This is a genomic window from Roseomonas indoligenes (assembly GCF_017813365.1).
Classification (GTDB): Bacteria; Pseudomonadota; Alphaproteobacteria; order Acetobacterales; family Acetobacteraceae; genus Roseomonas; species Roseomonas indoligenes.
Genome location: NZ_JAGIZA010000008.1, coordinates 166,110 through 221,915, shown reverse-complemented (window position 1 = coordinate 221,915; position 55,806 = coordinate 166,110). Strand labels below are relative to the sequence as shown.

The window sequence follows — 55,806 nt, the reverse complement described above, 5'->3', positions numbered from 1 at the left end:
CCTTCTCGTCCAGGTGCTTCGGCAGGGTATAGACCTGCTTCCCGTAGGCCGCGCCGTTGGTCCACAGCTCGATCTGCGCCAGGGTCTGGTTAGTGAAGGAAGCGGACATCACGAAGCTCGGGTGCCCCGTGGCGTTGCCCAGGTTCACCAGGCGCCCCTCGGAAAGCAGCGTGATCTTCTTCCCGTCGGGGAACTCGATCTCGTCCACCTGCGGCTTGATGTTCGTCCACTTGTAGTTGCGCAGCGCGGCCACCTGGATCTCGCTGTCGAAGTGGCCGATGTTGCAGACGATCGCGCGGTGCTTCATCGCGCGCATGTGGTCGGCGGTGATCACGTCCACATTGCCCGTGGCGGTGACGAAGATGTCGGCGCGCGGGGCGGCCTCCTCCATCGTCACGACGTCATAGCCCTCCATCGCCGCCTGCAGCGCGCAGATCGGGTCGATCTCCGTCACCATCACGCGGCAGCCCGCATTGCGGAGGGAGGCGGCCGAGCCCTTGCCCACGTCGCCGTAGCCGGCGATGCAGGCGATCTTGCCGGCCATCATCACGTCCGTGCCACGGCGGATGCCGTCCACCAGGGACTCGCGGCAGCCGTAGAGGTTGTCGAACTTCGACTTGGTGACGCTGTCGTTCACGTTGATCGCGGGGAAGAGCAGCTTGCCCTCCTTCGCCATCACGTACAGGCGGTGCACGCCCGTCGTCGTCTCCTCCGACACACCCTTGAGGGAGGCGGCGAGCTTGGCGAACCAGCCCGGCTTCTCCGTCAGCGTGCGGCGGATGAGGGCGAAGAACACCGTCTCCTCCTCGTTCGTCGCCTTGTCGAGGAAGGCGGTGTCGCCCTGCTCGGCGCGCAGCCCGTAATGGACCAGCAGCGTCATGTCGCCGCCGTCGTCCAGCAGCAGGTTCGGCTCGCCGCCATCGGCCCACTCGAGGGTGCGGCGCACATACTCCCAGTAGTCCTCCAGGCTCTCGCCCTTGATGGCGAAGACCGGCGTGCCGGAGGCCGCGATGGCGGCGGCCGCGTGGTCCTGGGTGGAGAAGATGTTGCAGGACGACCAGCGCACATCGGCGCCCAGCGCCTTCAGCGTCTCGATCAGCACGGCGGTCTGGATCGTCATGTGCAGGCAGCCCGCGATACGGGCGCCCTTCAGCACCTGGGCCGGGCCGTACTCACGGCGCGTCGCCATCAGGCCGGGCATCTCGTCCTCGGCCATCTCGATCTCCTTGCGGCCCCACTGGGCGAGGGAGAGATCGGCGACGACGTAGTCGGTCTTGGGGGGCAGGGAGTCGGGCATGTCGGGCGGGCCTTCCGGAATCGGGAAGTCGCGTATCACGCGCGGACACCCCAGGCCAAGGGCTTAAGCCATATCAGGATATGTTTATGTCGATTTGGGTGCACCGCACCAACCCGTGTTGTTCATGGCCGGAAGATCATCCCAGCGCCCATGGAAGTGTCATCTGACACTGCCCCCATCAGGAGGGCACGGCCCCGCGCCGCGCGCCACAGACCTGAACAGCGAGCAGAGACAATGACCGATCCGGTATCCCGCCGCGCCATGATCGCCAGCGCTGCCGCGGTGGGAGCCCTCGCCCCCGCCCTGGCCCCGACTATGGCGAACGCTCAGGCCCCGGATCCCACGCCGCAGCCCAGCCGCGGCCCCGGGCGCGGCGGCAACGATCCCGGCCCCCGCAATCTCGCCCGGGACCGCGCCAACCCGGACATGCTCAACCCGCCCGCCACCGACCACGGCACCCTGCCCAACCTCCGCTTCTCCTACGCGGACGCCCATGTCCGGCAGGAGAGCGGCGGCTGGACCCGCCAGGTCACGGTGCGCGAGCTCGGCGTCTCCAACGACATCGCCGGCGTGAACATGCGCCTCAACTCCGGCGGCGTGCGGGAGCTGCACTGGCACAAGGAAGCGGAGTGGGCCTACATGCTCTACGGCCGCGCCCGCATCACCGCCATCGATGCGCAAGGCCGCCAGTTCGTGGACGATGTCGGCGTCGGCGATCTCTGGTACTTCCCCGGCGGCACCCCGCACTCCATCCAGGGCCTCGGCGAGGATGGCTGCGAATTCCTCCTCGTCTTCGATGACGGCCACTTCGACGAGGACAGCACCTTCCTCATCAGCGACTGGCTCCGCCGCGTGCCGCCCGACGTGCTGGGCAAGAACTTCGGCGTCCCCGCCAATCTCTTCGGAAACACGCCGAGCCCGGACGAGCTCTATATCTTCAAGGCCCCGCTGCCCGGCCCGCTGGAGGCGGACCGCATGCCCGTGGCGCAGGTCCCCTCGGACGCGAACTTCAGCCACCGCATGCTCGCGCAGAACCCCATTCGCACGCGCAGCGGCACCGTCCGCATCACCGATTCCTCGGTCTTCAAGGCTTCCAAGACCATCGCCGCCGCCCTGGTGGAGCTGGAGCCCTGCGGCCTGCGGGAGCTGCACTGGCACCCCAACACGAACGAGTGGCAGTACTATATCGAGGGCCAGGGCCGCATGGGCGTCTTCGCCGCCTCCGGCCAGGCGCGCACCTTCGACTTCGCGGCCGGCGACGTGGGCTACGTCCCCTTCGCCACCGGCCACTACATCGAGAACACCGGCACCACCCCGCTGCGCTTCCTCGAGATGTTCCGCAGCGATTATTACGCCGACTTCTCGCTGAACCAGTGGATGGCACTGACGCCGCCGCAACTCCTCCAGTCCCACCTGAAGCTGGACGATCAGGTGATGAAGGCGCTGAAGCGCGACAAGTCGCCCGTGGTGCCGGCCTGAACGCGGCCAGGAATCCGGCGGGAGAGGGCGGCGCCCTCTCCCGCCAGGGGATCAGGTGATGGCGCCCGCCACTTCCCGCCCGGCCCCGTAGACGCGGGCGATGCGGCGGGTGTTGCGGATGTCCGCCAGCGGATCGGCCTCCAGCACGACGAGGTCGGCGCGCAGCCCGTCCCGCACGCTGCCGCGGTCGGCGAGGCCGAGCAGCTCCGCCGAACGGGCGGTGGCGATGCCGAGGGCCTGGGCGGGGGTGAGGCCGGCCTCCACCATCAGCTCCAGTTCCCGGTGCTCCGCGAAGCCCTGGACACGCAACGGGGTGCCGCCGGAATCCGTCCCGAAGGCCACGGGAATCCCGGCGTCGTGGACGCGCTTCAGATTCAGCTTGTTGATCCGCACGTCCGAGCGGCGCGGGGCGGCGCGGCCGAGCTGCGCCGCGCGCCAAGCCGGGTCCCGCATCCGCCCGATCATCCCGGGCCCTAGCGCGGCACGCAGGAACGGGTCCTCGGTGATCGCGGGGTCGTCGGCGTAGATGTACTCGGCCTCGTCGATCTGGATCGTCGGGATGTACCAGGTGCCGCGATCGCGCATGAGAGCGAGGAGGCCGTCGTCGATCTCCTTGTCGCGGATGCCATGGGCCAGGATGTCCACCCCAGCCTCCACGGCGAGGCGGGCCTGGGAGAGGTCGTGGATATGGGCCGCGACCTTCAACCTCCGCGCATGGGCGGCCTCGACAGCGGCGCGGGCCATCTCCGGCGTCATCTGCGGCACGGTGTCGCCGAGCCCGTCGATCCAAACCTTCACGAGGTCGATGCCCTTGTCGGCAAGGTCGTTCACGCCCTGGCGCATGGCGGCGGGGTTCGCGGGGCGGATGACCTGGTCGTCGGCCAGGTTCATCGGGCCGGCGGGCGGCGCGCCCTCCGGCATGCCCAGGCCGGGGCCGGCGCCGAGGAGCAGCGCGCCGGGCAGGCGGCCGGCGCGGCTCTCGGCGCGCAGTTCATGGAACAGGGGGGCATTGAGGCCGAGCGAGGCGGCGGCGCCGATGCCGAAGGCCTGGTAGCGCCGCAGCTGCGCCTCGACATTCTCCCGCGTGTAGTACTGGCGGCCGGAGGTGGCGTCGGAGGCGTGGCCGATATGGGAGTGCGCCGCGATCATCGCGGGAATGACGTAGCGGCCGGAGAGGTCCACGCGCTGGGCGGCATCCGGCGCCGTGCCGGCCCCGAGGATGCGAATGGTCCCGCCGGCCATCAGCAGGCGGGCGGGGCCGGTCATGGCGCGCCCGTCGAAGTAGCGGACATTGTCCAGCAGGATGGGCGCTGCCGCCTGGGCCTGGGCCCGGGCGGGGGACAGGCGCGCGAAGGGCAGGCCGGCAAGGGCCATGGCAAAGCTGCGGCGGGCGAGACGCATGGACGTTTCCCTGTATCGTTTCTTTTGCCGGAGGATGCGCGCCCGCCGCCCGGCCGTCCACCGGAAGAGGTGCCGGGGGCAGCCTGCGCCCCGGGCCTCCGTGACTTAAGGAATGGAGGCTCCCCCGCGCTCCCGCAGAAGCGTCCGCAGGTTGCGGATCACCGGGAAGACCTCCTGGTTCCAGTCCTCCCCCTGCGCGTCATGCGCCGCCTGCTCCATTTCCACGATCTCGCGGTCCTCCTTGAAGATCCGCTCGGTGAAGAGGATCAGCACAGGCCACCCCGCCTCCAGCAGCCCAGGAATCTTCGGCCGCTTGATGGAGAGCAGCCCGAAGGTCCGGTTCCGCTTCTGCTCGGCATCGGTGGGCACGTAGGCGATCCACAGGTTCATCACCGGCGCGTCGTCGCCCGTCTGGATCTTCAGGGTCTGGTACGGATACTCCGTCCGGATCGTCATCAGGTCCTTCTGCGCCGTGGAGGCCTCCGTCCCCACCGCGCGGCGCTCCCCGAAGATCGCCGCCTCCGCCCAGGGCTGCTTTCCGCCCACGCGGGAAAAGGTGTAGCGCGCCTCCACGAAATCCTCGCCCTTGGCCCCGCCCATGTAGCGCGGGACCATGTTGCCCATCTGCTTCCGGTGCAGGAACTGATGGTTCATGTCCATCAGGTTCTCGTGCATGAAGCTGTAGTGGCAGCCCACCTCGCGCCCGAAGCGCCGCGTCTTGTAGGCGGGGTCCGCGACCGATCCGAACCCGGGCAGCGGCACCGTCTCCGCCAGCGCCGGATCGCCGGGGAAGACCAGGATCAGCCCCTCCACCTCGCGGCAGGGATAGGCGCGCACCCCGTTGGGCAGCTTGCCCTTGCCGAGATAGGGCACGTCCGTGCACTGGCCGCTCTGGTCATAGGCCCAGCCGTGGTAGCCGCAGCGGATCGCGCAGCCCTCCACCACGCCCTTGCTCAGCATCACCTGGCGGTGCGCACAGCGATCCTCCAGCGCGAAGACCGGCCCCTGCTTCGGCCGCACCAGCACGATCGGCTCCCCGGCGAAGCGCACGGCCAGCGCCTTGCCGGGCTTCAGCTCCGTGGACCAGGCCAGCGGATACCAGTGGTCCCGGTTCACGCCCACGCGGCGCAGGTCCCGCTCCCGGTCCCGCCCGTTGCGGACCTCCGCGAGCACAGAAACGGCCTGATCCATCGAACCTCGCTTCCCAGGACCGGCCCGGGGGCCCCGCGGTCCAGGGCCCGAGATTGCCACGGATCGCGCCGCGCGTCAGGGCTCGGGGATCAGCCCTTCTCGCCGGGCACGAAGCCCATCACCAGTTCCTGGATCCGCTTCGGGTCGCTCTGCTCCATCACCCGGCGCGCGAAGCGGGCGCAGTCATCCACGTTCAGGCTGCGGACCATCTGCTTCACCCGCGGGATGGCGCTGGCATTCATCGAAAGGCTGCGCAGCCCCAGCCCCATCAGCAGCGGCACCAGCCGGGGATTCCCCGCCATCTCCCCGCAGACGGAAACCGGCATCCGCAGCCGCAGCGCCGCCTCGGTCGCGAACTGGATCAGCCGCAGCACCGCCGGGTGCAGGGGATCGTACAGGTGGGCGACCTCCGCCTCCGCCCGGTCCACCGCCAGCGTGTACATGGCCAGGTCGTTGGTCCCGATCGCGAAGAAATCCGCCTCCAGGGCGATGGCGTCCGCCGCCAGCGCCGCGCCCGGCGTCTCAATCATCGCGCCCAGCGCCGGCAGCTTCTCCGGCAGGGTCACGCCGCGGCGCCGCACGCGCTTGACCACGCGGTCGTAGATCTCCCGCGCCTCCCGCACCTCCTCGGGGATCGTCACCATCGGCAGCAGCACGCGCACCGGACCCAGCGACGACACGCGCAGGATCGCGGCGAACTGCACCTCCAGCAGCTCCGGCCGGCGCAGCAGCATGCGGATGCCGCGCAGCCCCAGCGCCGGGTTCGGCCCGGCATGGAAGGGCTCCACCCCTTCGGACAGCGCCTCCATGTCCTTCTCGCCGCCCCAGTCCAGCACGCGGATGGTCACGCCCGCCCCGTCCGTGCCCTCCACGATCTGGCGATAGGCCTCGTAATGGGCCTCCTCGTCCGGCAGGCCCTGGCGGTTCATGAACAGGAACTCGGTCCGCAGCAGCCCGATGCCCGCCGCCCCCGCCTGCGCGATCAGCGGCAGCTCCGCCGGGATCTCCAGGTTCGCCTGGAGCTCCATCTCCTCGCCGTCGGTCGTCACGGAGGGCAGGCGCCGCAGCTTGCCCAGCCGCGTCCGCTCCTTCGCATAGGCCGCGATGCCCTGGCGCCCCTCGGCCAGCGCTTCCTTCCCCGGGCGCAGCACGATGGTGCCCGCGCGCCCGTCCAGCACCGCCTGATCCCCGCGGGAGAGCGCGTTGGTCAGCCCGGGCAGCCCCAGGACGCTCGGGATGCCCAGCGCCCGCAGCATGATGGCCGTGTGCCCGTCAGCCCCGCCCTCCTCGGTGGCCACGCCCGCGATGCGGGAGGGGTCGAGCAGCGCCGCATCCGCCGGCGTCATCTCCTCAGCGACGAGGATGGAGCCCTCCGGCACCTCCTTGAAGGACCGGAAGCCGGACTGCGTCAGGTTCCGCGTCAGGCGGCGCGCGATCTCGTGCACCTCGCCCGCGCGGCGGCGCAGCCCGGCCTTGTCGTCGTCCTTCGCGGCCAGGATCGCGCCCGCGATCGCGTCCGCCTCGTCGCTCACGGCCGTCTCGGCGGAAAGCAGTTCCGCCTCGATCCGCTTGCGCGCCCCGCGGATCAGCCGGCTCTCGCCCAGCATCATCGCATAGGCGTCCAGCAGCGGCTCCAGCTCCTCCTGCGCCTCCTCGGGCAGGATCGCCAGCCGCGCCTTCAGCTTGCCCACCTGCTTGCGGGAAGTGGCGACGGCCGTCGTCAGCCGCCCGCGCTCCTCCTCCACCTTCGCGGCGGTGATGGTGCGGCGCGGGGCGGCGGCCGGCGCCGCATCCACGTCGAAGATCGGCCCGATGGCCACGCCCGGGGAGATGGCGATGCCCTTGATCGTCACCTCGCGCGCCCGCCGCCCGGCCTTGCGCGCCTCGGCCGCCTTCAGCTCGGCAGCCTTGTCGGTGGCCTTGCCGTCGCGCGTCTCCGCGGACTTCCCGTCCGTGGGGCGCGGTGCGGCAGGTCCGTCCGTCTTCATCAATCCCTCCGTCCCGGCCTCCTGCCGGGATGGCCACCCCTTACGGGCGGCTGGCCGCCAACAAACGGTCAGTCCTCGTGAAAGCCAGCCTCGATGAGCGCGGCCACCTCGTCCAGCGCCTCCCGCGCATCCCAGCCCTCGGCCTCGAGCACGATCGTGGCACCCTTGCCCGCGCCGAGCATCATCAGCCCCATGATGGAGCAGGCCGGCACCGTCTGTCCCTCATGCGTCACGGACAGGCAGGAGCAGTGCTTCTCCGCCAGGGTCACCAACTTCGCCGCGGCGCGCGCGTGCAGCCCGCGCTGGTTGCGGATGACGAGGCTGCGTCTCAGCGGCATCGGCGCGCCCTCCGGCTTCGGGCCCCCGGGCAGGTTCGGGGCAGAGGTGGTGTTCACGCCCATCGCTTCTCTCCCCGTCAGCCGCGCCGCGCGGAGCAGAGCTCGCCCGCGGTGGCCATGTACTTCCGCCCGGCATTCACCGCGTGGTCCACCGCCTCGGCCAGCGGCTCCGTCCCGCGCACGCGGGCCAGCTTCACCAGCAAGGGCAGGTTCACGCCCGCGATCACCTCCACCTGGTGCCCGCCGCAATCCGGCCCGCTGCAGAGCCCCTTCATGGAGGCCGCGAGATTGGATGGCGTGCCACCAAACATGTCGGTCAGCACGACCACCCCATCGCCCTGGTCGACCTGGTCCACCGCCGAGCGGATGTCGCCGCGGCGGCTCTCCATGTCGTCCTCGGGGCCGATGCAGATGGTCGAGACGTGCTTCTGGGGGCCCATGACGTGCTCCATGGCGAGGCGAAGCTCCTCGGCCAGGCGACCATGGGTGACAAGGACAAATCCGATCATCGGTGGTCCGGAACGGCCGCCTCCCGGGGGGAGGACTGGGCCGCAAAGGGGATGTTCATGGGGGGGGCGGCCGGGTCATGCGCGGCCGGAATGGTTTCGGTCATGCTCTGAGCATCGATATGGGGTGCAGGTGGGCCCGTTGGGAGTCGGCGGCGGGGATCGCCTCCCGGATTCCCAGCTCCCGATGGGTCAGCTCCACCGGCCAGCCGGCTTCGGCCAGGTGCCGCGCCAGCCGCTCCGTCGCCAGGACCGAGCGGTGCTTGCCGCCGGTGCAGCCCAAAGCCAGCGTCAGATACTTCTTGCCGCCCGTTTCATAGGCCGGCAAGAGCGGGTCCAGCAGCGCCGTCATGCGCCCCCAGAATGGGCCCCAGGCCGGATCCGCCTCGATATAGGCCGCCACCGGCGCGTCCCGCCCGGTCATCGGCCGCAGCGCCGGGTCGTAATGCGGGTTCCGCAGGAAGCGCAGGTCGATCACCAGGTCCGCCTCCCGGGGCAGCCCGCGCGGATAGGCGAAGGACTGCACGGTCACGGACATCCCCGCCTTTCCCGCCGGCCCGTAGCGCCGTTCGATCATCCGCCGCAGCTCCGGCATGGGCAGCTCGGAGGTGTCGATCACCCAGTCCGCCGCCTCGCGCAGGGGGGCCAAAGCCTCCTCCTCCCGCGCGATGCCGTCCCCCACCCCGCCGCTCGCGACCCCGGCCGGGGTCAGCGGATGGCGCCGCCGCGTCTCGGAGAAGCGGCGCAGCAGCACCTCCTCCGAGGAATCCATGAAGACCAGCTCCGGTGCCGCGGCCCCCCGCGCCCGCAGCGCGTCCAGCCCGGCCAGCAGCGCGGTGGCATCGAAGCCCCGCGTGCGTGTGTCCACCCCGATCGCCAGCGGCCCCGCCCCGGCACCGGAGAGAAGCTCGCCCAGGATGGCCAGCGGCGGGTTGTCCACCGTCTCCATCCCGAGATCCTCCAAGACCCGCAGGGCCGAGGACTTCCCCGCGCCCGACAGGCCGGTGACCACCACCACCGGGCGCGGCGGCAGCTTGTGGGCGGGCGCGCTCAGGGCCGGCGTTCCAGGCGCGGCGCACGTTCCAGCGCGCCGGCGCGGCAGGCGATCCGCCCGGCGATCGCGTCCAGGGCCATCTCCAGAACGAACGGCACGGAAGCGTCCGGCGCATGGACGGCGATCCGCGGCAGGGCATGGCCCAGGGCCTCGTAGCGGGCCGGTTCCGGCAGCCGGGGCACCTCCCCACGCGCCACGCAGTCCACGGCGAGCGCCAGCGGCGCCTCCCCCTCCGAAGCCAGCCCTTCCATCACCCCGAGCCCGCGCACCTCGATCATCCCGCGCAGCGCCTCGGGCGCCGCGGCGCGCAGGGCATCGCCCCCGTCCCGCAGCACAACCTGATCATCGGCCACGAGCCGCCACCCCCCGCCCGTAAGGCGGAGAAGAAGGTCGGACTTGCCCGCGCCCGGCGGGCCCAGCAGGAGAACCCCCTGGAGGAGGCCCCCCGCATCGCGTGCGGCGCAACTGCCGTGTTGCAGCATGGCTGGACGGTGACACCCCGGACAGGCGCGGGAACGTGACAGAAATCCGGCGGCGGCGGAAGCGGCCCCATCGGGAGGTTCCGAGGGTGGACAGGACCCCCGCCCCGGCGCCATCCCACGGGCCATGACAACGCGCCCCGCCATCGAAGCCGCCGCCGCCCGCATCGCCCCCCATATCCGCCACACCCCCGTCCTCGCCCTGCCCGGCGCCGCCCTGGGCGCCCCGTGCGATGTGGCACTGAAGCTCGAGTCGCTGCAGGTCAGCGGCTCCTTCAAGGCCCGCGGCGCCTTCAACGCCCTCCTCCAGGCCGAGGGACCGGCACGCGGCGTCATCGCGGCCTCCGGTGGCAATCACGGCGCCGCCGTCGCCCACGCCGCCGGCGCCCTCGGCATCCCCGCCGAGATCTTCGTTCCGGCCATTGCCGCCCCCTCCAAGGTCGCCCGCATCGCGGAGGCCGGGGCCCGCGTGGTCCAGGGCGGGGACACCTATGCCGAAGCCTTCGCCGCCAGTGAGGCCCGCCGGGCCGAGACGGGCGCCCTCTCCGTCCACGCCTATGACCAGGCGGAGGTCCTGGCCGGCCAGGGCACCCTCGCCCGGGAACTGGAAGCCGACCTGCCCGGCCTGACCCATGTGCTGGTGGCCGTCGGCGGCGGCGGCCTCATCGGCGGCATCGCCGCCTGGTTCGCCGGAACCGGCGTGAGCGTGGTGGCGGTGGAGCCGGAAGGCTGCCCCACCCTTCACACCGCCCTCGCCGCCGGCCAACCCGTGGACGCCCCCGTCGGCGGCCTCGCCGCGGACAGCCTCGGCGCCCGCCGCGTCGGCAGCCTCATGTTCCCCATCGCGCAGGGCGTCCTCCGCGACTCCGTCCTGGTCACGGACGAGGCCATCCGCGACGCCCAGCGCCGCCTCTGGTCGGCCGCCCGCGTGGTGGCGGAACCCGGCGGGGCCACGGCACTCGCCGCCCTCCTCTCCGCTGCCTGGACACCGCCCCCGGGCGCGCGGGTCGGCGTCCTGGTCTGCGGCGGGAACTGCGATCCTGGGTCCGTGGCCTGACAGGGCAGGATAGTCCTGACCGTAGCGAGCCAAAGGCTCAAGTCCGGTCCTCGGAGCCGCCGCGTCCTCACTCCAGCCCGCGCAACCGCAGGCCCGCCCGCCGCACCGGCGCCGCCAGCCCCCGCGCGCCCGGGTCTACCGGCCGATAGAGATCGAAGGCCAGCCGCACCGGCCCGGAGGGGATCTCCACCTCCACCACCGTCTCCGCCAGGTCCGGCAGCGAGAGGGGGACTGGCTCCGCATCGTTGACCCGCAGCTCCGCCGCCCGCGCCTCGCCCGCGCGGCGCCCGATCCCCTCCAGCGCCAGCCGCAGCCGGCGCGGAGGGCCGGGGTTGCGGAACAGCAGCGTCGCCCGAGGCCCCTCGGTCCAGGCCAGCCCCTCGGCCCGCACCCACCCCGTCCCGAGCGCCTCCGGCAGCCGCGCCTCCGGCAGGGCGTCGCCGGGCGGCAGCACCTCCCCGGCCAGGGCCAGCCCGCGGGCGCAGAGCACAGCCGCCCCTTGCCGCCGGCAGGTCGCATCGTCGCCCAGCGCCGCCGGCCGCAGCGCCGCGATCGCCGGCTCGACCAGCAGCCGTACCTCGCCGACACGCAAGGGCAGTTCCAGCGCGTCGGAAAGCCCGGATTCGCAGTTGAACCAGCGCGGCTGGCGGGAGGCGCGGATATCGGCCAGCGCCGCCCCCTGCCGAACCGCCTGAAGCCGCGCCCGCTCCACGATGGAGGAGGGCAGCCCCGGCGCCGGGCAGACCGGCGCGGTGCGAAACAGGGTCATCCCCTCCGGCATCGCCGGAAGGGGCGGCAGCCCCGGCTCGCCCTCCGCCAGCCGCTGATGCACCTGCTGCAGCAGCGGCCAGGCATCCGCCGCCTGCAGCCCCAAGGCCAGGGCCAGCAGCGGCAGCAGCGCCCGCAGCGGCAGCCGCCGCGCCAGCCAGGCCAGCGGCGCCAGGGCCAGCATGTATCCCACCGGCCAGAAGGCCCGGCCGGAGGCGCGGACGATCCCGAAGATCTGGTCCCATGGCCAGGCCGGCAGGGGCAGGACGAGGTGCCCGCCCGCATAGGCCCGCGGCGTGACGGCCACCGCCGTCAGCCCGAGCCCGAGGATCAGCAGCGGCAACCCCGCCCGCCAGCCGCGCCACCAGCCCAGCGCCAGCGCCAAGGCCAGGATCAGCAGCACCCCGGCGCCGAGATAGTTGAAGCCCTCATAGGCCCCGCCCGTCCCATCCAGCACCGCCCCGCCGAACAGGCCGGAGAGCTGCGGCCAGACCGGCGAGAGCAGGTCCATGGAATAGTAGCCATAGCCCCGGTCCGCCCCGCCCGTGCTCCCGCTCAGCACCCGGAACAGCAGCACCGGCAGCGCCAGGATCAGCAGGAACCGCCCGGCCTCCCGCCACCACCCCGCCCGGCCCGCGGGATGGGCGCGCAGCAGCGGCGCGGTCAGCACGGCCGCCGCGAAAAGGAAGTTGTAGGGGTGAGTCAGAATGGCCAGCGCCAGCACCGCCACCGAGGGCAGGAAAGGCAGCCGGCCCGGCCGCAGCACCGCTCGCGCGGCCAGCCCCAGCGCGGCCAGCAGCAGGAAGTGCCCGAGCAGGTTCACATGCCCCAGCCGGAACAGCATCGTCGGCCAGAGCAGCGCGATCGCCCCCGCCGCCCCCGCGGCCGCCACGCCGCGCCACCCCTCAGGCACGCCGAAGCCCCGCAGCGCGAAGACCGCCGCCACCGGCTGCAGCAGCCAGCACGCCCCCAGCCAGGCGCCGAGAAGGTTCACCGGATGCCCCGCCAGCGGCGCCGCCACCGCCTTCGCCAGCAGCGAGGCGAGCGGGTTGCTGTCCGTCATGGCCACACTCAGCCCCTGCGGCCAAAAGAGCTGCCGCGTGACCAGCAGCGGCCAGCGCCAGGCATCCGCCTGGAAGGCCAGATGGCCGGAAAGGTTCTGGGATCCGTCCGTGCCGGTGTGCCGCCAAAGCCCGCCCGTGCCGGCCACCACCTCCAGGCCCAGCAGCCCGAGCACGGCGCCCAGCCCCATCAGAGCGGCCAGGCCGTAGGAAAGGCGGCGCGCGGCACCCGAACCCATCATGCGCTGGAAGCCCCGTCCCCGACCGGGGGCGGGATATCCGTGCGGGGGCCCGGCGCGTCAATGCCACGCGCCCTCAACGCCGGGGCAGCATGGCCGCCAACGAAAAAGGGCCGCCGGATGATCCGGCGGCCCCATTCCCATGCGCCCGATACGGCGCGGCAGGTCAGCTGTGCTGGCCGCCGCCGCCGGTGGCGCCGCTCTGCTCCAGCAGCGTCTGGCCGGAACGGTCGGCGTTGCTCGCCAGCGGCGTGCGGCTGTTGTCGGCCGCGGTCCAGGCGGGCACGGCCGTCGCACCCGGAAGGTAATCGCTAGCGGCGAAAGCAGGGGCCGCGGCCGAACCGATCAGGGCGGCGGCGAGAGCGAGAATGCGGAAGCTGGACATCGGATCATGCCTCTCATGAATAGGCGGCGGCATCGTGTCGTCGTCTTCTGGCGCCGATATGAGCCCTCGATCCGCCAGGGTCCATTCGAGATGGCGAATACCTCCCATCGACGAAACGGATGAAACAGCTTCGCCTGCGGGCAGAAGCAGAATGCCGGCGCCTCCTCCAACCGGAACCGGAAAGCCGCCGCCGGCCGTGCGAACTGGAAGCCTCCTAATCCGCCGCCGCGGCCACCGGCGCCCGGGCCCGCATCACGACATGCGGCACCAGGAAGCCCACCAGTAGGCAGCCCAGCGAGAGCGCGAGCACGGCCCAGAAGGTCAGGTGCAGCGCCCCGTCCAGCGCGGACCGCACCGCCGCATCCGCCACCACGCCGCCCCCGCCCTCCAGCAGGCGGCGAAGGGCCTCGGATTCCATCCCCCCGGCCAGGCTGCGCGACAGGCTGAGGTTCAGCACCCCGCCCAGCACCGCCGCTCCCAGCGCGCTGCCCAGGTTGCGCGAGAAGATGGCGGAGGCCGTGGCCGCCCCGCGCTGGGACCAGCCCACCACCTCCTGCACCATCACCACCGCCGCGGTGTTGAGGAAGCCCATCCCCAGCCCGATCACGAAGGACCCCGCCCCCGCCAGCACGGGGGAGGAGCCGGGGCCGAGCAGCACGAAAGCGGAGGCCCCCACCGGCATCAGCGCGCCCCCCAGCAGCAGGCATCCCCGCAGCCCAAGCCGCCCGAAGGAGCGCGCGCCGATCGCGGCGGCCACCGGCCAGCCCAGCAGTGTCATCGTCAGGGCGAAGCCCGCGGTCAGGGCGGACCGGCCGAGCACGCCCTGCACGTACATCGGCAGGAAGGTGGTCAGCCCGATCAGCGCCGCCCCGCCGAGGAAAAGGACGACGTTGTTCACGGCGATGGCCCGCCGCGCCCAGAGCGCGATGTCCAGAACCGGGTCCGCCGCCTGCCCCTCCCACCACAGGAATGCCCCGAGCGCCGGTAGGAACACCACGGCGGCGATGGTCGAGAGGGTGGTGCCGGGATCCGTCACCGCCGCCATCAGCGCGGCCACGGTGAGGGTGAGCAGCGCCGCCCCCGCCACGTCCACCGGGCGCCGCTCCCGCTTTACCGTCTCCTGCAGGAAGCGCGCGAAGCCGGCGGCGGCGAGGATGCCGATCGGCAGGTTGATCCAGAAGATCCAGGGCCAGCTCGCCCGCTCCACGATGATGCCGCCCGCCAGCGGCCCGAGCACGGAGGAAAGCCCCCAGACGCTCGCCAGGAAGCCCTGGATCTTCCCCCGTTCCTGCGCGGAGTAGAGGTCGCCCACCACTGTCTGCGCCACCGGCAGCACCGCCCCCGCCCCGATGCCCTGCACCAGCCGGAAGGCGATGAGCGAGGGGATGGACCAGGCAAAGCCGCAGAGCAGCGAACCCACGAGGAAGATGCCGATCCCCATCAGCATCACCGGCCGGCGGCCATGGATATCCGCCAGCTTGCCGAAGACCACCGTCATCGCCGTCTGGGTCAACAGGAAGGCCGCGAAAACCCAGGAGTAGAGGTGCAGGTCCCCCAGCCGCCCCGCGATCTGCGGCATGGCCGTGGAGACGATGGTGGATTCGATGGACACCATGAACAGCGCGACCATGACGGAGGCCAGGATCAGCGGTCGGCGCGGCGGCGGGGAGGTCATGGGGCGGGGTTACGCCGTTTCGCAACCGCGAGAAACCCGAGGGACGTCTCACCTTCGGGAGAGGCGCCTTACTCCACCTCCATCACCGCGCAGTAGCTCTGCAGCGGGTGCCGGGTCAGCCGGCAGTTCCCAAGGCCCAGCACCTCCGCCACCGCCGCCGTCTCCCCGGGGAAGAAGGGGCAGTTCAGTTCGTCGAAGACGAGGACCGAGCCCTTCACCAGCCGCGGCTGGATGGCCAGCAGCACGTCCCGCGTCGGCCGGTAGAGGTCCATGTCGAACAGGGCCAGCGCGACCACCGCGTGCGGGTTCCTCTCCAGCCAGGGCCCGACCGTGGCGGAGGCATCGCCCTTCACCAGCGCGTGCCGCCGGTGCTCCGGAAAGGCGTTGATCGACTGGTGATAGGCCAGGATTTCGTCCAGCCCCTCCTCATGCCCGGGACGGGCGCTGAAATCCCCCTCCCGCACGCCCCCGCCGTCCCGCTCATCCACCGCCGCAAAGCCTTCGAAAGTGTCGAAGCCGTAGATCATGCGGGACGCGTTGTAGGGCTCGTGCAGGGCGCGCAGGTTCAGCAGCGTCGCGAGCGTCGCGCCCCATTGCACCCCGAACTCCAGGATCACGCCGGGCACGGGCAGGATGCGGCGGTACAGGTCGTCCAGGTACAGCACCCGCGCCAGCGCGTTCCGCTTCGTCACCGCCAGGGCATGGACCGCCCAGTTCTCCCCGGCATCCCCGATCAGCCGCAGCGCCGTCTCCTTGAAGCGCGCGTCGCGCTCCACCTGCGCCTCCGTCCGCAATCCGATGAACTCGCCCGCCCCGTTCTTCCGCACCGCCCCCTCCCCTAATGCAGCAGGAATTCCACGGCATCCACGTCCAGCACCGGGATGCCCCGCGCCGCGGCCACCGCCGCGCGCTCCGGGAAGTGGTTGTCAACGAAGATCGCCCGCCCCCCGATCACCCCAGCCTTCGGCTCCTCCGCCCGCAGGTGGTGGATGCGGTCGAACAGACCTGGCGCGATCCGCGCCCGCCGCAGCGCCTCCTCCGGATCGCCAGCGTGGCGGGTGACGAGGTGCAGCCGCTTCCCCTCCCCCGCGCACTGGTAGAGGAAGGCCACCACGCCCGGCACCGCCCGCCCGTCCAGCACCAGCGTGTCGTCCAGGTCCACGAAGACCTCGTCGAATGCCCAGTCCAGCCGCGCTCGCGTTGCGATCCGCCGGTCCACCAGCCGGACATGCGCGCTCGGCAGCGGCACCAGGTCGCGCCCCATGAAGTCGTGCACGGCCATCAGCGGCAGATTCACCCCCCGCGCCCGCTGCGCCACCATGCTGCCCGCCACCCGGCAAGCCACCTCCAGCAACTTCCACCGCGCCTCCCGGTCCTGCCGCAGCTGGAAGAACCAGGGCCCGCGCATCACCAGCCGGGCGTTGATCGCCTCCGCAATGCCGGTGATCACCTCATCGGCCTCCAGCACCGCGGAACGCATGGCGATCCCCGCCCGCACCCGCTCCCGCGTCCGCGGCCCGGCCCAGACCAGTCGCCGGTGCCGGTCCGTGAAGCAGTCCACCGTCACCTCGGCGCCCGGCAGGTGCTCCATCAGCACGGGCTCCTCCAGCGCGGCCAGGGCCAGCCGCGCCTCCCAGCTGTCCCGCACCACCGCCACGCCCTGCCCGCCCTGCCCGCGATCCGGCTTCACCACCGCCGGCCATTCCGCAACCGCCTCCGGCCCGTCGAAGACGCGCGGCGCCCAGTCGCGATCGGCGAAAAGCCGATAGGTCCTGCTCTTGCGCCGCGCGACCGCCGCCGTCTCCGGATCGCCGTTCACGAGATGCGCGCCCATCGCCTGCATGCGCGAAGCCAGGTACTCCGCCACCGTGTCGTGCGTGGCGAAGACCATCTCCACGCCCTGCCCGCGCAGCAGCCCGGCAAAGGCGTCGTCGAACCCCGCCTCGCCGATGCGCGGCAGCTCGCCGAAATAGCGCGCGAAGCGGAAGCGCCCGTGATCCTCCGTGCTGGAGGCGCCCATCACCTCCACATGCAGGGAATGGCGCAGCGCGTCGTGGATCTCCCCGCCATTCTCGGATCCGCAGGGAAAGACCAGCGCCCGGACGCGCGGCGCGCGGGCTTCACACAAGGCGCTCTCTGACATCCGGGCCTCCGGCAGGCGCTTTTGCCTGCCCTCGCCCACCAGTCTGCCGTCAGGCCGTTAAGCGCCGGTGAATCAGTTCCGCCGACGCCGCTCGGAAGCCTCCGCGCGCCGCATGTCCACGAACACGGCGTAGTCCTCGTGCCGCGTGGCCTGCCACCCCACCGCGCTGCCCCGCTCCACCGCCTTGTGGATGTCCGGATGCGCGGAAGGCAGCGCCAGGTGGAAATCCACCATGTCCTTCTTGAAGGAGGCCGGCAGGTCGCTCCGCACCACGATCGGCCCGTTCTGGATGGGGCGGGACCGCCAGATGATGCGGATGTCCTTCATGTCCAGCAGCCGCTTCTCCACCGCCGCCGTCAGCACCCCGCGGGAGAAGCCCGTGCTCTCATCCCCCTTGCCGGAGGACCAGCACACCCCCGCATCGTACTGCTTCTGCAGCACCGCGACCAAGGCCTGGTCATGCCCGCCGGCGAAGCCCGTGCGGCCGAAGAAGCTCTCGGGATTGATCCCCGCCGCCCGCAACTCCGCCCGCGGGATGAGGTAGCCGGAGGCGGAGTTGGGATCGGACCAGGCCATCGCCTTGCCCCGCATCTCCTCCAGCCGCGCGATCCCGGAATCCGCGCGCACATACATCAGCGCCACGTAGCTCGTGGTGCCGTCCGGCTCCACCGTCACCAGGATCGGCTCCACCCCGCCATTCGTCTCCAGCCACACGCCGGCATAGGCGGCGGGCGACATGTTCGCGATCTCCAGCTGCTTCGCCGCGAAGGCCTGCTGCACCCCGGCATAGTCGGAGGCAAAGAACATCCGCGCCGGAACGCCGAAGGTGTCCTCGAACAGCTTGCGGTAGCCCTCATAGCGGCCCAGCCGGTCGCTCTCGGATTCGCCGCCCAGCACGCCCAGCCGGATCTGCGGCACCTGCGCCGCCCAGTCCCGCTTGCCCGGCGCCGGCATGGGCGGCGCCGCACCCTGCGCCCGCGCCACCAGCGGCAGCAGGGCACCAGCGGCGACAAGGGCACGGCGACGGATCATCGGGCAACTCCGGCAGGAATGCCCGCCACCCTCTCACGACACATCGCGCCGGGCCAGCAGCGCTGTCATAAAGTGGTAGGTTGCACATCCCCCGCCGCCCCATCACCCTGCCGCCATGGCAAGGCGGCAGGAAGGTGCGCCGGGGAAGGAAGCGCGGCACGCCGCCATCCTCCAGGCGCTGAACACGGACCCCACGGTGCGAATCAGCACCCTGGCCGCCCGCTTCGGCGTCTCCGGCGAGACGGTGCGGCGGGATATCGAGACGCTCTCGGCCCGGGGCGCGGTCCGCCGCACCTATGGCGGCGCCTCCGTCACCCATGCCGGGGTCCAGCCGGACTTCCAGGCGCGGGAGGCGATGGCAGGGGCCGAACGGGCGCGGATCGGCAACGCCGCCGCCACCCTCGTGGAACCCGGCGCCGTGGTGATGGTGGATGCCGGCAGCACCACAGCCCGCTTCGCAGGCGCCCTCGCCGCCCGCGGCACGGGCGCCACCCTCATCACCAACTCCCTCCCCGTCGTCTCCGCGGCCGGCGATGCGCCGGGTCTCCGCGTGCTCGTCGCCCCCGGTGAGTTCCATGCGCCGGAGCGCGCCCTCTACGGCGCGGAGACGGACGCCTTCCTCCGCCGCTTCAGCGCGGATGTCGCGATGATCGGCGCCTCCGGCCTCACCCTGGAAGGTCCGACGGATGCCGAGAGCCGCGCCGCCTGGGTGAAGCGCGCCATGCTGGACCGCTGCCCCCGCCGGGTCCTGCTCCTCGATTCCGGCAAGTTCGGCCGGGGCTACCTGGAGCGCGTGGCCGAACTCTCCGCCCTGACGGACCTCGTCACCGATACCGCGCCGCCTCCGCCGCTCGCCGCCGCCCTGGCCCGGGCGGGGGTGGCGGTGCACGTCGCAGAGTGTGTTTGACCTTCCACATCTGAATTGGCATCCTCCACACCAACAGGAGGATGTCCCGTGGCCCAGGCCCCAGCCCCGCAGCCCTTGCAGCAGGCGCCTTGCGCGCGGCTCGCCGCGCTGCGCTACGTGCTGACGGACATCGATGACACCCTCACGGAGGATGGCCGCCTCCCCGCTCTCGCCTACGCCGCGATGGAGTCGCTGGCGGGGGCCGGCCTGCACGTCATCCCCGTCACCGGCCGCCCCGCCGGCTGGTGCGACGCTATCGCCCGGCAATGGCCCGTCTCCGCCGTGGTGGGGGAGAACGGCGCCCTCTGGTACGCCGAGGACCGCGCCAACCGCCGCATGATCCGCTGGCACGCGCAGGAGGACTCCGCCCGCCTCGCGAACCGCGACCGCCTGATGGAACTGGCCGCGCAAGCCATGGAAGCCGTCCCCGGCGCGCGGATCGCCGCCGACCAGCCCTTCCGCCTCTTCGACGCCGCCGTGGACTTCGCCGAGGATGCCGGCCCCCTGCCGTTGGAACAGGCTGCCCGCATCGCTGCCGTCTTCGAGGCCGGGGGCGCGCAGGCCAAAGTCTCTTCCATCCACGTCAACGCCTGGTTCGGCGCCTGGGACAAACGCGCGGGGGTGGAATCCCTCTTCGCCGCCCGCTTCGCCCCGCTGGCCGATGTGCTCGGGCAGGTCGCCTTCCTCGGGGACAGCCCGAACGATGCCCCGATGTTCGCGGCAATCCCCCTCTCGGTCGGGGTGGCGAACGTGCTGCCGCACCTGCCGGGGATCGCCGCCGCCCCCGCCTATGTCACCCGCGCCCCGGGCGGGCGTGGCTTCGCGGAATTCGCCCGCGCGCTGCTCGCCGCGCGGGGCAACGAGATGGAGGAGAACGCCGCATGAGAAACCTGCTTCTGGCCACGATCCCCGCGGGGCTGATCGCCCTGGCGGCGCTTCCCGGCGCCGCCCAGGCCCCGGCAGCCCAGGGCTGCTTCCGCGGCCAGCTCGACGAGGGCTACTGCGACACCAACCGCGACCTCGTCGCCGATGCGCCGGAGGCCTCGCGCCAGCGCGACCCCTCCACCCTCGTCTTCGCCTATACCCCCGTGGAGGACCCCGCCCTCTACGCCAACCAGTTCCGCCCCTTCGTGGAGCACCTGACGCGCTGCACGGGCAAGCGCACCGTCTACTTCCAGGTCACCAGCAACGCCGCCCAGGTGGAGGCCATGCGCTCCGGCCGCCTGCACATCGCGGGCTTCTCCACCGGTCCCACCGCCTTCGCCGTGAACCTGGCGGGCGCCGTGCCCTTCGCCATCAAGGGCGGGCCGGAGGGCTTCGAGAGCTACCGCGTGGTGATGCTCGTGCGCGCCGACAGCAACATCCGCACGATGGCGGACCTGAAGGGCCGCCGCGTGGCGCATACCTCCGCCACCTCCAATTCCGGCAACCTCGCCCCGCGCGCCTTCTTCCCCGCGCTCGGCCTCACGCCGGACACGGACTACCGCGTGGTCTATTCCGGCGGGCATGACCGCAGCGTGATGGGCGTGAGCGCCGGCGACTACGATGCCGCGCCCGTGGCGTCGGACGTCTATTCCCGCATGGTCGCCCGCGGCCAGGTGAAGGGCGAGAACTTCCGCGTCATCTGGGAGAGCGATCCCTTCCCCACCTCCTCGTTCGCGGTCGCGCACGACCTGCGGCCGGAGCTGCAGGCGAAGATCCGCGAATGCTTCATGAGCTACCGCTTCCCCGAGGCGATGGCGAAGGAGCTGGGCGGCAATGACCGCTTCTGGCCCGCCACCTACGCGGAGCAGTGGGCCCCCGTGCGCGCCGTGGCCGATGCCGTGAACGCCCCCTACACCCGCGCCGCCTTCGACGAGGAGAGCCGCAAGGAGCTGGAGGCCGAGGCTCGCCGCAACGCGCAGCGCACCCAGACCCAGAGCGGCGGCGTGCACAATGTGCCCCAAGCTCCTGGTGCCCAGGGCGGCGCCCGCCCGTGAGCGCTGCCCTCGACATCCGCGGACTCACCAAGGAGTACACGGCCGGCAAGCCGGTGCTGCGGGGCCTGGACCTGTCTATCGGGGCTGAGGGGATCACGGCCATCATCGGCCCCTCCGGCACCGGCAAGTCCACCCTCCTCCGCTGCATCAACCGTCTTGTCGAACCCACCAGGGGCGAGATCCGCCTCAAGGGCGGTGTCGGGGGCGACGTGGACATGGCGAAGCTGAGCGGGCGGGCCCTGCGCCTCGCCCGCCGGCGGATCGGGATGGTGTTCCAGGAGTACAACCTCGTGGAACGCCTCTCCGTGATGGAGAACGTGCTCTGCGGCCGCCTGGGCTATGTCCCGCTCTGGCGCGCCTGGCTCCGCAAGTACCCGGAGCAGGACATCGAGCGCGCCTTCCAGCTGCTGGACGCCGTGGGCCTGCCCGAGCACGCCACGCGCCGCGCCGACGCCCTTTCGGGCGGCCAGCGCCAGCGCGTCGGCATCGCCCGCGCCCTGATGCAGCGCCCCGACCTGCTGCTGGCGGACGAGCCCACCTCCTCCCTCGATCCCCGCACCTCGGTGGAGGTGCTGGAGATGCTGACGCGCCTCGCGGCGGCGGAGGGCGTGCCCGTCATCATCAACATCCACAACGTGGCCCTCGCCAAGCGCTACGCCCGCCGCATCGTCGGCATGTCCGGCGGCGCCATCGTCTTCGACGGCAAGCCCGAGGACCTGCAGGACAGCCATCTCAGCCAGATCTACGGCGGCGAGGACTGGCTGTGAGCGACGCCACCCTCCGGACCACCGCGCGCCGGGCCTTCGCCCCGGACTGGGGCATGCGGATCTTTGGCCTGCTGGTCCTGGTCTACCTCGTCTATGCCGCCTCCCAGCTCGATCTCGGGTTCGGCCGCCTCGTTACCGGGCTGGGCGAGGGCGCGCGCTTCCTCGCCCGCATGTTCCCGCCCAACTTCGAGCGCTGGGAGTTGCTGGTCGAAGGCCTGCTGGAGAGCATCCAGATCGCGGTGCTCGCCACGGTCATCGGCCTGGTCCTCTCCCTTCCCGTCGGCCTCATGGCCGCGCGCAACATCGCGCCCTGGTGGCTCTCCGGCCCTGTCCGCGCCTTCATCGCAGTCTGCCGCAGCCTGCATTACGTGATCGTGGCCATCCTCTTCGTGAAGGCGGTCGGCTTCGGCGCGCTGGCGGGGGTCTTCGCGCTGGTGGTCGCCTCCGTCGGCTTCGTCTCCAAGCTCTTCGCCGAGGCCGTGGAGGAGATCTCCATGAAGCAGGTGGAGGCCGTGCGCTCCACCGGCGCCGGCACCCTCGCCGTGCTGCTCTACGCGGTGCTGCCGCAAGTGGCCTCCCGCTTCGTCGGCTTCAGCCTCTACCAGCTGGACAGCAACCTGCGGAACTCGACGCTGGTGGGCATCGTCGGCGCGGGCGGCATCGGCGGCACGCTCTTCGCCGCCTTCAAGCGCTTCGACTACGATTTCGTCTCCGCGATCCTGATCGCCATCATCGGCCTCATCCTCCTGGCCGAGCTGATTTCCGGCCGCATCCGGGGAGCGATGCGATGAGCGCCGCCAGAGGAGCGACGAGGCGATGAGCACGACGACCTACGATCCCGTCGCGCCGCTCCGGCGCGAATGGATCCGCCACACCCCCGCCGAGCGCCTGGTCCGCTGGCTGGCCTTCCTCGTCGTCGTCGCCGCCGTGGTCTGGGCGGTGCAGACGATCGAGATCATCCCGGAGTTCCTGGCCGACGCGCCGGAGCAGATGGCGGACCTGCTGGTACGGATGTGGCCGCCCGACCTCGCCGCCTATCCGAAGACCGTGCACGCCGCCCTGATGGAGACGCTGCACATCGCCTCCCTCGGCACGGTGTTCGGCTTTGTCCTGGCCATCCCGCTGGCGCTGATGGGCGCGCGGAACATCTGCCGGATCAAGGCGCTGAACTTCCTGGCCCAGGTGCTGCTGGTCGCCTCCCGCTCCGTGAACTCCCTCGTCTGGGCGCTGATCTTCGTCGCCGTCTTCGGCCCGGGTCCCGCGGCCGGCGTCTTCGCCATCGCCTTCCGCTCCATCGGCTTCGTCGGCAAGCTGCTGGCGGAAGCGCTGGAGGAGATGAACCCCGGCCCGCGGGAGGCGCTGCGCGCCGCCGGTGCCCCCTGGGGGACGGAGATGCTGAAGGCTGTCTGGCCGCAGATCCGTCCGGCCTTCTGGGGCGTCGCCCTCTTCCGCTGGGACATCAACGTCCGTGAATCCGCCGTCCTGGGCCTCGTCGGTGCCGGCGGCATCGGCGTGGTGCTGGAGGACGCGATCAACTTCTTCCAATGGGACCAGGTGGCGACGGTCCTCCTCGCCATCCTGGCCGTCGTGCTGGTCGCGGAAGTCGTCGTGACCCGCATCCGCACAAGGCTGCTCTGATGGATACGCCCGACAACATCGACCTCCTCGTCATCGGCGGCGGCGTGAACGGCTGCGGCATCGCGCGCGATGCCGTGGGCCGCGGCCTTTCCGTGATGCTGGTGGAGAAGAACGACATCGCGGAGGCCACCTCCTCCTCCTCCTCCAAGCTCATCCACGGCGGCATCCGCTACCTGGAGACCTACGAGTTCCGCCTGGTGCGAGAGGCCCTGGCGGAGCGCGAGGTGCTGATGGGCATCGCGCCCCACATTATCTGGCCCATGCGCTTCGTCCTGCCCCACCGGGCGGAGATGCGCCCGCGTTGGATGATCCGGGCCGGCCTCTTCCTCTATGACCACCTGGCCAGCCGGAAGTCCCTGCCCGGCAGCGAGGCGCTGAACCTCGACGCCCTGCCCCAGGGCGAGCCGCTGAAGCAGCCCGAGTTCTCCCGCGGCTTCGCCTATTCCGATTGCTGGGTGGAGGACAGCCGCCTGGTGCTCCTCAATGCCCGGGACGCCGCCGACCGGGGCGCCACCGTGCTGCCCCGCACCGAATTCCTCCGCGCCAGCCGCACCCCGGAGGCCTGGACCTGCACCCTGCGCGGCCCGGACGGCACGGAGCGGGTCGTGCGTGCCCGCGCCATCGCCAACGCCGCCGGCCCCTGGGTGATGCCGACCCAGGAGGAGACAGGCACCGTGCTTCGCGGTCGCGTCCGCCTCGTCCGCGGCAGCCACATCGTGGTGCCCGCCCTCTACCAGGGGCCGCAGGCCTATATCCTGCAGAACGACGACCGCCGCGTCATCTTCGTCATCCCCTATGAGGAGCGCTACTCCCTCATCGGCACCACCGACGTGCCGCACGATCCGAAGCAGGGCCGTCCCCACTGCACGCCGGAGGAAGCGGCCTATCTCTGCAAGGCCGTCTCCCGCCAGTTCCGCACCCCCGTCACGCCGGACGATATCGCCTGGACCTATTCCGGCGTGCGCCCCCTGCACGACGATGGCTCGGACAACCCCTCCGCCGTCACGCGGGACTACACGCTGCAGATGGACAGGGAAGGCGCCCCCCTCCTCTCCGTCCTCGGCGGCAAGATCACCACCTACCGCAAGCTGGCCGAGGACGCGGTGGAGCAGATCGGCCGCGCCCTGGGGAAGACTGCCCCCTCCTGGACCGGCCGGGCCAGCCTGCCCGGCGGCGACCTCGGCGGCCTGACCCGCGCAGCCTTCACCGAGAGCATGGCTCGTGCCCATCCCTGGCTGCCCCGCCCCCTGCTGGACCGCCTGATCCGCACCCATGGCGGCATGCTGGAGCGCGTGATCGACGGCGCCACCTCCATCGAGGCCATGGGCGGCGACCTCGGCGGCGGCATCACCGCCCGCGAGCTGGAATGGATGCGCGACCGCGAATGGGTGACGCAGCCGGACGACGTGCTGTGGCGCCGCACCAAGCGCGGCCTCCACATGACCCCCGCCGAGCGCGAGGCCTTCGCCGCCCGCTTCGGGGGCCTGATCCCCGCGGCCTAGCCAATCCCGGCGGCGTCGCGCATCACCCCCCGATGCGCCGACGCCGCCTTGCCCTCCTTCTCGCCACCCTTCCCTTGACGGCCGCCGGGCCGGCCGAGCTGGACTTGGCCCGCGACTACGTCGTCCGTTACCGCGCCACCCTGCCCGACCTGCGCCGCCTCGCCCTCGGCGCCGCGGCGGGCGGCAATGTCCCCGGGTCCGCCGAGGTCCAGGCCGCCATCGACGCCGATCTCACCACAGCAGAACCCGCCTACCGCGAGGCCATGGCCCTCGCCCTCGCCGAGGGCCTGCCCCCGGACGCCCTGCGCCGCGCCCTTGCCGACGGCTCCATCCGCGCAGAGATCGCGGCCAGCCCGGACGCCATCCGCCTCAGCAGCACCCTCAACCGCCTGACCTTCGAGGCGGTGGCGGGCATGGCGGAACGCGCCATGAAACCGCGTTGAGGCCGAGGATCAGGCCGAAGCCCCGCCTCCATCCCGCGCCAGAAGCCCCCGCGCCAGCAGTTCGAACTCCGCGACCGAAAGCGTCTCCGCCCGCCGCGTCGGCTCGATGCCCGCGCCCCCGAGCAGTGCCTCCGCATCCCCCAGGGATTTCAGCGATCCCCGCAGCATCTTACGCCGCTGCCCGAAGGCCGCCGCTGTCACCCGCTCCATCGCCCGCGCCAGATCGGCCGGCGGCTGCACGGCGCGGGGCACCAGGTGCACCACGGCGGACCAGATCTTCGGCGGCGGGCTGAAGGCGCCGGGCGGAAGGCGCAGCACCATCTGCGCCTCGCAGCGCCACTGGGCCGCCACCGCCAGCCGCCCGTATTCCGAGGTGTCGGGCGCGGCCACGATCCGCTCCGCCACCTCCTGCTGGAACATGAGCGTCATGCTCTCGAACTCGCCCGCCCGGGCCAGCCACCCGATCAGCAGGGGCGAGCCGACATTGTAGGGCAGGTTCGCCACGATCCGCCGGGGCGCCGGCATCATCGCCACCGGGTCCACCGTCAGCGCATCGGCCTCGGTCACGGTCAGCCGGCCGGGATAGGCCTCGGCCAGTTCCGCCAGCGCCGCGATGGCGCGGGAATCCAGCTCCACCGCGTGGACGTGGTCGGCCCCGTTCGCCAGCAGGGCCCGCGTCAGCCCGCCCGGCCCCGGCCCCACCTCCAGCACCTGCCGGCCGGTCAGGTCGCCGGCCAGCCGCGCGATCCGGCCGCACAGCGTCTCATCCAGCAGGAAGTGCTGGCCCAGCGCCTTGCGCGCGGCCAGCCCGTGCCGGTGGACGGTCTCGGAAAGGCTGGGAAGCGCGGCCGGCTCCACGCTCCGGATCAGCCGCGCATCTCGATCGTCGCGCGGCGCCGCAGGTCGCGGCTCTGCTGGCGCGAAAGATTCTCTGCCCGGTCACGCATGATCTGCTGCTTCGCCATCTCGGGCGTGAAGCTGGCGAGGTTACGCGTCTCCTTGGAGCAGACAGCGACCACGAGGATTCCGTCCGGCGTCACGATGGGCTGGCTCGCCCGCCCCGGGGTCAGCCCGGCCACCAGCTGCCGCAGTTGCGGCGGCCCCAGCGTCTCCAGCCGAACCTCGCCACCCGGATCGGCCGGGCGCACGTTGCCGGCGGCGCGGTTCGCCGCCTCCACCGCGTCGCAGCCGCCCTTCACCGCCTGGGCGCGCGCCAGCGTGGCCCGCTGCTGCTCCGTCGGGTTCTGCGGGTCCAGCGGCGTGGAGAAGGGCAGGAAGGCCTGGCGCAGCGTCACCATCGTGGCGTTCTCGCGCCCCGTCTCGCGCTTCCCGCGGAGTTGGACGATCTGATAGCCCCCCGGCACCTCCACAGCGTTGGAGACGGCGCCGGGCGGCATGCGCTGCACCACCGTGGCCACCTCCGGGTCCAGCTGGCCCGTGCTGATCCAGCCGAGGTCGCCGCCCTGCAGCGCCGTCTGGCTCTGGCTGAACTGGGTGGCGGCCAGCGCGAAGGGCAGGCCCTGGCGCAGCCGGGTGATCACGTCGTCCACGAAGCGCTTCGTCTCCGCGGCGGAGGCGGGGTTCTCAACCGGCACGAAGATCTCGGAAACCAGGAACTCCGGCTGCCCCACCCGCGCCGCATGGGCCGCCACCGCCTCCTGCACCGCCTCCGGCGAGGGCTCCGCGTCCGGGCCCATCATGCCGCGAATCAGCCGCCCCCAGCCCAGCTGGGAACGGAGCTGATCGTAGAGCACGCGCGGCTCGATTCCGGCGGCGCGAAGCTGGGCGCGCAGCCCCCCCGGCGGCAGGCTGTTGCGCTTCTCAATGTCGCCGATCGCCTGGGCCACCTCGTCGTCGCCCACGGGGATGCGGCGGCGGCGGATATCCTGCAGCCGCAGCCGCTCCTCGATGATCTGGCGCAGGATCTGCGGCCGGATCCGGGCCGTCAGGTCCGGCGCGGGCTGCAGCCCCACATTCAGCGCGAAGAGCCGGGCGCGGGAGCGAACCTCCGTCTCCGTCACCACGTCGCCGTTCACCACGGCGACGATCCGGTTGGTCTCCCCGGTTGCGGGAGCCTGCGCCTCGGCGCCCCCGGGACGCGGCGCGGGCTGCCGGGCGGAGGGCTGGGCCAAGGCCGCGCCACCCGCAAGAAGCAGGGCGGGCAAGGCCATGGCGAGGCCGGGAAAGGCCGGACGGAAACGGGAAAGGCGTCGCATGGCAGGGTTCCTAGACCATGCGGCGCAGGGATTGAAGCGATCCGGTGGCCGCAAGGCGTCGCATTTCGTTTCAGCAGGCCGCTGGCGCCCGCGATGCAGGGTCCGCGGAGAGGAAGATTTCCTTCTTCCTCTCCGCGGGAGGGACCGCCAGCCCGGACCGAAGCCTCAGAGCGCGCGGGCGGAGAAGTCGCCCACCGTCTTCAGCGCGATGCGGAAGATCAAGGTCGTGGCGCCGGGATAGGTGGTGCCTGTGGCCGCGTTCTCCGCCAGGGAGCGGAAGAACCGCCCTTCCAGGACAAGGCACTCGTCCTCATAGGCCGCGCTGGTGCCGTAGGAGACGCCGCGCTCCAGCTCCAGGTCGTAGCGGCCGAAGACGGCGGCGCGCCAGTACTTCCCGATCCGGGTGGTCGCCCCGGCATAGACCTCGCGCGTGTAGCGCACGGGCGTCTGCAGGGGGTTGGGGATGTGGTACACGTAGCCCGTGGTCACCCGCGTGCCCGCCAGCCCGATCGGCTCCAGCCCGAAGGCGGCCGAGGTATCGATCAGCCGCCGGTCGCCCGTCTCGCCGTCGAAGCGCCCGCGCGCGGTCACGTCGAACCAGGAGGTGGGGGAGACCGTGACCCGCCCCACCCAGTCCGAGGCCCGCTTCTCCAGCCCGGAATTCTCGGTGAACACCGCCTCCTCCGAGGCGCGGAAGGACCGCCCGCCGATCCCTTCCACCGAGCCGCCATTGGGGAAGAACCAGGCGCCGCGCAGCGCCGCGTCCACCCGCGTCCCACCCTCCTGCCGGTCCCGCCCGTTGAAGCGGTTGAGGGCAAAGAGGTTCGCGTCCGTGAACTCGAAGTCCAGGCTGTCCTCGTTCGGGATCCTGGTCTGGCGCCCGGTGCTCGGCCCCGTCACCAGCTGCACCCGCGGCTCGATCAGCTGGCGACCGAGGCTGCCGGCGGAGCGCACCAGCGGCAGGCGCCAGTCCAGCGCCGCGCGCACGTTGCCGGTCGCCGTCGTCACGCTGCTGACGGTGCTGAAGTTCGGCGCCTCGTCCAGCTTGTCGGCGTTGTAGCCCAGCCCGTCCGCCTGCATGCGGAAGGTCCACTGGGACCCGAAGCTGTCGGTGCGCGGCAGCTCGTAGCGCAGCCGCGACCCGGCCCGGCGGGTCTGCGTGCCCTGGCTGCGATAGATGGAGAAAGCCGTGGCATCGGCAGCGAAGGTGCCGCCCAGCTGGTCCCGCTCGAACACGTGCTCGTAGTACAGGTTCGGCAGCACGAAGGGCGTGCGCCCCACGTCGTCCGTCTCGCGCAGGCCCTGGAAGGCCAGGGCATTGATCCGGGCGTAGCGGTTGTAGCCCCAGTACCCCTCCGCATAGGCGGTGCTCGCCAGGATCGCCGGGGACGGCAGCCGGAAGGAACGCAGGTAGGTCTGGCTGGAGGCCCGGTTGATGCTGAAGCCCGCGGTCCAGTTCTCGTCGATCGTGAAGCTGCCGCGGGAGAAGATGCTGCCGCCGAGGCCCTTCTCCTGGCTCTTGTCACGCTCCTCGAGATAGGCGGCGGAGGCGGCGATGTTCACCTCGCCGAAGTTGAAGCGCTGGCGGTACACGCCGCGGGCGAAGGGCGCGGTGTTCGTGGTCACCACGGGGGTGAAGGTCAGGTCGCTGGAATCGTCGATCGCCCAGTAATAGGGCGTCTCCAGAAAGCCGCCGAGGTAGTTCGTCTGCCCGAAGGAGGGCGAGAGGAAGCCCGAGGAGCGCGGCGTGGAGGGGTCCGGCATGGACATGTAGGGCGTGTAGAAGGCCGGCACGCCGCTGAAGTCCACGGTCGCGTCGCGGAAGCGGATGCGCCGCGCCTCCCCGTCCTGCGTCGCGAGGCGGGAGCGGAGCTGCCAGATCGGCGGCGCCAGCGGGTCGTCCTGGCAGAGGTCGCAGGAGGAGTAGACGACGCGGGAGAGGTCCATGACCACCGCCCCGTTCTCCAGCGTGCGGCGGCGGGCGCCATTGGCCGCCAGCCGCCCGTTCTGCGCCAGCAGCCCGCGCAGCCCCTCCACGATCGCGTCCCGCATCCCGCCCTGCAGCTCCGCCCGCTCGGCGAAGAGCACCTGCCCATCCGCCTCCAGCAGCTGCACGTTGCCCTCGGCGGTGGAGACGCCGGTGTCGCGGTCGTAGGTGAAGCGGTCCGCGCGCAGGATGCGCTCGTTCTGCCAGGCCTCAACATGGCCCTTGGCGGTCACGCGGTTCTCGTTCTGGTCGTATTCCACCTCGTCGGCCGTGAAGGTCACGGGCGCGTTGCGGTCCACGGGCGCCACCCCGCCGCGCAGCAGGCCGGCCGTGGTGGGCGGGGCGGCGGGCGCGGCCGGGGAACCGCGCAGCGAGGGGCCGCCTGGCGTGACCACCCCCTCGCCCAGCTGGTCCGGCCGCACGTTCATGGGCCCGCCCTGTGCCAGGGCGGGCTCGGGCACCATGGCCGGGGTGGCAAGCATCGTGGCCAGGGCCACGCCGCCCAGCAGCCGCGCGCGGCGCGATACCCCGTTGCCCGGCATGCGGGCCCGGGGGCCGCGCCTGCGTCCGGTCACGTCGGTCATCCGTCCTCCAGGTGAAGCAGCAGCGCGACCGCGCACATCAGGCCGGCCATGGCAGGCGCCCAGGCGGCCAGGACCACGGGCAGCGTGCCCGTCTCGCCGAACTCGCCCGTCACGCGGTCCAGCAGGAACAGGGCGAAGCCCGCGGCAACGCCCGCCCCCAGCATCTGGGCGACGCCGCCCTTGCGGGCCTCGCGCATCGAAAATCCGGCAGAGAGAAGGGCCATGGCGACCGCCAGCATGGGCAGGGCGAGCAGGGAATGGAACTGCAGCCTGTGCCGAACCGCCGAGAAGCCCGAATTCTCCAGCACGGAGATGAAGTCGGGCAACACCCAGAAGGAGAGGGTGTCGGGGCTGGCGAAGCTGTCCTCGATCCGCTCGGGCGTCAGTTCCGTCGGGAAACGGATGGTCCGGGCGGGGCTGGCCTGCCGGTCGGACCCGAAGGCGATCGCGTTCTCCAGCACCCAGGCGCCGTTCGTCAGCGCCGCCCGCGGCGCCTCCACCCGCCCGAGGAAGCGATCCGCCGAGGAGATGCGCCAGAGCGACACGTCCTCCAGGCCGAACACGGCCGAGCCCGTGCCGGAGTTGGTGCCGGGCGCGACGGGCCGGCCGGAGAGGATGGCCACCCCCTGCGGGTCCAGCTCGCGGTCCGCCTGGCGCAGCCAGAGCCGCCCGCCCGCCAGCGCGCTGGTGCCGGACTGGTTCCGCAGCACCGCCGCGTCCAGCCGCTCCGCCCGCGCCAGCATGGCGGCCGAGAGGGGGGAGAGGCCGGCGGTGGCCCCGGCGCCGATCATCGCAGCCACGATCACCGGCCCCGTCAGGAAGCCCCAGGCCGAGATGCCCGCCGCCCGCGCCACCACCAGCTCCGAGGAGCGGGCCAGGCGCCAGAAGGCCAGGATCCCCCCCAGCAGGATGGCGAAGGGCAGCACCTGCATGGACACGAAGGGGATGCGCAGCCCGGCGATGGTGGCCACGGTGGCGAAGCCCACCTCGCGCGTGGCCGCGCGGCGGAGCAGCTCGATGAAGTCGAACAGCGCGACCAGCCCCGTCAGCGCGGCCAGCATGATGAGGCACATGACAAGGAAGCGGCGGGCGACGTAGCGCCCGAAGGTGAAGGGCAAGGTCACTCCGCGGCCGCCTCGCGGGGCATGACGACGCCCTGCGCCGCGCGGGGAGCCGGCATGGGGGGTGCCCGGCGCGGCCAGCCCGGCGCGCCGGAGAGCACCCAGGCCGCCGCCAGCCCCGGCCCGATGGCATGGACCCAGATCAGCGGGATGAAGCGGTTGTCCCGCGCCGCCAGGTTCCCCACCGCCAGCCCCAGGGCCAGCAGCCCCACCACCGCGCCGACCGCGCCGATGGAGGTCAGCCCGCCGCCATGGCGCCGGAAGGCGCTGGCCAGCGCCGCCGCCAGCCCCACCATGGCGAAGGAAAGGGCGGTGAAGGGCGAGGCGAGGCGGCCATGCCCCTCCGCCCGGAACTTGCGGATGTCCCGCTCCAGAAGCCCTTCCTCGGGGTCGGGGTTCAGCAGCTCGCCCACGAAGCGCTCCCGGCTGTCGCGGTTGCGGGCATCCTCGGTCCGGCTGCTCCGGGCCAGGTCCACGCTGTTCTCCCCGAAGGCGAGCACGGACAGCCGGGGCTGCGGCGCGGTACCCGGCGGCGAGTTCGGCGGCACCGCCCGCTCCATCTGCTGGCGCTGCCCGTTCAGCAGGATCACGCGCGGCCCGTTGTTGCTCGGCAGGATCACCCCGCGCTCCGCCAGGATGGTCACCGGGGCGCCGGGCTCCCGCATGTCATGGATGACGATGCCGCGCAGGGTCCCGTCCCGCTCCCTCTCCCGCGCATAGACGGTCAGGTCGGCCGAGACGCTGCTGAACACGCCTTCCTGCACGAGGATGGCGGCCATCTGGTTGCGGATCTCGTACTGCCATTCCCGGAAGGCCGCGTGGGAGATCGGCACCAGCCAGGTCTGCAGCACCAGCCCCGCCGCCGTGGCCAGGATCGCCACCAGCAGGGCCGGCCGCGCCAGCCGCCAGTCGGACAGCCCGGCCGCCCGCATCACGACCAGTTCCCGGTCCGTGGAGAGCCGGACATAGGTGAACAGCGTCACCACGAAGGTCGTGATGGGCAGGATCACCGCGAAGAAGGAGGGCAGCAGCAGCCCCGTCAGCTCCAGGAAGACGGCAAAGGACAGGCCGCGGTCCAGCACCAGCTCGATGAAGCGGAGCGACTGGGTCAGCCAGATCAGCGCCGCCAGCCCGACCGTGACGGCCAGGAGGGACAGGGCGATCTGCTTCGAGATGTAGCGCGTGACGCGGCTCATGGGGGGCGCAACCTATCCATCCGTCCACCCCGGGGCAAATGGGCTGATGTGACGAAAGGCGGCGCCCCATTCCCTGGGGCCGGTCCGACCCGGGGAGAGGAGGAAGGAATACGTCCCTTCCTCGCACCGCTCACCATCATCTTTTTATAAAGGACTGAAATCGCTTGCCGGCCGGCATGCCCCGGGGCCGCATGCCCGGTGACCGGAAGGGCCGGATCGGGGCCCGCCGGGCGAAGACCCCGTGTCGGGAAAGCGGCGCGGCCGGCTCAGCCGCCTGGCGGGGGTGCCGGGGGCCGGAGCCCCCTGGGGCCGGAGAGTTCCGCCACCCCCTCGGTTCCCAGGAAGGCCCGGATCGTCGCGGCCGGGACGATCCGAGAATGGTCGGGCGTGGAATCCGGCCGGTGGCTGACGATGCCCAGCAGGCAGTTGGTCTCCGGGTCGAAGACGCCGGCGCCGGACTCCCCTTCGGCCATGGGCAGGGCGATGTCGGCATAGGCCCCGTCGGCCTTCCGGACTTCCGGCACCATAGACCCCGCCTTCGCCAGCCCCTGCTGGGAGGAGGAGGAGATGCGCACGGCCTGCCCGGGCAGGGGCCCCGCCCCGCAGGGCCGCGCCGCCGGCCCCGGCGGGCTGGCCGAGGCCTGGAGCAGCGCCAGGTCCTCACCACCCTTGTAGAGGGGCCCCACGCCGGGCTCGAGATAGCCTTCCCCCACGCGCAGGGGCTGCACGGCCAGGACGCGGCCGGCATAGCGGATCGTGGTGGGGATGGGGGTGCCGGCGCAGTGGCGCAGGCGCGGCACGATGCCGTCCACCAGATGCGCCGCCGTCAGGAAGCGCCCGCCGCCGAGATAGACGGCGTTGCCCCGCAACGGGCAGCCCGGGGCCTGGCCCCCGCGCAGCTCCGCCCGGAAGGCGTCGGGCAGGTCCGGCAGACGCTCGGTCGGCACGGGCGTGCGGGTGGGCGCGCTCTCCGTCCAGGGCCGCTCTACCCGGTCCGCGCAGGCGGAGAGAAGCAGCGCGGCCATGGCGGCCAAGGTGACGGCCCCGCAGGCCCGGACGGAGGGCATCAGGCCGGCAGTACCTTGCCGGGGTTCAGCAGGCCTTTGGGGTCCAGCGCCGCCTTGATCCGCAGCATCGCCCCCAGTTCCGCGCCCCCGCGCCATTCCGCCAGCATGTCCGGCTTTAGCCGGCCGATGCCGTGCTCGGCGGAGAAGGATCCGTCCAGCTCGCGCACGATGGCGTTCACGCAGTCCATGATGTCGTGCGAGCGCGCGAGGAACTCGGCAGGGTCCATCCCCTCCGGCTGCTCAAGGTTCATGTGGATGTTGCCGTCGCCCATGTGGCCGAAGGGCACGGGGCGGCTGCCCGGGATCAATGCCTTCAGCGCCTCGGAGGAGCGCCGGATCAGCTCCGGCACCTTGGAGACGGGCACGGAGACGTCGTTCTTCACGCTCGCCCCCTCCCGCTTCTGCGCCTCCGGATGCTCCTCGCGCAGGCGCCAGATCGCGTGGCGCTGGGCCTCGCTCTCGGCTAGCGCGGCGTCCAGCACCTCGCCGGCCTCGAGCGCCTCCTCCAGCACCGCCTCCATCAGCCCGCGAAGATCCGCGTCGGCACGGGAGGAGGCGAGGTCGACCAGAACGTAGTGGTCCCCCCGTTCGGAGAGCGGCAGGACCGCGCCCTCGATGTGCTTCAGGGCGAAGTCCATGCCGGTGCCGGACATGTACTCGAAGGCCCGCACCGCCGTCTCGTCCCGGTCCCGGAAGCGGCGGAACAGGGAGAGGGCCGCCTCCTCGCTCTCCACCGCGCAGAGGGCGATCGCCTCCGCCCGCGCCCGGGGAAACAGCCGCAGCACGGCGGCGGTGATGATCCCCAGCGATCCCTCCGCCCCCACCATCAGGTGGCGCAGCGCGTAACCCGTGTTGTCCTTCCGCAGCCGGCGCAGGCCATGGATCACCCCGCCATCGGGCAGCACGATCTCCAGCCCCAGCATCAGCTCCCGCGCATTGCCGTAGCGCACGGTGGTGTTGCCCCCGGCATTGGTGGAGAGCACGCCGCCGATCGTCGCCGTCCCCTCGGCGCCGAGGGAGAGGGGGAACAGGCAGCCCGCCCCCGCCGCCGCCTCCTGCGCCGTCTTCAGCACCACCCCCGCCTCGGCCACCATCGTCATGTCGATCGGGTCGATGTCGCGGATGCGGTTCATGCGGGACAGCGAGAGGATCACCTGCCGCCCGCTCTCGTCCGGCATGGCCCCGCCGACCATGGAGGTGTTCCCGCCCTGCGGCACCACCGGGATGTCCGCCTCATAGAGAAGCTTCAGGGCCGCCGAGAGCTCCTCGGTGGAGGCCGGGCGGAGCAGCGCAGGGGAGGCGCCGTGGTACAGCCCGCGCCAGTCGGACAGGTGCGGTTCCAGGTCGGAAGGATCGGTGATGATGCCGCGCGGGCCGAGGATCGCCTGCAGCGCCTCCATCAGCGGCTGCGGCAGGGGCGTGACGGTTCGGGGCGTGAACGTATCGGGCATGATAAGGGGACCAAACGCCGGCCCGGGGGCGCGGGTCAAGGGCGGAAACAGCCTGTATTAATAACAGGCCGGCAACCCGCCTCAGCGCGGCGCCGCCGCCCTCCGCAAGCGGTCGTTCACCGCATCGCCCAGCCCTTCCGCCGGCACCGGCATGGCCGCGATCCCGCGCAGCCCCAGCCGCGCCCCCTCGGCATCCAGCCAGCGCAGCCCCGCGAAGAGCCGCGCGGCCGCCTCCGCCGGATTCCCGGCCTCCGAGAGGTTCCAGACCGCCCCCGCCCCGTCCAGAGGTCGCCCGAACGCCAGCAATGCCTCGTCCGCCGCCACCTCCCGCGCCTCCAGCCGCAGGGGCAGCCCCGGCGCGTAGTGGGAGAGCATCATCCCCGGGGATCGCAGCGTCCCCGGCTCCGTCCCCACGGGCCGCGCCACCGGCCCGACCACCTCCTCCAGCGCCGCCACGGTCACCCCGCCCGGCCGCAGCAGCAGCGGCGCGGGGCTGGAGAGGTCCAGCACCGTGCTCTCCACCCCGACCTCGCACGGCCCGCCATCCAGCACCGCCGCGATCCGGCCGGAGAGCCCGGCCAGAACGTGCTCTGCGGTGGTCGGCGAAACCCCGCCCGACCGGTTGGCCGAGGGCGCGGCCAGCGGCACCCCCGCCGCCCGCAGGAGTGCCAGCGCCAGGGGATGCCCGGGCACCCGCACCGCCAGCGTGTCCAGCCCCGCCCCCGTCAGGTGGTCGATCCGGCTCTCCGCCCGGCGCGGCAGCACCAGGGTCAGCGGCCCCGGCCAGAAGCGCGCCGCCAGCGCCCGGGCGCGGTCGTCCGGCTCCACCTCGGCGAAGGCGGCCTCCGCATCGGGAAAGTGGGAGATCAGCGGATTGAAGCTCGGCCGCCCCTTGGCCGCGTAGATCGCAGCCACCGCCCGCCCATCCCGCGCATCCGCGCCCAGGCCGTAGACCGTCTCCGTCGGGAAGGCGACCAGTTCCCCCGCGCGCAGCAGTTCCGCCGCCCGCGCCACCTCCCCCGCGGGAAGCAGCGCCGTCACGCGGCGCCGAGGGCCAGGAAGGCGCCGTTCTCGAAGTCCGGCTTGCCGTAGCGCAGCGGCGCGTCCTCGAAGGACACCACGCGGCCGCCCGCCGCCTCCAGCACCGCCTGCGGCGCGGCCGTGTCCCACTCCATCGTGCGGCCGAAGCGCGGGTAGAGATCCCCCGCCCCCTCCGCCAGGCGGCAGAACTTCACGGCCGACCCGATCTTCTGCACCTCCGCGACCTTCCGCCCGTCCAGGAAGCGGTCCAGCCGCGGGTCGTCGGAATAGTGGCGGGAGGCGAGCACCGTCGCCCCCTTCTCCGGGATGCGCCGCGCGCGGATCGCGCGCTGCCCCGCCGCATCCCGCTTCCAGGCGAGCCCCTGCGGCACGATGCCCCCGAAGATCTCCATGCTGGCCGGCACCGCCACGGCGCCGAGATGCGCCCGATCCCCCTGCACCAGCCCGATATTCACCGCGAAGCTGTCCCGCCCCGCCGCGAATTCCCGCGTGCCGTCCAGCGGGTCCACCAGCCAGTAGCGATGGGCGAGCTTCGTGATGAGGCCCGCCGAGACCTCCTCCTCCGCCACCACGGGAATGTCGGGGGTGGCCGCGCGCAGCCCCTCCACGATCAACGCCTCCGCCACGCGGTCCGCCTCCGTCACGGGGGACTCGTCGGACTTGCGCTCCACGGCGAAGCCCGCGGCGCGGATGGCGTTGATGGCGTGGGCGGCGCGCTCCGCCAGGGTGGCCGCCAGAGCGAGCAGGTCTTCGTCGGTCATCGCCAGGGAATAAACCCTCCGCTCCGCCAGGGACAGCGGCGCGAAGGCGGCGCGCCCCGCGTTAAGACTGGGTTCGCGAAGGCGGAATAGCTTCCGGCCGATCCCTCCCACCTGGAATCGGCGTCTTTCCCCGTGATCAGATCCCTCTCTGACTGGCCAATCGCGGCCAGGCTCCACCTCTGCACGCTGATGGCGGTGCTCGGCCTCGTCGGCATCGCCGCCTGCGAGATCCGTGCCCGCTCCGTCGAGCTGGAGCAGCACCGGGCGGAAGGCCTGCGCGCCGTGGTGGAGGGCGCCGCCACGCGCGAGATCGCGGCGAGCGTTCAGGACGTCTCCCGCGCGACCGAGGAGGCGACGGCTGCCATGCGCGAGGTGGCCGGCCTCACGGACCGCGCCGGGAAGGGCAGCGGCACCGTCTCCGCTGCCGCCGAGGCCGTCTCGGGCGCCGCCACGGCCATCCAGCGCGAGGTGGACGGCTTCCCGCAGGCCATGAGGCGCGAGGAGGGTAAGGACGTGACGGTCCTGGCCGCCTGACCGCGAAGCCGGTCCGGCCCGCTACGTTCTCAGTCGCGGCAGCACCCGCCCCGTCCGCACGGCATGGGCCGCATCCGGCCGCCCGTTCGCCTCGGCCTGCCGCGCCGCCCCCTCCCAGTCATAGGGAACCACGCGCAGATCCACCGCCCAGCCGGCCGCGCCGCGCGTCAACAGGGCGTAGCGCGCGTGCGGGCTGCCCGCCTCCATCGCGTGCGGCACCGGCTCCGCGTCGCGATAGGCGGGGTAGCCGACGCTGCCGGGGTTCACCACCAGCACGCCGCCCACCCGGACCGCCCGCGCCGTATGGGTATGCCCGCAGAGCACCAGCCCCGCATCCCCGATCCCCGCCAGCTTCGGCGCGATGGCCTCCGCCGCCGCCAGCACCGTGCGGCCGGAGGAGACATCCTCCAGCAGGTAGTCCAGGTCGCCCCCGGCCGGGCTGCCATGACAGGCAAAGACAGCCCCATCTAGCAGCGAGAGCGTCTTCGGCAGCCCCAGGATCCAGTCCCGGTGAGCCCGAGAGAGGCAGCCGCGCGCGAAGGTGTCGGATAGCCCGCCCCCTTCCAGCACCTGCCGCTCGTGGTTCCCCGCCACCGTCGGGCAGCCCAACGTCATCTGCGCCTCGGCGGCGCCCGCCGGGTCGAAGGGGCCGGAGACAAGGTCGCCGAGATTCACCACCAGGTCCGGCGCCTCGGCGCGGATGTCGTCCAGCACGGCCTCGAGCGCGAGGCAGTTCCCGTGGGTGTCGGCGATGGCGGCGATTCGCATCCCAGCAGCCTGGGGCGCGCCGCGCGCCGCCTCCAGCCCCACCGCCGAGAGGCCGTCAGCGAATCGTCAGCAACTCACGATATTGAGAGCACCCCGACACCCAGGCCCGCAACGATGCCGTCCCATATCCAAGGCGCCCGCCGCAACGCCCCGAGGCCCACGCTCACCGTGGGCCGCCTGTGGTTCGCCAAGCTCAAACGCGACGTCTGGCTGTGGCTGCGCGCGCCGGCCGGCAACCGGCCGGACTGGCGCGCGCGCTGAGGGATCATTTCCCGGACAGGCGATAGGCGCGCAGCCGATGCCCGTCCGGGTCCAGCGCCAGGGCGCTGCGTCCGAAATCCAGGTCCTTCGGCGGCATCAGGATCCGTATCCCCCGCGCCGCCCAGGCGGCATGGGTGGCGTCCACGTCCTCGACCATGAAGGCAAGTTCCGCCCCGCCCGCTGCCGCGCCGGGGACCGGTTCCACCGTGTGCCGCGACCAGAGCGCGATCCGCCCGCCCGGCGTGACGAAGAGGGCGAAGGTGGGGGAGGCCTCCACGGGCTCCCGCCCCAGCAGCGCGGCGTAGAAGGCGGCGCTCGCCTCGGGGCTGTCCACGAGGAGGATGGTGAGGCCGAGGTCGAGCATGGGGCGGGGTCTCCGGATTGCCCGCCCCCTATCGCGCCGCCGCGCGACAGTTCCTGTCAGGAGCCTTCCATCTCCTGTTCCACTCGCCACGCCGCCAGCAGCACGCGGCGGCGGCGGGGATAGCGCCCGCCCTCCGGGGCGGCCTCGGCGATCCGGTCCAGCCGGAAGTGGCGGAAGCCCTGCCGGGTCTCGCACCAGGCCACCAGCACCTCCGCCGTCTCGAAAAAGCCGATCGCCACGGGCCAGACCACGCGCCGGGTCCGCGCCGCCTTCTTGTCCGTGTAGTCCAGCCGCAGGCGCTGCTCCTCCGCGATGGCTCGGCGGAGCACCGCCAGGTGCGGCGCCTCCCGCGCCGGGCCCGCCATCATTCCGTTGGCGGCGGCATCCTCCGCGGCCCCGGGCGGCAGCACGGCCTCGATCTTCGCCAGCGCCTCCGCCGCTGCCGCCTTCAGCGTCTCGTCCCCGCGCCGCGCGACGAGGCGCAGGCCGAGGATCAGCGCGTCCACCTCGTCCTCCGTGAAGGAGAGGGGCGGCAGGAAGAAGCCGGGGCGCAGCACGTAGCCGATTCCCGCCTCCCCCTCGATCCGCGCGCCCTGAGCCCGGAGGGTGGCGATGTCGCGGTAGATGCTGCGGGCGGAGACGCCCGTCTCCTCCGCCAGGGCCGCCGCGGAGACCGGCCGCCGCCGGCGGCGCAGCGCCTGGAGGAGTTCGAGCAGGCGGGCGGCGCGGGACATGGAAACCCATCCGACTCGGTGCGGTCGCGCGCACCGCCATGGCACTTCGCGCCCCGGATGCTATCTCTGATCCAACCTCTCCCGGAATTCCCCATGCTCGATATCGCCTTCGCCAAGCCCACCCTGCCCGAGAGCGGCGCCCTGGTGCTGCCGCTGACCGAGGACGACCTGGGCGGCAGCCTCGTGGCCGAGTGGGACCGGCTGCTGGGCGGGCATGTCGCGCGCGGGATCTCCGCCGCGGAGTTCAAGGGCCGCAAGGGGCAGAGCGCGACCCTCTACGCCCCGGGCGGCGGCCTCTCGCGCCTCGTCCTCGTCGGGCTGGGCAAGCGGGATGCGCTGGACGCCACCGCGGCCGAGGCGGCGGGCGGCGCGGCCGTGGCGGCCCTGGGCAAGGAAAGCCTCGCGGCCATCGACGCGCGCGCCCTTTCCAACGGCGGCGGGGCCGCGATGCCGGCCGACATCGCCCTCGGCGCCGTGCTGCGCGCCTGGCGCTTCGACCGCTACCGCACCACGGAGAAGCCGGAGGACAAGCCGCGCCTGACCGGGGTGAAGGTGCTGTGCGAGGACCCCGCCGCCGCCAAGGCCGAATGGGCCTCCCGCCGCGCCGTGGCGGAGGGCGTGTTCCTGACGCGGGAACTGGTGAGCGAGCCCGCCAATATCCTGAACCCGCCGGAATTCGCCGACCGCCTCCGCAAGCTGGAGAAGCTTGGGGTGGAGGTGGAGGTCTTCGGGCAGAAGGACCTGGAGAAGCTCGGCTTCGGCTCCATGCTCTGTGTCTCCCAGGGCTCCGCCCAGCCGCCGCGCATGGTGGTGATGCGCTGGAACGGCTCGGACCAGAAGAAGAAGGACAGCAAGCCCATCGCCTTCATCGGCAAGGGCGTGACCTTCGACACGGGCGGCATCTCCATCAAGCCCGCGGGCGGGATGGAGGACATGAAGTGGGACATGGCCGGCGCCGGGGTCGTCTCCGGCCTCATGGCAGCCCTCGCCGGCCGCAAGGCGAAGGTCGATGTCGTCGGCCTCGTCGGGCTGGTGGAGAACATGCCCTCGGGCACCGCCACCCGCCCAGGCGACGTCGTCACCTCCTATTCCGGCCAGACGATCGAGGTGATCAACACGGATGCGGAGGGCCGCCTCGTCCTCGCGGACGTGCTGTCCTACTGCAAGAAGCGCTTCGACCCCGCCTTCATGGTGAACCTCGCGACCCTGACGGGCGCGATCATCGTGGCGCTCGGCAATGAGCATGCCGGCCTCTTCTCCAACGACGACGGCCTGGCGCAGCGCATCCAGGATGCGGGCAAGGCGGTGGGGGAGCTGGCCTGGCGCATGCCGCTGGGCGACGCCTATGACCGCCAGATCCGCTCCGACATCGCCGACATGAAGAACGTGGGCGGCGGCCGCGCGGGCGGCTCCATCACGGCCGCGCAGTTCATCCAGCGCTTCGTCGATGGCTGCCCCTGGGCGCACCTGGACATCGCCGGCGTGGCCTGGAGCGGCAAGGACAGCGCCACCGTACCCAAGGGCGCCACCGCCTGGGGCGTGCGCCTGCTGGACCGGATGGTGGCCGACCACCATGAGGGCCGTGCCGTGGCCGCCCAGCCCGCGCCGGAGCCGGCGGAGGAGCCGGCGGCGTTGGTGACCGGCGCCGACAGCGCCTCCCCCGCCACCCTGTCGGAGGGCACGCCCGCCTCCGAGCCGCTGGTGCCCACGCCCGACGCCGTGACCCGCCCGGCGGAGGCCGCCGCCCCGGTGCCGCGGGCCCCGCGCCGTCCGGCCACGCGGCGCCCGCGCCGCTAGGCGCGATCCCCGGCCTGGACCGCGCGTGCTGAAACTGCGCCTCGCCGAACTGCCGGAGGGACATGCGGAGGGGGGTGCGCCCCTTGCCGTGCCCGTCCGGCCCGGCGCGGCGGTGCCGGACCGCTTCGCCGCCGCCGCTGCGGCCGCAGGCTTCAATCCCGCCCACTTCGATTCCACCCGGGGCGAGGCCCTGCGCCTGGACGGCGCGCTGGGCGGCCGTACCACCTGGCTGGTCGGCGTGAGGCCCGGCCCCATGGGCATGGAGGCCGCCGGGGCCCTGACCGCCGCCTCCCTGGCGGGGGAGGAGGCACCGGGTGGCCGGCGCGGCGTGATCGACGCGCGCGGCCTGCCGCCGGCGGATGTCGCCGCCCTCGCGATCGGCGCGGGGATCCGCGCCCACCGCCTGCCCCATTACGGTGCCACCCCACCCCCTGCCCTGCGCCGCCTGGAACTGCTGGTGGAGGACGTGGCGGCGAACGAGCCGGGCATCGCCCGCGCGCGGGCCGTGCTGCGCGGCGCCGGCCTGGCGCGCGACCTGGCGGCGGAGCCCGCCAACCGCCTCACGCCCCCGTTGTTCGTCGAGCGCCTGTGGGAGCTGGAAGAACACGGCATCGAGGTGGTGGTGCATGGCCGCCACTGGCTGGAGCGTCACGGCTATGGCGGCCTGCTCGCGGTCGGGCGCGGCTCCGCCCATCCGCCGCGGCTGGTGGAGCTGCGCTGGCCCGGGCATTCCGGCGCGCCGCCCGTCGCCTTCGTCGGCAAGGGCATCACCTTCGACACGGGCGGCGTCTCCATCAAGGGCGCGGCGGGGATGGAGGCGATGAAGGCCGACATGGCCGGCGCCGCCGCCTGTGCGGGCGCGATCCTGGCGCTGGCCCTGCGCGACAGCCCCGCCCCCGCCGTGGCGGTGCTCGCGATCGCGGAGAACATGACGGGCGCCGATTCCTACCGGCCCGGCGACGTGCTCCGCATGGGATCGGGCCTGACGGTGGAGGTGGTGGACACCGACGCGGAAGGCCGGCTGGTCCTGGCCGACGCCCTGCACCACGCGCGCGGCCTGGGTCCCTCCGCCATCCTCGACCTCGCCACGCTGACGGGCAGCATCGTCTCCGCCCTCGGCCACCACCGCGCCGGGCTGTTCGGCAACGACGACGCGCTGCGCGACGCGGTGATGGCGGCCGGCGAGGCGGTGGGCGAGCCGCTCTGGCCCATGCCCATCGGCGCGGGGCACCGCGAGGTCCTGGCGAGCGAGATCGCCGATCTCCGCCACTGCCTTCCCCCGGGCGGGGGCGGGCCGGGCTGGGCCGGGAAGTTCCTGCCGGATGCCTGCCACGCCGCCGCCTTCCTGCGCGACTTCGCGGCGCCGGAGGGCGCGCCCGCCATCCCCTGGGCGCATCTGGACATCGCGGGCATGGACCTGCGGGAGGAAGGGCGTGAGGCCGGCCCCTACCCGCTTCCCCCCGGCCCCAGCGGCTACGGCGTGCGCCTGCTGGACCGGCTGGTGGAGGACCGGTTCGAGCCATGACGGAGATCGGCTTCTACCACCTGACCCGCACGGCGCTGGAGCTGGCGCTGCCGAAGTTGCTCGGCCGCGTGCTGGCCACGGGCGGCCGCGCCGTGGTGCGGGTGGGCGGGCCGGAGCGATTGGCGGCGCTGGACAGCGCCCTCTGGACCTGCCCGGACCCGGACTGGCTGCCCCACGGCACCCCCGCCGCGGGCGACCCCGACCTGCAGCCGATCTGGCTGACGACCGAGGACGATGCCCCCAACGGCGCCCGCCACCTCTTCCTGGCCGACGGCGCGGAGACGGCGCGCCCCGAGGCCTATGACCGCGTCTTCGACCTGTTCGACGGCAACGACACCGCCGCGCTGGAGGCGGCGCGGGACCGCTGGCGCCGGGCGCGCGCCGCCGGCCATGCCCTGACCTACTGGCAGCAGGGGCCGAACGGCTGGACGAAGCGGGAATAGCCCTGCGGCCCACCGGAGCGGTTACCGTGGCGTGAATCGCCCGCCGGGCGCCCCGGCACCCTTGCCGGGCCCGCCCGGGCCTGCCACATCGCAGCGGCCCTCAGGAGCGCATTCCATGTCCGACGATACCCAGGCCACCGAGACCATGACGGTCGGCGCCCTGATCGCCGAGTTGCAGAAGCTCGACGCCTCCCGCCCCATCGCGCTCGGCATCATGCTCGGCGGCGACGAGAGCGAGGAGGGCGAGATCGACATCTACGGCATCGACCTCATCGAGGAGATGGAGGCCGAGGACGGCTCCCCCGCCTATGTCATCGCCTGCGACCTGCGCGGCGCGGACGACGAGGAGGAGGGCTGACCCCTCCCCCCGCGTGGCGCCCTCCGCCCGCCCCGCCCGGGGCAGCGGCGGGCGCCTGTGGGATCGCTTTCGCGGCCCGGCAGCGTCCGGGAAGACCGGCGGGTTATCCCCGCCGGGGTAGAAGGCCCGGGGCAGGCCTGCGCGCGGCCGCACCGCGCCGCCTGGCCCAGCCAAGTCCGACCAGCCCGGCCGAGAACAGGGCGAGGCTGGCGGGCTCCGGCACGCTCACGGTGCTGAAGCCCGTGATGCTGCAGCCGTAGAAGCACCCGCCCCCGGCATCGGAAGCAGTGGTTGCGGAGCCGAGCGGGTTGCCGAGGATGAAGCGGAAATCCGTCTCCGTGTTGTTGTAGGCAACGACACCGGTCGGCAGCTCGCCGGGTGCGCTGGTGAGCCGCAGCTCGTAGCGGGGCGAGACGGCGCTGTAGGGCGGCGGGTTGAGGAATTCGTAGAGCGAAGCGGCCAGGGTGACGCCGCCGAAGCTGGTGGTGAACCGGATGTCCACCACGCCGTCGATCCGGATGGGCGATGGCCCTGAAATGCCGTCCCGCACGAGCAGGTCCACCCCGTCCGCATAGGCCCTGTCGGTCAGGACGATATAGCCCGAACCGTAGACGCCCTGGAACGTACCTTGCGAGCCCCCGGGATTCTGCGATCCGCCGGTCTGCACGAAGCTGACGATCCGGTCCGCCCTTGCCGGGACCGCACCCACCCCGGCCGACAGGATGGCGGCACCGATCGTCGCTAGCCAACACTTCATCCTACGGACTCCCACTTCGCTGAGATGCGCCTACCGGGGAGCAAGCCACGGGCCACATCTTAACGTATTGTTACTATTTCGGCTTTCGTCGCCCGGGCCCTGCCGCGTCAAAAGGACTGACAGGCACGCCCGTCATGCCCCTGGGCCGTTTGCACTTGGGACGCTGGGCGCGAAGTGCGGACGAGGAGAGGGGCGGAACCCTCCCCACCCGTCACGCCGCGTCATCCAGGCGCTCGGCGAAGCGGAGCAGGTAGCTGTCCGGGTCCTGCACTAGGAATTCGCGCTGCCCACTCATCCGGTCGCCCGTGCGGTACCAGGCCTCGCGCGGTGCCTCGAAGAGTGGCCAGCCTAATGCCTCCAGCCCCTCCAGGATCGAGGCCAGCCGCTCCACCATGATCTGGAGGTTGATGCCGCGGCCAAAGGGACGCTGCATCCCACCCGTGTCCCAGCGGCCGTTCCGCTCGCAGAGCATCACCTGCACGGCGCCGCGGGCGAGAAAGGCGAAGCGCGCCGCCGGGCAGTCATAGGCGACACGGAACCCGAGCAGCCCGCACCAGAAGCGCAGGCTTTCCGCGATTTCCGTGACGGACAGCTCCGGCATCAGGGCTGCGAAGCCACCCTCCGGCACCCTCGCAGATCCCGGGCAGGCCGCGCGATCCGCGATGGGGTCTGTCATGGCGGTTCTCTCCGGCGCGGGCGCATCCATCCTGGCCCCATTCCGTTTCCATGGCACCCCGACACGGATGCCCGAGCATGATCCCCACCCGAGTTCACGGGCTCATCGACTACGGCGTGGCCGCCCTCCTGGGGGGTCTCTCCGCGAGCCGGAGCCTGCACCCGGCCGCACGCCGCGCGCTCGGCACGGCCAGCGCCTTCCATACCGGCTACGCCCTGCTGACGGATTACGAGGGCGGGGTGAAGCCCGCGCTCTCCATGCGCCAGCACCTCGCGCTCGATGCGCTGGGCGGGCTGGCCCTGGTTGGCCAGGGGCTGGCCCTGCGGCACGCCCCCTCCCGCAACCTGCTGGTCGGGATGGGGCTGGCGGAACTTGCCGTGGTCGCCCTCAGCAGCGCCGAGCCCAAGCGCGGCCCGGGCCAGGGCTCCGGCCCGGTCGGGCGGCTGCTGGGCCGGGACGAGGAGGAGCACGCGCGGCAGGTCGGCTACCCGCCACTGGACACCCCCAAGCCCGTGGCGGGGGATGTCTGGATCGTGGACAGCGTGCTGCCCGGCGGCCCGCTGGGGGTTCGGATGACGGTGATCCGCCTGCCCGATGGCGGGTTGCTGCTGCACTCCCCCACCCCCTTTTCCCTGGCGCTGAAGGCGGCGCTGGATCGGATCGGGCCGATCCGCCACCTCGTCGCGCCGAATATCGCGCACTGGATGTTCCTGAAGGACTGGAAGCAGGCCTGCCCGGAGGCGGCGAGCTGGGCAGCCCCCGGCCTGCGGGAGCGCGGGCAGGTGCGCCGCAGCGGCGTGCGGCTGGACTACGACCTGAGCGAGACCGCGCCGGAGTCCTGGGGCGGCGCCATCGAGTTGGTGGGCATCCCCGGCGCGATCGGCTTCCACGAGATGGCGATGTTCCACCGCCCCAGCCGCACGCTGATGATGACGGACCTGGTGATGAACCTGGAGCCGTCGAAGCTGCCGGCCCTGCTGCGCCCGGTCGCCCGGCTTTTCGGCATGACGGCGCCGGACGGCATGCCGCCGCCCTACCTGCGCGCCGTGGTGAAGTGGCGCCATGCCGAGCTGGCCGAGGCCGCGGCGCGCCTGCTGGCCTGGAGGCCGGAGCGGGTGGTCTTCGCCCATGGCCGCTGGTTCGAGCGGGACGGGGCGGAGCATCTGCGCCGCTCGCTCCGCTGGGTCTGGACGGGCGGCTTCCGGGAGCCGGATGTGCGGCACGGTGTGGAGCCGCTGCTGACGCATGGCGGGCGGACGACGATCGCGGTGGACCCGCTCTAGGTCACGTCCGCCCGAACATCCGCGCCAGATCCCCCGGCCCCAACCGCAGGAAGGTAGGGCGGCCGTGGGAGCAGGTCGCGGCGCGCGGCGTCGCCTCCATCTCCCGCAACAGGGCTGCCATCTCCGCCGCGTTGAGCCGCCGGCCCGCGCGCACGCTGCCGTGGCAGGCCAGCCGGGCCACGGCGGCGTCCAGCCGGCGCTCCAGCGCCGTGCTCTCCTCCCATTCCGCCAGTTCGGCGGCGATGTCGGCCAGGATCGGCCCCGGCTCCGGCGTGCCGAGCAGGGCGGGCAGCGCGCGGACGAGGATGGCGCCCGGCCCGAAGGCCTCGATTTCCAGCCCCAGACGCGCAAGGTCCTCCGCCCGCTCCGCCAGCCGCGCGGCCTCGCCGGCGGGCATGTCCACCACCGCCGGCAGCAACAGGGGCTGGGACCGCACGCCCCCACCCAGGAGCTGGGCGGAGAGGCGCTCATGCGTCAGCCGCTCATGGGCCGCGTGCTGGTCCACAAGCACCAGCGCGCCGTCCGGCGCCTCCGCCAGGACATAGGTATCGAGGATCTGGGCCAGGGGGCGGCCCAGAGGCCCCTCCTCCGTTCCTTCCGGCAGGGCCGGTGCCTCGGCCGGCACGGTGAAGGCCCCGGGCGGCAGGGCGAAGCGCGGCTGCACGGGACGGGAAGGCGGCGGGGCGGTGAAGGCGAAGCCCGTCTCGGCGAAACCGCGCGGGGCGGCGGGCATGGTGTCCGACGGCCAGGAGGTCGCGGGGGCGGGCATCTCCTCCGCGGCCTGCCCGGCGAGGCTGGGCCAGGCGGGGTCGAGGCCCGCACCCGGCGCCGGGCCGGCATCCCAGCCGCCCCGCGCCATCCCCACCCCGGCCCCGGTACCGAGCGCCCGGCGGAGCGAGGCGATGAGGGCGCCGCGCACCCCGCTGGCGTCGCGGAAGCGCAGCTCCGTCTTCATGGGGTGGACGTTCACGTCCACCCGGTCCGGCGGGATCTCCAGGAACAGGGCGGCGACGGGATGGCGGCCGGAGGCCAGAACGTCGCGATAGGCCACGCGCAGCGCCGCGCGCAGCAGCGGGTCCTTCACCGGGCGGCGGTTCACCACGAGGTGCTGCTCGGCCGAGGTGGCGCGGTGATGCGTGGGCAGGGCCGCCAGCCCCTCCAGCACGAGGTCCGGCCACTGGCCCTGCACCGCCACGCTGGCAGCGGCGAAATCCGGCCCCAGCAGGGCGGCGGCGCGGCCGGCGCGGTCGGCGGGGGGCAGGTCCAGCGCCGTGCGGCCCTCCACCGTCACGCGGAACCCCACCTCCGGCCAGGCGAGGGCCAGGCGGCGCACGGCCTCCACGGCGTGGGAGGCCTCGGTGCCCGGGGTCTTCATGAACTTGCGGCGGGCCGGGGTAGCGAAGAACAGGTCCCGCACCTCCACCCGCGTGCCCGGGGGCGCGGCGGCCGGCGTCACCTCGCTCACCCGCCCGGCCTCCACATGGATGGCGTGGGCATCGCCCTCTCTCGTGCGGGAGGTGATCGTCAGGCGGGAGACGGCGCCGATGGAGGGCAGCGCCTCCCCCCGGAAGCCCAGGGTGGCGATGCGGAACAGCGTCTCCTCGTCCGGCAGCTTGGAGGTGGCATGGCGCTCGATGCAGAGGGCCAGGTCGTCCGGCCCCATGCCGCGGCCGTCATCCTCCACCAGCAGGCGGTCGAGCCCGCCGCCCTCCAGCGTCACGGCCACGCGGCGGGCGCCGGCGTCCAGCGCGTTCTCCACCAGTTCCTTCACCGCGGCGGCCGGGCGCTCCACCACCTCGCCGGCGGCGATGCGGTCCGCGGTGGTGGGGGGCAGGCGGCGGATGACGGGAAAGCTCACGCCGGAGGGGATGGGGTTTCCGCGGTCCCGGCACAAGCCACGGGGGACGATCATCCCCCTCTCCGATGAAGGAATGGTAAGCGCCTCTCCTCCCCAAGCGGCGCAGGCCCTGTTAACGGGATGCCCATGCGCCGCCCCTGGGCAGGATTCGCGCGGTTCGTCGCGCTGCTGCTGCTCCTGCAATGGGTGGGGGCGGTGCTGCCGCATGCCCGTGCCCTGGGTGCCCTGGCGGGCGCCGTGCGGGTCGAGCTCTGCACGCATGAGGGCACGCGGACCGTCCTGCTGGACGAGGAGGGGCGGCCCGTCCCCACGGCGCCGGACCTCTCCTGCTGCGACCTGCACGCGGCCCCGGCGGCACTGGCGGCGCCGGAACCGGCCGTGCTGGCGCTACGCCTCTCCCACCCCGCCCCGCCGCCGGAACCCTCCCGGGCCGGGCTGCCGCCGCTTCCCGCCCGCGCGCCGCCGCAGCAGCCCCGAGCGCCACCAGCCGCCTGACCGCCATGCCATCGCCGCCGCGCCCCTTCCGGCGCGGCCCCGTCATGCCGTCAGGATATCCCTTCCATGTTCCGCCCCCATGCCGGCCCGCTCGGCGCCGCGCTGCTCGCGGCCGCGCTGCCGCTGTCCCCTGCGCTTGCCCAACAATCGCCCGTCCCCATCCCGGAAGTCACCGTCAGCGGCGCCGCGGGCGCGCTGACCACCCGCGACACCCTGGAAGCCGAGGCGGCGCTGCGCCAGCTTCCCGGCAACGTCTCCGTCGTGCCGGCGGAGGAGATCCGCCTCCGCGCCGGCGTCACCACGCTCCGCGACGTGCTGGAGTTCGAGCCCGGCGTCTTCGCCCAGCCGAAATGGGGGGAGGATACGCGCCTCTCCATCCGCGGCTCCGGCCTGGCGCGGAACAACCACCTGCGCGGCGTGCAGCTGACGCAGGACGGCATCCCGCTGAACCAGGCCGACGGCGCCGGGGACTTCCAGGAGCTGGACCCCCTCACCCTCGACCACATGGAGGTCTATCGCGGCGGCAACGCCTTCGGCCTCGGCGCCGCGACGCTCGGCGGGGTGCTGAACGCCGTCACCCCCACCGGCCGCAGCGCCCCCGGCGCCCTTCTGCGCGGGGAGGCCGGGAGCTACGGCTTCCTGCGCGGGCAGGCCGCCTATGGCGTGGCGGCCGGGGCCTTCGACGCCTGGGCCAGCTTCTCCGCGCTGAGCCAGGAGGGGTTCCGCGACCACTCCAACGGTAATAGCCGGCGCTTCAACGGCAATATCGGCTGGCGCATCAAGGAGGATGTCGAGACCCGCTTCTACTACGGCTACAACAACATCGAGCAGCGCATCCCCGGCACCCTGACCCGTGCCCTGGCGCTGTCGGACCCGCGCCGGGCCGCGGCCGCGAACCTGTCCCTGGACTACCAGCGCAACATCGAGAGCAACCGGGTGGGCAACCGCACCACCTGGCGCATCGCGCCCGGGGTGGCGCTGGAGACGGGGGTCTCCTTCGTCCACCGGGAGCTGGACCACCCGATCTTCCAGTACCTGGACCAGCGCACGGATGACGTGAACGGCTTCGCGCGGCTGACGCTGGAGGGCACGGCGGCCGGGATGAGGAATGTCGGCGTGATCGGCGGCACCTTCGGCCTCGGCACCTATGACAGCCGGCGTTACGTCAACAACGCCGGTCATGCCGGGCGCCTCACCTATGCCTCCACCGACCGGGCGCGCACGAACACGGTGATCCTGCAGGACACGCTCTACGTCCTGCCGACCCTCGGCGTCGTCGCCGGCATCCAGCTCGGCGAGGCTTATCGCGCCAGCCGGGACAAGTTCCTCTCGGACGGCGATTCCTCCGGCTCCACCACCTACCGCTACGCCAATCCCCGGCTCGGCGCGGTGTGGGAGGTGACGCCGGAATGGCAGGCCTTCGCCAACCTCACCTGGGCCACCGAGCCGCCCACGATCAGCGACCTCACACCGCTGGCGAGCACGGGCTTCGCCTCGCTCCGCGCGCAGCGGGCGCGCACGCTGGAGATCGGCACGCGCGGCCGCTCCGGCGACCTCGGCTGGGAGCTGGCGGCTTATCGCTCCTGGATCCGGGACGAGATCCAGCTCTTCGACCCCAACGGCACCGGCGCCAGCTTCGCGCTGAACGCGGACCGCACGATCCACCAGGGCATCGAGGCGGCGGGAAGCTGGGTCGCGCGGCGCAACACCCTGGCCGAGGGCGACAGCCTGACGCTGCGCGGCGCCTACACGCTGAACGACTTCCGCTTCGACGGCGACGCGCGCTACGGCAGCAACGAGCTGCCGGGCGTGCCGCGCCACCTGCTGCGGGCGGAGTTGCGCTACCGCCACCCCGCCGGCGCCAGCATCGCGCCGAACCTGGAATGGGTGCCGCGCGGGTTGTTCGCGGACAACGCCAACACGCTGCAGGGTAATTCCTACGCCCTGCTCGGGCTGCGCGGCGACTGGGCGTTCCGCAACGGGCTCTCCGTCTTCGTGGAGGGCCGGAACCTGACGGACAAGCGCTATATTTCCAGCGCCGCCATTGCCCCCGTCGCCTCGCCCGCCTCGGCCGTCTTCGAGCCGGGCTTCGGACGCAGCGTCTATGGCGGGATGCAGTTCCGGTTCTGAGGGCGGGACGGGGCGGCCTCGTGGCCGCCCCGTCTCAGAGGTTCCAGACCTCCAGCTCCTCCGCCCGCACCACCGGCACCACCCGGCGCGGCCCGCCCTCCCCGCCGAGCAGGTTCACGCCCTCGCCGCCGGAGGAGACCGGCTGCCAGGCGCCGCCTTCCTCGGAGGACGGCACGCCCGTCCGCGCGAAGGCCGACCAGCCCTGCATCATCGCGCGGGCCAGCGCCGCCTCGGCGGGTCCGGTGCCGCATTTCGCGGCGAAGTAGGGATCGGTGTGGCTGCCGAAGACGAAGGGGATTTCCGCGCAGTGCGGCACGCCCCGCGCCTTCCCCGCCAGGGGATGGACGAACTCGTAGAGGAAGGTGGGCTGGCCCGACGCGGCGTGGCGCCGCGCCGTCTCCAGCGCGTCCAGCCGGAAGCGGAGGTCGGTGTAGATCGCCATCCACAGGGTATTCAGGTCCGCCGCCCCGCCCCGCGCGACGGCGGCGCGGCGATAGGCCTCCACCACCGCCTCCGCCGGGGCCGTGGCGCGCGGGCGGCTGCCCTCCTTCAGCGCGCCGGCCATCCGCAGCAGCGATGCCTCGTCCGTCGGGGAGGGCAGGCCGGGGATGCGGCGCCCCTCCGGGTCCAGCAGGTCGTACCAGAACACCGCCTCGTCGCGCGTCGTGCCGATCAGCAGGGGCATCGCCGGAAGCCGGGCGCCGCGGGGCACGGCGGGGATCACCACGCCGTCCGCGATCGGCAGGACCGGCACGCGCCCGCCATTCTGCGCGCCCCACTCGCGCGCCAGAGCCAGCTCCGTCGTGTGGAGCCGCTCGGCCGGCACGTCGCGCAGGCCGGCCACCGTCGTCTCCAGCCTCGCGGCCAGCGCCTCGGCGTAGCCGGCCGCGCCGGCAACGTCGGGCAGGTCGGGCGGGCCGAGGAAGGCGCCGCTCTCGATGATCATCTTGTGCACGAGGCCACGATTGGCCGGGTTCGGCGCGATGTTCGCCACGCTGGTGCCGCCGGCGGACTGGCCGAAGAGGGTGACGTTCTCCGGATCGCCGCCGAAGGCCTCGATATTGGCGCGCACCCAGCGCAGCGCCGCCACCTGGTCCTGCACGCCCCAGTTCGCGGCCGCGCCCGTCTCCGGGTCCTTCAGGTCGGGATGGGCGAGGAAGCCCAGCGCGCCCAGGCGGTAGTTCACGGTCACCACCACCACGTCGCCGAGCCGGGCGAGCGCCGTTCCGTCATTGCCGGCCGCCGCGCCCTCCCCCGTGCGCCAGGCGCCGCCATGGATCCACACCATGACGGGGCGGCGCCCGTCCAGCCCGGGCGTCCAGATGTTGAGGGTGAGGCAGTCCTCCCCCATGAGGGCCGGCCGGTCGTAGAGCCAGGTCGCCCAGGGCGGGATGGTCTGGATGGAAGCGGCGCCGGCCCGCGTCGCGTCCCGCTCCTCCGCCCAGGTTGGCAGGCGCTGGGGCGAGCGGTAGCGCAGCGGCCCCGTCGGCGGCGCGGCATAGGGAATGCCCTTGAAGGCCAGCACCCCGTCCAGGGCGGCCCCGCGCAGCGCGCCGGCCGGCGGGCGCGCCACCGGCCCGTCCTGCGCCGCGGCGGGCCGGCCCCGCAGCAGGGCCGGTGCGGCCAGCGTCGCCAGCCCGAATGCCCGACGTCCGAAACCCGCCATCACCTGCCCCCCCACCGCGGCACCACCTTGGCACCCCTGGAAGTCTGGACCCGCCCTCCGTGAGCGCCAAGGGCAGGGCTCAGGCGTGCAGGCCGGGCGCCTCCTGCCCGGTATGCGCCACGTACTCGGTGTAGCCGCCGTCGTACTGGTGGATGCCCTCCGGCGTCAGTTCCAGCACGCGGTTGGACAGCGCGGCCAGAAAGTGCCGGTCGTGCGAGACGAAGAGCATCGTGCCCTCGTAGTCCGAGAGGGCGGCGATCAGCATCTCCTTCGTCGCCATGTCCAGGTGGTTCGTCGGCTCGTCCAGCACCAGGAAGTTCGGCGGATCGTAGAGCATGCGCGCCATCACCAGCCGCGCCTTCTCCCCGCCCGAGAGCACGCGGCACCGCTTCTCCACCTCGTCGCCGGAAAAGCCGAAGCAGCCGGCCAGCGTTCGCAGCGATCCCTGCGCCGCCTGCGGGAAGGCGTCCTCCAGCGACTGAAACACGGTGCGCTCGCCGTCCAGCAGCTCCATGGCGTGCTGGGCGAAGTAGCCCATCTTCACGCTGCCGCCGAGCGAGACCGTGCCCTGATCCGGCACGGTGGAGCCCGCCACCAGCTTCAGCAGCGTGGACTTGCCGGCGCCGTTGGTGCCCAGCACGCAGCAGCGCTCCTTGCGGCGCACCAGGAAGTCCAGCCCCTCGTAGATCACCTTGCTGCCGTAGCGCTTGTGCACGCCGCGCAGGCTCGCCACGTCGTCGCCCGAGCGCGGCGCCTGGCCGAACTCGAACACCACGGTCTGCCGGCGCTTGGGCGGCTCCACGCGCTCGATCTTGTCCAGCTTCTTCACGCGGCTCTGCACCTGCGCGGCGTGGGAGGCGCGCGCCTTGAAGCGCTCGATGAACTTGATCTCCTTCGCCAGCATCGCCTGCTGGCGCTCGAACTGCGCCTGCTGCTGGCGCTCGTTCATCGCGCGCTGCGCCTCGTAGAAGGCGTAGTCGCCGCTGTAGGAGTTCAGGCCGCCGCCATCGATCTCCACCACCTTGTTGATGACGCGGTTCATGAACTCGCGGTCGTGCGAGGTCATCAGCAGCGCGCCGTCGTACCCCTTCAGGAACCCCTCCAGCCAGATCAGGCTCTCCAGGTCCAGGTGGTTGCTCGGCTCGTCCAGCAGCATCACGTCGGGGCGCATCAGCAGGATGCGCGCCAGCGCCACGCGCATCTTCCAGCCGCCGGAGAGCTTGCCGACATCGCCCGCCATCATCTCCCCGCTGAAGCCCAGGCCCGCCAGCACCTCCTGCGCCCGCCCCTCCAGCGCGTAGCCGCCCAGCTCCTCGAAGCGCCCCTGCACCTCGCCGAAGCGCTCGATGACGGCGTCCAGGTCCTCGGTCTCCGGGTCCGCCATCGCGGCCTCCAGCGCCGCCAGCTCGGCCGCGACCGTGCTGACATCGCCGGCGCCGTCCATCACCTCCGCCACCGGGCTGCGGCCGGACATCTCGCCCACGTCCTGGCTGAACAGGCCGATGCTGACGCCGCGGTCCACCAGCACCTGGCCCTCATCCGGCTGCTCCTGCCCGGTGATCATGCGGAACAGGGTGGTCTTGCCCGCGCCATTGGGGCCGACGAGGCCGATCTTCTCGCCGCGCTGGAGCGCGGCGGAGGCGTCGATGAAGAGAAGCTGCTGGCCGCTCTGCTTGCTGATGGAATCGAGGCGGATCATGGGTACTCAGGGCTTGGGATCGGCGCGGCGGCACGGGGAGGCGTCCGAGAACACGCCCGGCAGCCAGGCGTCAACCGCTGGGGGTTTGCCGGGCCGATGCCCGGGGCTCACCCCTCGTCGTCGCGCAGCGCGGCCGCCCGCCGGGTCAGCGGCACGGATGTCGGCAGAACCCGGAGCAGGTCCCGTGCCCGCGCCCGGCCCGCCAGGTCGATGAGGAGGCGCGCCCCGCCGCGGTGGCGGATGGTGATCCGGGTGGCGAACAGCATCCTCGGGGCGTTCACCTCGGTGATATCGGGGAACGGCCAGTGGTCGGGCTTGAACACCTTGAACCGCAGCCCGTCCGGCGCGACGGCCAGCCGGGCGCCGATGCCGTTGCCGTATCGCCCGAAGAAGCCGAGCGTGCGCTGGAGGCGCCGCACCGGCACTGCGATGACCCCGGCCGCGTCCTGCGACAGCGGCTTGTCCGATGTCCGGCGCAGCTGCGCGACGAGCCAGATCACCAGCCCGGTCGAGAGCACGAAGACGAAGGCGATCATTCCGATCGCGAGCGGCAGGATGGGATTGTCGTCCATGCCGCCCTGCCTTCGTTGCGAGTAGGGCACGTTCAGCCGGCCGTGGTTCCGCGTCAATCCAGCCGGGCCGGGCGCTTCGTTGATCCTTTAGGGCCAGAGGAATTTGCCTTCCCCCTGCCATCAGCCTTCCCCAGGCCGGGCTTCACTGCGCTGACCGGAGGCCAGGGGGTTCAGCCCCCGGGTTCCCCGGCAGCCCAGGACAGAATAGCGCCGGGATCAGCCCCCGCGCAGCCGGTGGATCTCCGCGATCAGCGCCGTGGTGGAGGGGTCATGCGCCCCCGCCTGCGCCCCCGGCGCCAGTTCCGGCACCAGCACGCCCGCCAGTTGCTTGCCCAACTCCACCCCCCACTGGTCGAAGGCGTTCACGTTCCATAGCGCGCCGAGGCAGAACACCTTGTGCTCATACAATGCGACAAGCTGGCCCAGCGTGGCCGCGTCCAGGTGCGGGATCAGCAGCGTGGTGCTGGGGCGGTCGCCGGGGAAGAGACGGTGGGGCAGCAGCGCCTCGACCGCCGCCGCGTCCATCCCCTTGGCCTCCATCTCCTCCCGCACCTCGGTCGCGTCCCGCCCGCGCAGCAGCGCCTCGGCCTGGGCGAGGCCGTTCGCCAGGAGCTGGCGGTGGTTCTCCTCGAAGCCGTGGTCGGGATTCGCGACCAGCACGATGTCGGCGGGCACGGGCGTGGTGCCCTGGTGCAGCAACTGCATGAAGGAGTGCTGCGCGTTGGTGCCGGGCTCGCCGAACACCACGGGCCCGGTCGGGCGCGCCACGGGCAGCCCGCCGAGGGTCACGCGCTTGCCCAGGCTCTCCATCTCCACCTGCTGGAGATGGGCGGGGAAGCGGGCCAAGCGCTCGTCATAGGGCAGCACGGCGCGGGTGGGATAGCCGAGCATGTCCACGTGCCACACCTCGGCCAGCGCCATCAGCAGCGGCAGGTTCTCGGCCTCCGGGGCCGAGAGGAAGTGCTCGTCCATGGTCCGCGCGCCGTCCAGCAGCGCCTGGAACACGTCCCACCCGCAGGCCAGCGCGACGGAGAGCCCGATGGCCGACCACATGGAGAAGCGGCCGCCCACCCAGTCCTTGAACCCGAAGACCTGCGCTTCCGGCACGCCGAAGGCGGCGGTCGCCTTCAGGT

At 72.6% G+C, this 55,806-nt stretch carries 51 protein-coding genes (2 of these 51 running past the window's edge); 18 read left to right on the top strand and 33 right to left on the bottom strand.

The features are described from left to right. Positions 1 to 1,297: the 5' portion of an adenosylhomocysteinase gene (ahcY, locus tag J5Y10_RS15075; RefSeq protein WP_209374840.1), read on the bottom strand. Its footprint begins 119 nt before the window's first position; the window shows 1,297 of its 1,416 coding nt (coding positions 1-1,297); the start codon lies at positions 1,295 to 1,297; the stop codon falls past the left edge of the window. Positions 1,298 to 1,531: 234 nt separating this feature from the next. Between ahcY and J5Y10_RS15070 the strand changes: the two genes are divergently transcribed. Further along, entirely contained in the window at positions 1,532 to 2,776 is a 1,245-nt protein-coding gene (locus J5Y10_RS15070; RefSeq protein ID WP_280855212.1) for a cupin domain-containing protein, read from the top strand. 51 nt (positions 2,777 to 2,827) lie between these two features. Here the strand turns inward: J5Y10_RS15070 and J5Y10_RS15065 are convergent, their stop codons facing one another. The 7 genes from J5Y10_RS15065 to J5Y10_RS15035 all read right to left on the bottom strand — a co-directional run bounded on the left by J5Y10_RS15065 (position 2,828) and on the right by J5Y10_RS15035 (position 9,736). Beyond that, complete coding sequence (locus J5Y10_RS15065) at positions 2,828 to 4,177, bottom strand: amidohydrolase family protein (RefSeq protein ID WP_209374839.1); 1,350 nt, start codon at positions 4,175 to 4,177, stop codon at positions 2,828 to 2,830. A gap of 105 nt (positions 4,178 to 4,282) precedes the next feature. After that, positions 4,283 to 5,368 carry an aromatic ring-hydroxylating oxygenase subunit alpha gene (locus J5Y10_RS15060; protein WP_209374838.1) on the bottom strand — a complete coding sequence of 362 codons (1,086 nt, stop codon included), beginning with the start codon at positions 5,366 to 5,368 and terminating at the stop codon, positions 4,283 to 4,285. A gap of 89 nt (positions 5,369 to 5,457) precedes the next feature. Beyond that, a complete protein-coding gene (gene ptsP, locus J5Y10_RS15055; protein ID WP_209374837.1) occupies positions 5,458 to 7,356 on the bottom strand; it encodes a phosphoenolpyruvate--protein phosphotransferase in 1,899 nt (632 codons plus the stop codon). A gap of 68 nt (positions 7,357 to 7,424) precedes the next feature. Beyond that, entirely contained in the window at positions 7,425 to 7,757 is a 333-nt protein-coding gene (locus J5Y10_RS15050; protein ID WP_209374836.1) for an HPr family phosphocarrier protein, read from the bottom strand. 14 nt (positions 7,758 to 7,771) lie between these two features. Continuing rightward, the gene (locus J5Y10_RS15045) at positions 7,772 to 8,203 is read right to left on the bottom strand and encodes a PTS sugar transporter subunit IIA (protein WP_209374835.1); all 432 of its coding nucleotides are present in this window, start codon (positions 8,201 to 8,203) and stop codon (positions 7,772 to 7,774) included. 100 nt (positions 8,204 to 8,303) lie between these two features. Beyond that, complete coding sequence (gene rapZ, locus J5Y10_RS15040; protein WP_342452929.1) at positions 8,304 to 9,212, bottom strand: RNase adapter RapZ; 909 nt, start codon at positions 9,210 to 9,212, stop codon at positions 8,304 to 8,306. A gap of 38 nt (positions 9,213 to 9,250) precedes the next feature. Beyond that, positions 9,251 to 9,736: an HPr kinase/phosphorylase gene (locus tag J5Y10_RS15035; RefSeq protein ID WP_209374834.1), complete on the bottom strand. Its 486-nt coding sequence runs from the start codon at positions 9,734 to 9,736 to the stop codon at positions 9,251 to 9,253. A 124-nt stretch (positions 9,737 to 9,860) separates the two neighbouring features. On the opposite strand from J5Y10_RS15035, the gene J5Y10_RS15030 reads away from it, so the two are divergent. Further along, complete coding sequence (locus J5Y10_RS15030) at positions 9,861 to 10,790, top strand: serine/threonine dehydratase (RefSeq protein ID WP_209374833.1); 930 nt, start codon at positions 9,861 to 9,863, stop codon at positions 10,788 to 10,790. Positions 10,791 to 10,857: 67 nt separating this feature from the next. Here the strand turns inward: J5Y10_RS15030 and J5Y10_RS15025 are convergent, their stop codons facing one another. The 6 genes from J5Y10_RS15025 to phnD (J5Y10_RS15000) form a co-directional block, all read right to left on the bottom strand. Further along, the gene (locus J5Y10_RS15025) at positions 10,858 to 12,861 is read right to left on the bottom strand and encodes a DUF6311 domain-containing protein (RefSeq protein WP_209374832.1); all 2,004 of its coding nucleotides are present in this window, start codon (positions 12,859 to 12,861) and stop codon (positions 10,858 to 10,860) included. A gap of 163 nt (positions 12,862 to 13,024) precedes the next feature. Further along, positions 13,025 to 13,243, bottom strand: coding sequence for a hypothetical protein (locus tag J5Y10_RS15020; protein ID WP_209374831.1), 219 nt, complete (start codon positions 13,241 to 13,243; stop codon positions 13,025 to 13,027). Between the two features lie 214 nt (positions 13,244 to 13,457). Then, positions 13,458 to 14,918, bottom strand: coding sequence for an MDR family MFS transporter (locus J5Y10_RS15015; protein WP_209374830.1), 1,461 nt, complete (start codon positions 14,916 to 14,918; stop codon positions 13,458 to 13,460). Positions 14,919 to 14,986: 68 nt separating this feature from the next. Further along, the gene (locus tag J5Y10_RS15010; protein ID WP_209374829.1) at positions 14,987 to 15,745 is read right to left on the bottom strand and encodes a class I SAM-dependent methyltransferase; all 759 of its coding nucleotides are present in this window, start codon (positions 15,743 to 15,745) and stop codon (positions 14,987 to 14,989) included. Between the two features lie 11 nt (positions 15,746 to 15,756). Continuing rightward, the gene (locus tag J5Y10_RS15005) at positions 15,757 to 17,046 is read right to left on the bottom strand and encodes an ATP-grasp domain-containing protein (protein WP_209374828.1); all 1,290 of its coding nucleotides are present in this window, start codon (positions 17,044 to 17,046) and stop codon (positions 15,757 to 15,759) included. An 87-nt stretch (positions 17,047 to 17,133) separates the two neighbouring features. After that, complete coding sequence (gene phnD, locus J5Y10_RS15000; RefSeq protein WP_209374827.1) at positions 17,134 to 18,093, bottom strand: phosphate/phosphite/phosphonate ABC transporter substrate-binding protein; 960 nt, start codon at positions 18,091 to 18,093, stop codon at positions 17,134 to 17,136. A gap of 115 nt (positions 18,094 to 18,208) precedes the next feature. Between phnD (J5Y10_RS15000) and J5Y10_RS14995 the strand changes: the two genes are divergently transcribed. From J5Y10_RS14995 to J5Y10_RS14960, 8 genes are read left to right on the top strand one after another with little or no spacing between them, the layout of a single operon-like run. Continuing rightward, positions 18,209 to 19,000: a DeoR/GlpR family DNA-binding transcription regulator gene (locus J5Y10_RS14995; RefSeq protein ID WP_209374826.1), complete on the top strand. Its 792-nt coding sequence runs from the start codon at positions 18,209 to 18,211 to the stop codon at positions 18,998 to 19,000. Between the two features lie 48 nt (positions 19,001 to 19,048). Then, positions 19,049 to 19,885, top strand: coding sequence for an HAD-IIB family hydrolase (locus J5Y10_RS14990; RefSeq protein WP_209374825.1), 837 nt, complete (start codon positions 19,049 to 19,051; stop codon positions 19,883 to 19,885). After that, complete coding sequence (gene phnD, locus J5Y10_RS14985) at positions 19,882 to 20,979, top strand: phosphate/phosphite/phosphonate ABC transporter substrate-binding protein (protein ID WP_209374824.1); 1,098 nt, start codon at positions 19,882 to 19,884, stop codon at positions 20,977 to 20,979. The genes J5Y10_RS14990 and phnD (J5Y10_RS14985) overlap by 4 nt, the downstream gene beginning before the upstream one ends. Further along, positions 20,976 to 21,746, top strand: coding sequence for a phosphonate ABC transporter ATP-binding protein (phnC, locus tag J5Y10_RS14980; RefSeq protein WP_209374823.1), 771 nt, complete (start codon positions 20,976 to 20,978; stop codon positions 21,744 to 21,746). Before phnD (J5Y10_RS14985) ends, phnC begins: the two co-directional genes overlap by 4 nt. Beyond that, entirely contained in the window at positions 21,743 to 22,537 is a 795-nt protein-coding gene (gene phnE, locus J5Y10_RS14975) for a phosphonate ABC transporter, permease protein PhnE (protein WP_342452925.1), read from the top strand. Before phnC ends, phnE (J5Y10_RS14975) begins: the two co-directional genes overlap by 4 nt. Positions 22,538 to 22,562: 25 nt before the next feature. Continuing rightward, positions 22,563 to 23,384 carry a phosphonate ABC transporter, permease protein PhnE gene (gene phnE / locus J5Y10_RS14970; RefSeq protein ID WP_209374822.1) on the top strand — a complete coding sequence of 274 codons (822 nt, stop codon included), beginning with the start codon at positions 22,563 to 22,565 and terminating at the stop codon, positions 23,382 to 23,384. Then, on the top strand, positions 23,384 to 24,886 hold the full coding sequence (gene glpD, locus J5Y10_RS14965) for a glycerol-3-phosphate dehydrogenase (protein ID WP_209374821.1): 1,503 nt from the start codon (positions 23,384 to 23,386) through the stop codon (positions 24,884 to 24,886). Before phnE (J5Y10_RS14970) ends, glpD begins: the two co-directional genes overlap by 1 nt. A gap of 32 nt (positions 24,887 to 24,918) precedes the next feature. After that, positions 24,919 to 25,329, top strand: a complete 411-nt coding sequence (locus J5Y10_RS14960) for a hypothetical protein (protein ID WP_209374820.1) — start codon at positions 24,919 to 24,921, stop codon at positions 25,327 to 25,329. Positions 25,330 to 25,338: 9 nt separating this feature from the next. On the opposite strand, the gene rsmA is transcribed toward J5Y10_RS14960, so the two are convergent. The 9 genes from rsmA to cysQ all read right to left on the bottom strand — a co-directional run bounded on the left by rsmA (position 25,339) and on the right by cysQ (position 36,753). Continuing rightward, positions 25,339 to 26,187: a 16S rRNA (adenine(1518)-N(6)/adenine(1519)-N(6))-dimethyltransferase RsmA gene (rsmA, locus tag J5Y10_RS14955; protein ID WP_342452924.1), complete on the bottom strand. Its 849-nt coding sequence runs from the start codon at positions 26,185 to 26,187 to the stop codon at positions 25,339 to 25,341. A gap of 8 nt (positions 26,188 to 26,195) precedes the next feature. After that, a complete protein-coding gene (locus J5Y10_RS14950) occupies positions 26,196 to 27,545 on the bottom strand; it encodes a peptidylprolyl isomerase (RefSeq protein WP_245214727.1) in 1,350 nt (449 codons plus the stop codon). 165 nt (positions 27,546 to 27,710) lie between these two features. Continuing rightward, complete coding sequence (locus J5Y10_RS14945) at positions 27,711 to 30,116, bottom strand: LPS-assembly protein LptD (protein ID WP_245214726.1); 2,406 nt, start codon at positions 30,114 to 30,116, stop codon at positions 27,711 to 27,713. Beyond that, the gene (lptG, locus tag J5Y10_RS14940) at positions 30,113 to 31,240 is read right to left on the bottom strand and encodes an LPS export ABC transporter permease LptG (protein WP_209374819.1); all 1,128 of its coding nucleotides are present in this window, start codon (positions 31,238 to 31,240) and stop codon (positions 30,113 to 30,115) included. Before lptG ends, J5Y10_RS14945 begins: the two co-directional genes overlap by 4 nt. Then, positions 31,237 to 32,433, bottom strand: coding sequence for an LPS export ABC transporter permease LptF (gene lptF, locus J5Y10_RS14935; RefSeq protein WP_209374818.1), 1,197 nt, complete (start codon positions 32,431 to 32,433; stop codon positions 31,237 to 31,239). The genes lptG and lptF overlap by 4 nt, the downstream gene beginning before the upstream one ends. 266 nt (positions 32,434 to 32,699) lie before the next feature. Further along, positions 32,700 to 33,500, bottom strand: a complete 801-nt coding sequence (locus J5Y10_RS14930) for a trypsin-like peptidase domain-containing protein (RefSeq protein ID WP_209374817.1) — start codon at positions 33,498 to 33,500, stop codon at positions 32,700 to 32,702. Continuing rightward, the gene (locus J5Y10_RS14925) at positions 33,500 to 34,951 is read right to left on the bottom strand and encodes an FAD-binding oxidoreductase (protein ID WP_209374816.1); all 1,452 of its coding nucleotides are present in this window, start codon (positions 34,949 to 34,951) and stop codon (positions 33,500 to 33,502) included. Before J5Y10_RS14925 ends, J5Y10_RS14930 begins: the two co-directional genes overlap by 1 nt. Before the next feature lie 81 nt (positions 34,952 to 35,032). After that, the gene (locus J5Y10_RS14920) at positions 35,033 to 35,992 is read right to left on the bottom strand and encodes an L-threonylcarbamoyladenylate synthase (protein WP_209374815.1); all 960 of its coding nucleotides are present in this window, start codon (positions 35,990 to 35,992) and stop codon (positions 35,033 to 35,035) included. Further along, entirely contained in the window at positions 35,989 to 36,753 is a 765-nt protein-coding gene (gene cysQ / locus J5Y10_RS14915) for a 3'(2'),5'-bisphosphate nucleotidase CysQ (RefSeq protein ID WP_209374814.1), read from the bottom strand. The genes J5Y10_RS14920 and cysQ overlap by 4 nt, the downstream gene beginning before the upstream one ends. 132 nt (positions 36,754 to 36,885) lie before the next feature. Between cysQ and J5Y10_RS14910 the strand changes: the two genes are divergently transcribed. Further along, positions 36,886 to 37,287, top strand: a complete 402-nt coding sequence (locus tag J5Y10_RS14910) for a hypothetical protein (protein ID WP_209374813.1) — start codon at positions 36,886 to 36,888, stop codon at positions 37,285 to 37,287. A 21-nt stretch (positions 37,288 to 37,308) separates the two neighbouring features. Here J5Y10_RS14910 and J5Y10_RS14905 read toward each other — a convergent pair whose 3' ends face one another. From J5Y10_RS14905 to J5Y10_RS14895, 3 genes are all read right to left on the bottom strand, one after another. Further along, the gene (locus J5Y10_RS14905; protein ID WP_209374812.1) at positions 37,309 to 38,055 is read right to left on the bottom strand and encodes a metallophosphoesterase family protein; all 747 of its coding nucleotides are present in this window, start codon (positions 38,053 to 38,055) and stop codon (positions 37,309 to 37,311) included. Positions 38,056 to 38,320: 265 nt separating this feature from the next. Continuing rightward, positions 38,321 to 38,680, bottom strand: coding sequence for a VOC family protein (locus J5Y10_RS14900; protein WP_209374811.1), 360 nt, complete (start codon positions 38,678 to 38,680; stop codon positions 38,321 to 38,323). Positions 38,681 to 38,736: 56 nt separating this feature from the next. After that, on the bottom strand, positions 38,737 to 39,414 hold the full coding sequence (locus J5Y10_RS14895) for a helix-turn-helix transcriptional regulator (protein ID WP_209374810.1): 678 nt from the start codon (positions 39,412 to 39,414) through the stop codon (positions 38,737 to 38,739). 93 nt (positions 39,415 to 39,507) lie between these two features. Between J5Y10_RS14895 and J5Y10_RS14890 the strand changes: the two genes are divergently transcribed. From J5Y10_RS14890 to J5Y10_RS14875, 4 genes are all read left to right on the top strand, one after another. Next, positions 39,508 to 41,211 (top strand): leucyl aminopeptidase, encoded by a 1,704-nt coding sequence (locus J5Y10_RS14890; RefSeq protein WP_209374809.1) that lies wholly within the window; start codon positions 39,508 to 39,510, stop codon positions 41,209 to 41,211. 25 nt (positions 41,212 to 41,236) lie between these two features. Next, a complete protein-coding gene (locus J5Y10_RS14885; RefSeq protein ID WP_209374808.1) occupies positions 41,237 to 42,736 on the top strand; it encodes a leucyl aminopeptidase family protein in 1,500 nt (499 codons plus the stop codon). Continuing rightward, on the top strand, positions 42,733 to 43,179 hold the full coding sequence (locus J5Y10_RS14880) for a DNA polymerase III subunit chi (RefSeq protein ID WP_209374807.1): 447 nt from the start codon (positions 42,733 to 42,735) through the stop codon (positions 43,177 to 43,179). Before J5Y10_RS14885 ends, J5Y10_RS14880 begins: the two co-directional genes overlap by 4 nt. 115 nt (positions 43,180 to 43,294) lie before the next feature. Beyond that, the gene (locus tag J5Y10_RS14875; protein WP_209374806.1) at positions 43,295 to 43,537 is read left to right on the top strand and encodes a hypothetical protein; all 243 of its coding nucleotides are present in this window, start codon (positions 43,295 to 43,297) and stop codon (positions 43,535 to 43,537) included. 103 nt (positions 43,538 to 43,640) lie between these two features. Here the strand turns inward: J5Y10_RS14875 and J5Y10_RS14870 are convergent, their stop codons facing one another. Next, a complete protein-coding gene (locus tag J5Y10_RS14870) occupies positions 43,641 to 44,294 on the bottom strand; it encodes a PEP-CTERM sorting domain-containing protein (protein WP_209374805.1) in 654 nt (217 codons plus the stop codon). Positions 44,295 to 44,505: 211 nt separating this feature from the next. Next, on the bottom strand, positions 44,506 to 44,970 hold the full coding sequence (locus J5Y10_RS14865) for a bleomycin resistance protein (protein ID WP_245214725.1): 465 nt from the start codon (positions 44,968 to 44,970) through the stop codon (positions 44,506 to 44,508). Positions 44,971 to 45,047: 77 nt separating this feature from the next. On the opposite strand from J5Y10_RS14865, the gene J5Y10_RS14860 reads away from it, so the two are divergent. Next, a complete protein-coding gene (locus J5Y10_RS14860; protein ID WP_209374804.1) occupies positions 45,048 to 46,253 on the top strand; it encodes a DUF4336 domain-containing protein in 1,206 nt (401 codons plus the stop codon). 1 nt (position 46,254) lies between these two features. On the opposite strand, the gene mutL is transcribed toward J5Y10_RS14860, so the two are convergent. Next, a complete protein-coding gene (gene mutL, locus J5Y10_RS14855) occupies positions 46,255 to 48,165 on the bottom strand; it encodes a DNA mismatch repair endonuclease MutL (RefSeq protein WP_209374803.1) in 1,911 nt (636 codons plus the stop codon). Between the two features lie 66 nt (positions 48,166 to 48,231). On the opposite strand from mutL, the gene J5Y10_RS14850 reads away from it, so the two are divergent. After that, a complete protein-coding gene (locus tag J5Y10_RS14850; RefSeq protein ID WP_209374802.1) occupies positions 48,232 to 48,606 on the top strand; it encodes a DUF2946 family protein in 375 nt (124 codons plus the stop codon). Positions 48,607 to 48,672: 66 nt separating this feature from the next. Further along, complete coding sequence (locus J5Y10_RS14845; protein WP_209374801.1) at positions 48,673 to 50,736, top strand: TonB-dependent receptor family protein; 2,064 nt, start codon at positions 48,673 to 48,675, stop codon at positions 50,734 to 50,736. Between the two features lie 34 nt (positions 50,737 to 50,770). On the opposite strand, the gene J5Y10_RS14840 is transcribed toward J5Y10_RS14845, so the two are convergent. The 4 genes from J5Y10_RS14840 to pgi form a co-directional block, all read right to left on the bottom strand. Further along, the gene (locus J5Y10_RS14840; protein ID WP_209374800.1) at positions 50,771 to 52,402 is read right to left on the bottom strand and encodes a carboxylesterase/lipase family protein; all 1,632 of its coding nucleotides are present in this window, start codon (positions 52,400 to 52,402) and stop codon (positions 50,771 to 50,773) included. A gap of 79 nt (positions 52,403 to 52,481) precedes the next feature. After that, a complete protein-coding gene (locus J5Y10_RS14835) occupies positions 52,482 to 54,101 on the bottom strand; it encodes an ABC-F family ATP-binding cassette domain-containing protein (RefSeq protein WP_209374799.1) in 1,620 nt (539 codons plus the stop codon). Positions 54,102 to 54,208: 107 nt separating this feature from the next. Further along, positions 54,209 to 54,673: a hypothetical protein gene (locus J5Y10_RS14830; RefSeq protein WP_209374798.1), complete on the bottom strand. Its 465-nt coding sequence runs from the start codon at positions 54,671 to 54,673 to the stop codon at positions 54,209 to 54,211. A gap of 216 nt (positions 54,674 to 54,889) precedes the next feature. Next, a protein-coding gene (gene pgi / locus J5Y10_RS14825) for a glucose-6-phosphate isomerase (RefSeq protein ID WP_209374797.1) crosses the window boundary here: on the bottom strand, positions 54,890 to 55,806 show its 3' portion. It continues 709 nt past the right edge of the window; only the last 917 of its 1,626 coding nucleotides appear in the window; the start codon falls outside the window, past its right edge — the gene reads right to left on this strand; the stop codon is at positions 54,890 to 54,892.

What these genes read in the sequence shown, in the direction of transcription:
- J5Y10_RS15070 (WP_280855212.1), top strand. Translation starts at nt 1,532, where the DNA reads ATGACCGATCCGGTATCCCGCCGCGCCATGATCGCCAGCGCTGCCGCG.
- J5Y10_RS15065 (WP_209374839.1), bottom strand. Translation starts at nt 4,177, where the DNA reads ATGCGTCTCGCCCGCCGCAGCTTTGCCATGGCCCTTGCCGGCCTGCCC.
- J5Y10_RS15060 (WP_209374838.1), bottom strand. Translation starts at nt 5,368, where the DNA reads ATGGATCAGGCCGTTTCTGTGCTCGCGGAGGTCCGCAACGGGCGGGAC.
- ptsP (WP_209374837.1), bottom strand. Translation starts at nt 7,356, where the DNA reads ATGAAGACGGACGGACCTGCCGCACCGCGCCCCACGGACGGGAAGTCC.
- J5Y10_RS15050 (WP_209374836.1), bottom strand. Translation starts at nt 7,757, where the DNA reads ATGGGCGTGAACACCACCTCTGCCCCGAACCTGCCCGGGGGCCCGAAG.
- J5Y10_RS15045 (WP_209374835.1), bottom strand. Translation starts at nt 8,203, where the DNA reads ATGATCGGATTTGTCCTTGTCACCCATGGTCGCCTGGCCGAGGAGCTT.
- J5Y10_RS15035 (WP_209374834.1), bottom strand. Translation starts at nt 9,736, where the DNA reads ATGCTGCAACACGGCAGTTGCGCCGCACGCGATGCGGGGGGCCTCCTC.
- J5Y10_RS15030 (WP_209374833.1), top strand. Translation starts at nt 9,861, where the DNA reads ATGACAACGCGCCCCGCCATCGAAGCCGCCGCCGCCCGCATCGCCCCC.
- J5Y10_RS15025 (WP_209374832.1), bottom strand. Translation starts at nt 12,861, where the DNA reads ATGATGGGTTCGGGTGCCGCGCGCCGCCTTTCCTACGGCCTGGCCGCT.
- J5Y10_RS15020 (WP_209374831.1), bottom strand. Translation starts at nt 13,243, where the DNA reads ATGTCCAGCTTCCGCATTCTCGCTCTCGCCGCCGCCCTGATCGGTTCG.
- J5Y10_RS15015 (WP_209374830.1), bottom strand. Translation starts at nt 14,918, where the DNA reads ATGACCTCCCCGCCGCCGCGCCGACCGCTGATCCTGGCCTCCGTCATG.
- phnD (WP_209374827.1), bottom strand. Translation starts at nt 18,093, where the DNA reads ATGATCCGTCGCCGTGCCCTTGTCGCCGCTGGTGCCCTGCTGCCGCTG.
- J5Y10_RS14995 (WP_209374826.1), top strand. Translation starts at nt 18,209, where the DNA reads ATGGCAAGGCGGCAGGAAGGTGCGCCGGGGAAGGAAGCGCGGCACGCC.
- phnD (WP_209374824.1), top strand. Translation starts at nt 19,882, where the DNA reads ATGAGAAACCTGCTTCTGGCCACGATCCCCGCGGGGCTGATCGCCCTG.
- phnE (WP_209374822.1), top strand. Translation starts at nt 22,563, where the DNA reads ATGAGCACGACGACCTACGATCCCGTCGCGCCGCTCCGGCGCGAATGG.
- glpD (WP_209374821.1), top strand. Translation starts at nt 23,384, where the DNA reads ATGGATACGCCCGACAACATCGACCTCCTCGTCATCGGCGGCGGCGTG.
- J5Y10_RS14960 (WP_209374820.1), top strand. Translation starts at nt 24,919, where the DNA reads ATGCGCCGACGCCGCCTTGCCCTCCTTCTCGCCACCCTTCCCTTGACG.
- J5Y10_RS14950 (WP_245214727.1), bottom strand. Translation starts at nt 27,545, where the DNA reads ATGCGACGCCTTTCCCGTTTCCGTCCGGCCTTTCCCGGCCTCGCCATG.
- J5Y10_RS14945 (WP_245214726.1), bottom strand. Translation starts at nt 30,116, where the DNA reads ATGACCGACGTGACCGGACGCAGGCGCGGCCCCCGGGCCCGCATGCCG.
- lptF (WP_209374818.1), bottom strand. Translation starts at nt 32,433, where the DNA reads ATGAGCCGCGTCACGCGCTACATCTCGAAGCAGATCGCCCTGTCCCTC.
- J5Y10_RS14930 (WP_209374817.1), bottom strand. Translation starts at nt 33,500, where the DNA reads ATGCCCTCCGTCCGGGCCTGCGGGGCCGTCACCTTGGCCGCCATGGCC.
- J5Y10_RS14925 (WP_209374816.1), bottom strand. Translation starts at nt 34,951, where the DNA reads ATGCCCGATACGTTCACGCCCCGAACCGTCACGCCCCTGCCGCAGCCG.
- cysQ (WP_209374814.1), bottom strand. Translation starts at nt 36,753, where the DNA reads ATGACCGACGAAGACCTGCTCGCTCTGGCGGCCACCCTGGCGGAGCGC.
- J5Y10_RS14905 (WP_209374812.1), bottom strand. Translation starts at nt 38,055, where the DNA reads ATGCGAATCGCCGCCATCGCCGACACCCACGGGAACTGCCTCGCGCTC.
- J5Y10_RS14900 (WP_209374811.1), bottom strand. Translation starts at nt 38,680, where the DNA reads ATGCTCGACCTCGGCCTCACCATCCTCCTCGTGGACAGCCCCGAGGCG.
- J5Y10_RS14895 (WP_209374810.1), bottom strand. Translation starts at nt 39,414, where the DNA reads ATGTCCCGCGCCGCCCGCCTGCTCGAACTCCTCCAGGCGCTGCGCCGC.
- J5Y10_RS14890 (WP_209374809.1), top strand. Translation starts at nt 39,508, where the DNA reads ATGCTCGATATCGCCTTCGCCAAGCCCACCCTGCCCGAGAGCGGCGCC.
- J5Y10_RS14880 (WP_209374807.1), top strand. Translation starts at nt 42,733, where the DNA reads ATGACGGAGATCGGCTTCTACCACCTGACCCGCACGGCGCTGGAGCTG.
- J5Y10_RS14875 (WP_209374806.1), top strand. Translation starts at nt 43,295, where the DNA reads ATGTCCGACGATACCCAGGCCACCGAGACCATGACGGTCGGCGCCCTG.
- J5Y10_RS14870 (WP_209374805.1), bottom strand. Translation starts at nt 44,294, where the DNA reads ATGAAGTGTTGGCTAGCGACGATCGGTGCCGCCATCCTGTCGGCCGGG.
- J5Y10_RS14865 (WP_245214725.1), bottom strand. Translation starts at nt 44,970, where the DNA reads ATGACAGACCCCATCGCGGATCGCGCGGCCTGCCCGGGATCTGCGAGG.
- J5Y10_RS14860 (WP_209374804.1), top strand. Translation starts at nt 45,048, where the DNA reads ATGATCCCCACCCGAGTTCACGGGCTCATCGACTACGGCGTGGCCGCC.
- mutL (WP_209374803.1), bottom strand. Translation starts at nt 48,165, where the DNA reads ATGATCGTCCCCCGTGGCTTGTGCCGGGACCGCGGAAACCCCATCCCC.
- J5Y10_RS14850 (WP_209374802.1), top strand. Translation starts at nt 48,232, where the DNA reads ATGCCCATGCGCCGCCCCTGGGCAGGATTCGCGCGGTTCGTCGCGCTG.
- J5Y10_RS14845 (WP_209374801.1), top strand. Translation starts at nt 48,673, where the DNA reads ATGTTCCGCCCCCATGCCGGCCCGCTCGGCGCCGCGCTGCTCGCGGCC.
- J5Y10_RS14840 (WP_209374800.1), bottom strand. Translation starts at nt 52,402, where the DNA reads ATGGCGGGTTTCGGACGTCGGGCATTCGGGCTGGCGACGCTGGCCGCA.
- J5Y10_RS14835 (WP_209374799.1), bottom strand. Translation starts at nt 54,101, where the DNA reads ATGATCCGCCTCGATTCCATCAGCAAGCAGAGCGGCCAGCAGCTTCTC.
- J5Y10_RS14830 (WP_209374798.1), bottom strand. Translation starts at nt 54,673, where the DNA reads ATGGACGACAATCCCATCCTGCCGCTCGCGATCGGAATGATCGCCTTC.